Source organism: Paenibacillus koleovorans NBRC 103111 (assembly GCF_004000845.1).
Taxonomy (GTDB): Bacteria; Bacillota; Bacilli; order Paenibacillales; family NBRC-103111; genus Paenibacillus_AA; species Paenibacillus_AA koleovorans.
Genome location: NZ_BIMA01000008.1, coordinates 1 through 57,671 on the forward strand (window position 1 = coordinate 1; position 57,671 = coordinate 57,671).

The following is a 57,671-nucleotide window of genomic DNA, read 5'->3' on the forward strand; positions in this document are numbered from 1 at the left end:
CCGCCCGCCGCGCCGTCGGAGCCGCCAGCACGGCCCGAGCCGCCGCCGACTGCATCGCTGCTGACGCCGCGCGAGCGCGGCTCGCTGGGCCGCTCGAGTCGCGCCGCGGCCTCGTGCAGCAGCTCCGCGTGCGCCGGCCGCAGCCGGTCGGCGAACACCCACAGCGTGCCGATGTGGGTGAACTCGCCCCACACGGCCGGCGACGCGAGCCGCTGCCGTGCCGGCTCCCAGCGCTGCCGCCCGCGGTACAGCACTTCGCCGCCGGCGGCGCGGGAGACCGTGAACCGGCTATCGTACAGGCCGTACTGGAACGACTCCCCGCGCAGCGAACGGCCCGGGCAGACGATCTCCGTCAGCGCCGCGACCGCGCCGTCGCCGAGCTCCAGCATGCACTCGCTGTGCAGCCTCGCGTCCGCGTACAGCATGAGAGGCTGAGGCAGCCACTCCAGGCAGCCGTCCCGCTCGACGCGGAAGCGCAGCCGCTGTCGGCTAGCCCTGCCGTCGGACGGATGCACCTTCGTGAACGACTGGCTGCCAATCTTCACCGAAGCGCCCGGCTCCAGCCACCAGGCCTGCTCATACACGTCGCCCGCCATGAGGCCAGGCGAGCAATCCATGACGATGACGCCGGCTTGGCCGTCGCCGCCCGGCTGCTCGAACGTCTTGGCCAGCTTAAGCGGCGCACGCGCGAAGCTCTCCGCGAGCTGAGTCTTGCCGTTCGGCGCTACGATGAACTTGGCTTGCAGGGCGGCCGGTTTACCCAGCATGGGCAGCCGGCTCCGCATGCCGCATCTCATGCTCGATCCAGCGGGTAAGCTGGTCCAGCCCTTCGCCGCTGAACAGGTTGGTGAAGACGAACGGCTTCTCGCCTCGCATGCGGATCGTATCCTCCTCCATGACCCGGAGGCTGGCGCCGACATGGGGAGCCAGATCGATTTTGTTGATGACCAGATAATCCGAGCGGATGATGCCGGGGCCGCCTTTGCGCGGAATTTTTTCCCCTTGGGCGACATCGATGATGTAGATGAAACGGTCGACCAGCTCGGGACTGAACGCCGCCGCCAAGTTATCGCCGCCGCTCTCGATGAAGATCAGATCCAGATGCTCGAATCGGTGCTGGAGCTCCTCCACGGCTTCGAAATTCATCGAAGCGTCTTCCCGGATCGCCGTATGCGGGCAGCCGCCCGTCTCCACTCCGATGATCCGCTCCTCCGGCAGCACGCCGGTGCTCATCAAGATGCGTGCATCTTCCTTGGTGAAAATGTCGTTCGTGATGACGGCCAAGCTGAATTGGTCCTTGAGCGCGCGGGACAACCGTTCCACTAGCGCGGTTTTGCCGGAGCCGACCGGGCCGCCGATGCCGATTCGGACCGCGCGGTCGCGCTTCATCGGCGGGGTTTCCCAAACATGGTGGTGATGGTGATGATGCTGGCCTTCCTTGCACATGGACAAAACCTCCTGATTTGGATTCGAACGATTCGAACCTATGACATAAACAGCCTGGAGTACAGTTTCTCATGCTTCATCATCGCGGTTTCGGCCAGCGGGGTGCTGCTGTACCAGTCGAACGGATCGAGCGACTCGGCCAGCGCCCAAGCTTCCTGAACCGCCGGCAGCAGCCTGGCGATCAAACGCTGGCCTTCCGTCTGGCCGATCGCCATCAATCGCAATGCGCAATTGACGGCATTGACCGTGCAGGCGTACAAGTACCCTTCGCCTGCCGTGCGCAGCTCGACACCAAGCCGAAGCGCCGCCAGCCCGAATACGGTCGGGAAGGCGCCTGGGCATTTCCGGGCGGACACGCCTTCGACCAGCGGCGACCAATCCTCGTCCGGATACAGCTCCCGGACGAGCTGGAGCAGCCGGCGACCGATCTTCGCCATGCCGGTCCGCGTCTCCGCCGCCGCTCGGGCCAGGTGCAGCTCGCGGTCCAAGGCGTACACGCTGGACCAATCGCCAGCCTGGCCGCCGAACACATAAACCCCTTTGACCGCGAGCGCATCGGTCGTCGCCCAATTTCCTTCGAGCATGGCGCGGATATAGCTCTCCAGCTCGGCTCCGGTGCGGAGAACGCCGTCCTGCACGAGCGTCTCCAAGCCGAACGAGTGCGAGAACGCCCCGATCGGCAGCGCGGAGTCGAGCAGCTGGGCGAAGCGGAGCCAGCTCCCGTCGGCGAGTCCCCCTTGTGCACTCCCCATCAGAACAGGAAGAACAGCTGCGCCATAGGTAGCACGGAGGCGGGCTCGCAGGTAACCGGCTGTCCGTCGACCTTCACTTCGTACGTCTCAGGGTTCACTTCGATCGAAGGAGTCGCGTCGTTGTGCACCATATCTTTTTTCGTCACACTGCGGCAGCCCTTCACAGGTTCGATCCGCTTCGTCAGCCCCAGCCGCGTATGCACGCCTTGTTCGAAAGCGGCCTGCGATACGAAGGTGAAGCTGCCTGTCGCGACGGCTTTGCCGAAGGAGCCGAACATCGGTCTTCCGTACACGGGCTGAGGGGTAGGAATCGAGGCGTTCGGATCGCCCATCTGGGCATAGGCGATCATGCCGCCCTTCAGGATCATCTCCGGCTTGACGCCGAAGAAGGCGGGGCTCCAGAGCACGAGGTCGGCCCATTTGCCGGCTTCCACCGATCCGACCAGGTGACCGATGCCATGTGTCAGCGCCGGGTTGATCGTATATTTCGCGATATAGCGCTTGATGCGGAAGTTGTCGTTGTCTTGCTCAGGGTTTTGCTTGCCGCCGCCAACGCCACCACCGCCGCCGCCGCTGCCATCCTCGGCTAGGACGCCAAATTGTTTCTTCATCTTATCGGCCGTCTGCCAAGTGCGGATGATCACTTCGCCGACGCGGCCCATCGCTTGCGAATCGGAGCTGATCATGCTGAACACGCCTTGATCGTGCAGCACGTCCTCGGCGGCGATCGTCTCCGGTCGGATGCGGGAATCGGCGAACGCTACGTCCTCCGGGATGCGGCTGTCGAGATGGTGGCACACCATCAGCATGTCGAGATGCTCTTCAATCGTGTTAACGGTAAAAGGACGCGTAGGGTTCGTGGAAGAAGGCAGCACATTCAGAAAGGAAGCGGCTTTGATGATATCGGGTGCATGCCCGCCGCCTGCGCCTTCCGTATGGTAAGTGTGGATTGTTCGTCCGCCGATTGCCCTCAGCGTGTCTTCCACGAAACCGGCCTCGTTCAATGTGTCCGTGTGGATCGCCACTTGAACGTCATAGAGATCGGCCGCCTGCAAGCAGGTATCGATTGCCGCCGGCGTAGTGCCCCAGTCCTCGTGCAGCTTGAGGCCGATTGCGCCGGCTTCGATCTGTTCGGTTAGCGGCTCGAGCGAGGCAGCGTTGCCTTTGCCCAGAAACCCGAGATTCATCGGAAACGCCTCCGCCGATTCGAGCATGCGCTCCATATGCCAAGCGCCGGGCGTGCAGGTGGTAGCATTCGTGCCGGTGGCCGGCCCGGTGCCGCCCCCGATCATTGTCGTGATGCCGGATGCCAGCGCCGTCTCGATCTGCTGGGGGCAGATGAAGTGAATGTGGGTATCAACGCCGCCGGCCGTAACGAGTTTACCTTCAGCTGCAATAACCTCCGTACTCGCGCCGATAATCAACTCGGGATGGACTCCGTCCATCAGATCGGGATTGCCGGCTTTGCCGATCGCTACGATCCGTCCGTCGCGCAAGCCGATATCCCCCTTGACGATCCCCCAATGATCGATGACGACGGCGTTCGTAATGACGGTGTCGAGCACCCCGTCGCGGCGGGTAAGGCGTGCATTTTGCCCCATGCCGTCGCGTATTACTTTGCCCCCGCCGAATTTGCATTCATCTCCGTAAACCGTGTAATCATGCTCGATCTCGGCCCATAGCTCCGTGTCCGCAAGTCTTACGGCATCGCCCTTGGTCGGCCCGAACATCGCCGCGTAGGAGGAACGAGTGATGATGCTCATGGCTGTCGCCCTCCCTCCGGTAAGGAAGTCCATGCTTGGAGCCGCAGACGCACATCCTCCGGCAACGCGCCTGTGTTCGCCTCGCCTGCGCTTTCATTGCCCACGCGCTCCGTCGGTCCTTGCGTCAATCCGTTCATACCGTATACCGCCTTCGCCCCGCCGATCTCCACCAAATCGACAGGCTTCGACTCGCCGGGCTCGAATCGTACGGCAGAGCCGGCCGGGATATCGAGCCGCATGCCGAACGCAGCTTCTCTCCGAAAGTGCAGCTCTCGATTCACCTCGAAGAAATGAAAATGAGAGCCTACTTGTACAGGGCGATCTCCCCAATTGGCCACCTCGATCCGCGATGTTCTTCTGCCTGCGTTAAGCTCCACTAAACCGTCGCGGAGCCGGTATTCCCCCGGGATCATGAAGCTTCACCTCCCGAACGCGTACGTATCGGCTGATGCACCGTCACCAGCTTCGTTCCATCAGGGAACGTGGCTTCCACCTGCACCTCATGGATCATTTCGGCTACTCCCTCCATCACTTGACCGCGGTGGAGCACAGTCGCTCCATAAGCCATCAGGTCGGCGACGCTCATCCCGTCCCTGGCCGCTTCCAGCAGCTCGGAAGTGATAAGCGCCAAGCTTTCCGGATAATTCAGCTTCAGTCCGCGGCCCATCCGGCGTCTCGCCAAATCGGCGGCAAGCGTAATAAGCAATCGGTCCTTCTCTCTTTCCGTAAGATGCAAGCCGCTCCCCCCTCTAAACCGCCTTCTTTGTCCAAAACTTAACAATGGTTTGAAGATCATTATAGGGGAAATCCTGACTTTGTGTAAATAAAATTTTCTTAACATGTAATATAAAATAACATACATATTACGTACGTGTTCCTGTGATTCGGGGGTTTTTTGTTATTTTTTTGCAATGTTCGTGTTTTGTCCTAATAATATTCCGATTTTGACTGTGAATACAGTGTATTTAGTCCGAAAAACGAACATTCCAAGAAAATTTGAATTAATTTTACGTTAGATATATTGACATGTGATGGTGTGTGGCTTTAACATAAAACTTGCAATACCAAATCTTGGATTGGGGGTCAATCTAACAGATGAGAAAAACTACCAAGCAAAAAATCGTATCCGCCTTGGCGGTTACGGTGATGGCGGCAGCGGTCATGACGGGCTGCGCCGAGAGCAAGTCGACTGGCGGGAGCGGCGGGGACATCCCGGTCGGGGTGCTGCACTCCTTGACCGGTACGATGTCGATCAGCGAAGTGTCCGTGAAAGACTCGACGATGATGGCGATCGAGGAGATCAACGCCGCCGGCGGGGTGCTCGGCAAGAAGCTGAAGCCGATCGTCGAGGACGGAGCGTCCGATCCGCAAATTTTCGCCGAGAAGATCAAGAAGCTTATTCAGAAAGATGAGACGGCCGTCGTATTCGGCGGATGGACATCGTCGAGCCGCAAAGCCATGCTTCCCGTAGTCGAGCAGAACAAAGGCCTTCTTTTCTACCCCGTGCAATATGAAGGACTTGAAACATCCCCTAACATCGTTTACACCGGCGCCACGACCAACCAGCAAATCATCCCTGCGGTGACTTGGCTGCTGCAGAACAAAGGCAAAAAGTTTTTCCTGCTCGGCTCCGACTACGTCTTCCCTAGAACGGCCAACAAGATCATCAAGGCGCAGCTCGTTGCCGAAGGCGGAGAGACAGTAGCCGAGGAATACACGCCGCTTGGCCACACGGACTATAGTACGGTGATCAGCAAAATCAAGTCCGCCAAACCTACCGTCATCTTCAACACGCTGAACGGCGACAGCAACGTAGCCTTCTTCAAGCAGCTGAAGGACGCCGGCATTACGGCCAAAGACATTCCGGTCTTGTCCGTGAGCGTCGCGGAGGAAGAAATTCGCGGCATCGGAGTTACCCAACTGGCTGGTCATTACACGTCCTGGAACTACTACCAGACGACCGATACGCCGGAGAATAAGAAGTTCGTCGAAGCTTACAAAGCCAAGTTCGGCAAAGACCGCGTGACGGCCGATCCGATCGAGGCAGGCTATCTGGGCGTATATCTGTGGGCGGAAGCGGTGAAGAAGGCGGGCTCGTTCGAGCTCGACAAAGTGAAGGCCGCACTGAAGGACGTAACGATCAAGGCGCCTGAAGGCGACATCAAGTTCGATGCCGAAACCCAGCACATCTATAAAAAGGTTAGAATCGGGGAAGTGGGGTCGGACGGCTTGATTAAGGAAGTATTCAGCACGAAGGATGCCGTAAAGCCGGATCCATGGTTGACTACATTCCCTTGGGGCGCTGAAGTGTCGGGTAAAAAGTAAGCGGAACGATTCCTTTCCATCGGGAGGGCTAGCCTTAACCGGCGGCTCTCCTTCCAATATCCAGAGAGTGGGGATGCTATGAGCTTACTGCTCTTGCAGCTGTTCAACGGAATTAGCGTCAGCTCGATTCTGCTGCTGGTAGCGCTCGGGCTAGCCATCACATTCGGCCTGATGAATGTCATCAATATGGCGCACGGCGAGTTCATTATGATCGGGGCGTACACGGCTTACATGATTCAGCAATGGTTCAAGAGCCGGATGCCGGAGTCGATGTTCGATTTGTATTTCGTCGTTTCCTTGCCAGCAGCCTTCGCCCTGGCTTATGCGATAGGGTGGTTGCTGGAAACGCTGCTCGTGCGCCACCTTTACAAAAGGCCGCTCGACAGCCTGCTCGCGACATGGGGCGTTAGCCTCATCCTGCAGCAGCTGGCGCGTACGCTGTTCGGCGCGCCGAACAAGGCGGTTCAAGCTCCCGGCTGGCTGGAAGGCGGCTGGACGATTACGGAGCAATTGATTTTGCCTTATAGTCGGTTGTTCGTTATCGGTCTCGTCGCGTTGATCTTGATCGGCATTTATTGGTACTTGTACCGCAGTCGCGGAGGCCGGAACATGCGGGCGACGATGCAGAACCGTCAGATGGCGGCTTGCCTCGGCATTTCGACACGCCGGCTGGATGCGCAGGCGTTCGCTTTCGGCTCCGGCATCGCCGGCATTGCCGGCTGTGCCGTTGCGCTGCTCGGGCCAATCGGCCCTTCGCTCGGCACCTACTATATCGTAGATGCGTTTATGGTGGTCGTCCTTGGCGGCATCGGCCAATTGGTCGGCTCGCTGTTCGGCGCGCTCAGCATCGGCGTGCTGAACACAACGCTGGAATACGCCACATCGGCTACGATCTGCAAGGTCATCGTGTTCACGCTGATCATTGCGTTCCTGCAGTGGAGACCGTCCGGGTTCTCCTCGATGCGGTCGCGGTCGCTCGATTGATCTTGCGGAAGGATGTGATTCGATGGGAAACTCAACCTCAGCTTCAGGAGGACGCTATAAAAAGACGAGGCCGATCCCGGCGCCGGAGCGAGCGGAGGGAGCGCTGCGGCGAGCGAAGATCGCGATCACGATGCTGCTCGTCACGCTACTGGTCATAGCGCCGAATTTCATGACCGAATTCCGCCTTTCGCTTTTGGCCAAATATTTGACCTTCGCCATCCTCGCGCTCGGCATCGATCTCATTTGGGGGTATGCCGGCATTTTGAGCTTGGGCCATGGCGTGTTCTTCGGCCTGGGGGCTTACAGTATGGCGATGCACTTGAAGCTGGTTGCGTCGGACGGAGCGCTTCCGGATTTCATGTCCTGGAGCGGCGTCGAGTCGCTGCCCTGGTTCTGGATGCCGTTCGAGTCGGCCGTGTTCGCGCTGGCGGCGGCGGTTGTGCTCCCGATGCTATTAGCAGGGGCGCTTGGTTATTTGACGTTTCGGAATCGGATCCGGGGCGCTTTTTTCTCGATTTTATCGCAAGCGCTCGTGTTGATTATCGTGACGTTGTTCATCGGCAGGCAGGGCTTCACCGGAGGGACGAACGGGTTAACGAATTTTCATTCGTTCTTGGGCTTCAATCTGAACGATACGTCTACGAAAATCGCGCTTTATTATGTGGTGCTGCTGCTGCTGGGCCTTGTGTACCTGCTGGGAAGGCTGGCGGTTCGGGGGCGATTCGGGCGCATTCTGACGGCGATTCGAGACGGTGAGAACCGGGTGCGGTTCCTCGGGTACGATCCGGTGGCGTACAAGGTGTTCGTGTTCAGCCTATCGGGAGGCCTTGCGGGGCTGGCGGGCATCCTGTTCGTGCTGCTGGAAGGAATTATTTCTCCGGCTCAAATGGGCATCGTTCCTTCTATCGAGATGGTGCTGTGGGTTGCGATCGGGGGGCGGGGCACCCTGGCCGGGGCCGTATTCGGAGCGCTGCTCACGAATTGGGCGAAGACATCCTTCAGCGAATCGTTCCCGGAGGGCTGGCTGTTTTTCCTCGGTGGGCTGTTCGTGATCGTCGTCTTGTTCCTGCCGCGGGGCATTGTCGGCGTATGGACGGACGTGATTCGTTGGACTAGCGAAAGGAGGGGCTCGCGTGGGAAAACGGCTGCCGGTTCAGGCGGAAGTGGAGTTGGAGGAGACGGTACAGGAGCCGGGAGCAGCGTCGGTCATGCCGGGTGATTCGAATGACGTAGCCGATGCATTAGGTGCCATTAGTGCCGTTGGTGCTGTTGGTGCCGTTGTGCTGCAGACGGAAGGTTTGGAAGTCAGCTTCGACGGCTTCCGTGCGATACGCGGCGTCGACTTCGCCTTGCAGCGAGGGGAGCTTCGTTTCCTGATCGGGCCGAACGGCGCGGGGAAGACGACGCTGCTCGATGCGATCTGCGGCAAGGTCAAGCCGTCTCGCGGCACGGTGCGGTTCGACGGCGGCACGGACCTGGCGAAGCTGCAGGAGCATCGCATCGCGCAACTGGGTATCGGGCGCAAGTTCCAGGCGCCTTCGATCTTCGCGGAGCTGACGGTGTGGGATAATCTCGAGCTCTCGATGAAGCAGCCGCGCGGCATTTGGGCTGCGCTTACCGCAAGGCTAAGCGGCGAGCAGCGCAGCGAGATCGAGCGGATGCTCGAGCTGATCGGGCTGAAGGAGAAGCCGCGGCTGCAAGGCGGCTCGCTGTCGCACGGCGAGAAGCAATGGCTCGAGATCGGCATGCTGCTCATCCAAGAGCCGAAGCTGCTGCTGCTCGACGAGCCCGCCGCCGGGATGACCGACAAGGAAACGATGCAGACCGGGGAGCTTCTGCATACGATTGCCGCCGATCGGTCCATCATCGTCGTCGAGCATGATATGGAATTCGTACGCGAATACGCACGTCTGGTCACGGTCATGCATGAGGGTCAGATCCTGTGCGAGGGAACGATGGAGCATATTCAGCAGGATGAGCGCGTCGCGGAAGTATACTTGGGCAGACGGGGGGAGCGGCATGCTTGAGATCCAAGGTTTGGCCTCCGGATACGGAGAAAGTATGGTGCTTCGCGACGTCAGCCTGAAGGTATACCCCGGGCAAGTCGTCTGCCTGATGGGGCGCAACGGCGTAGGGAAGACGACGCTCCTGAAGAGCATTATGGGGGTGTTGCCGGCTAAGAGCGGTACGGTGCGGTACGCGGGGAAGGAGCTGACGAAGCTGCCCCCGGATCGGCGTGCGCGAGCCGGCATCGGCTATGTGCCGCAAGGACGCGACGTGTTCGCGCAGCTGACCGTGGAGGAGAACTTGCTGCTCGGGCTGGAGGCGCTGGCGTCGGGGGCGGCATCGGCGCCGGGCAGGGGCTGGTTAGGCGCCGGGAGGCGGCGTTCGGTGCCCGAGGAGGTGCTGGACACGTTCCCCGTGCTCCGGGAATTTCTGCGACGCCGCGGCGGCGACTTGAGCGGCGGCCAGCAGCAGCAGCTCGCGATCGCGCGTGCGCTGGCGGCGAAGCCGTCGCTGCTGCTGCTCGACGAGCCGATGGAGGGGATCCAGCCGTCCGTCGTACAGCTGATCGAGGACGTCATAGCCTCGATCAAGGCGTCGCGGACGACTTCCGTGCTGCTCGTCGAGCAGAGCCTCGAGTTCGCCACGAACATCGCCGACTACTACTACGTGCTGGACAAAGGCACTATCGTCGCGCAAGGCAGCTCCGCCGAGCTGTCGGCGGAGGATGTCCGCCAACATTTGACGGTGTAAGCAGCAAGGCAGCTCTCCCTGAGGTTCAGGGGGAGTGGCTTTTTTTTTGTATAAAGTGAGGCATATCGCTATTTGCTTCATTATTTGTTTGCAGTAGATTGGAGGGTGCTTCCATTTACATGAATTACTGATACAATGAGTAGTATTACTTTGGAGCTATCGCGAAGAGACGTGTGTTTGCTGGCAGGGAGTAAGTTTGATCTACCCTACGAAAGGAGGAACTCCACCGTGACGCAGGAACCCCGCAAAATCACAAAGCACCAGCTCGAATCTTACATCGATTCTCCGGCTAAGCAGCAACAACTATATAAACGGACTTTGTTCATTGTGGTGCTCTCGCAAATTTTTGGAGGTGCCGGGCTTGCAGCAGGTGTGACGGTCGGCGCTCTTCTGGCGCAGGACATCTTGGGGAAAGAAAGCTTTACCGGCATCCCCTCGGCGTTGATCACGCTTGGATCGGCAGCGGCTGCTTTGTTGGTGGGACGTCTTTCGCAGCGCTTCGGGCGCCGACTGGGACTAGTTGCAGGGTTTTGGGCAGGAGGTATTGGGGCTGTCGGTGTTATAGTTGCTGCCGTGCATGAGCATATTCTTCTGTTGTTCGTATCGCTTCTACTATACGGGGCGGGAACGGCATCGAATTTGCAGGCGCGGTATGCGGGTACTGACTTGGCCAAACCGACGCAGCGTGCAAAAGCAATTAGCGTGGCGATGGTTTCAACAACTTTTGGGGCGGTGGCGGGTCCTAACTTGGTGGATGTAACCGGCGAGTTCGCAGTTTCCATTGGAATTCCGGCTTTGGCAGGTCCCTTTATTTTAGCGGCAGCAGCTTTCATTTTTGCTGGATTTGTCCTTTTCTTTTTTCTCAGACCGGACCCGCTCGTTATTGCCAAAGCCATCTTTAATTCGCAAAAGGAGCAACCCTCAACCCATTCCGCAGCAACCCAACCGATAGCATCTCCCAAGTACAATAGAGGGTTGATCGTCGGGGCGACTGTCATGATTCTCACACAGATCGTGATGGTCGCTATTATGACGATGACTCCGATCCACATGAAGCACCATGGCCATAGTTTAAGCGCTGTAGGGTTAGTAATCAGTCTTCATGTTTGTGCGATGTTTTTGCCTTCGCTTTTTACGGGTTATTTGGTTGATAAAATCGGTCGTACAGCGATGTCCCTAGCATCTGGCGGCGTTCTCTTGGCGGCGGGCCTTGTTGCGGCTTTTGCGCCGGCGGATTCGATGCCAATACTAATACTAGCACTTGTTTTGTTAGGGCTCGGGTGGAACTTTGGTTTGATTAGCGGAACCGCCATTATTGTAGATTCGACCACCGCCGCAACTCGCGCCAAAACACAGGGAACAATCGATGTGCTGATTGCATTGGCCGGAGCATCGGGGGGAGCCGCTTCAGGATTGGTTGTAGCCAGCTCCAGCTACTCCATGCTTTCTTGGGCTGGTGCAGGGCTGGCGTTGTTGCTAGTTCCGGTTGTGTTGTGGTCTCGTGGGAAGAGCTAGTGTAAAGTCCAATAGATTCAAGGTGATGCGATGAGCCATTTTGCCAAAGGTGCTTCACCTGAATGGAATTCGCCACGCTATTCAAGTAGGGGAATAGTTAAGGCTGCCGAATCTTCGGCAGCCTTTTACACACTTCCTAGCCCCGCACCTCAAACGAAACCTCCGCAACCTCCGCGCCGTTCACAAGAATCGCCAAACGGTGCTTGCCCGGATAATGCTTGCGGGTCGTGAGGTCCCTGAAGCTTAGCTTGCGCGAGATCGTTTCGTTCCCGCTGAACTGCTTCTTCTCGGACAAGTGGAACAGCTTCTGAGAGGTTTTGCCGTTCGCTTTTACGTAGTCGATGCCGAATTGCAGCCGGAAGGTACACGGATCGCTGCTTGACAAGACGAACGAGAAAACAACTTCTTCCCCTATCCGAATGTCCTGAGGCTGGACCGTCATATTACGGACCTTCACCGACTCCGACAAGCCGGCTCCTCCGAAACCGAACAACTGAAGGGCTTCCGGATCGCCTTTTTTGAGCAAGGTGCGGCAGCCGTGCTTGAGAATCCAATCCGTTCGGGGATCGTGTCCCATCCACTCCTGAGCTATTTTCAGCACAAGCTCCGGATGATCCTTGGAAATATCATTCAGATTGTTGGCGACGCTCCGCCTGACATAATCGGAGGGATCCGCTTTCAGCGCCTCCAGGATCGGAAGAAGCGGATCGGGCTGCGCCTTCAATCGGCGAAGCGGTGCCGCCCAAGGCAGCCGGGGCCGGCAACCTTCGCTTGCCAGCCGGCGCACATGCTCGTCCGGATCGCTTGTCCACTCGAGCATCGTCTTCAGCATGCGATCCTGATCGCGCTCGATAAAAGGACGAATCGCAAATTCAGAGCTGCTTGACGGGGTGAACTTTTTAAGCGCATGAACCGAAGTGTTCCAATGGTCAAGTCCGAAAACCTCCACGAAATCGGGAAAGAACAAATAAGGAAATCCTTTGCATTCCCCCGCAAGCCGCTCTAGAATCTCCACGGCCTTCTCATAGTCTCCCGGCAGAAACTTCCCCAGCGCCGCCGAAATATGCCGCATCCGCTCCTTCAGTTCCCGACTTTCCCAGGCATCATCGAACACGGTTTCAAGAAATTGCCTTTCATCAAAAGAAGCATATTCCCGCCTAACCTTGACCGCAAAACTATCCAGCAGCTCGCGTGTATATATGTTTTTCAACGCATCCATTTCCGTACCTACCCTCTTGTGAAGTCCGTGTCCATCAATCAGTTTATCATATTTCCCCATCTGTTGATGTAAGAACGGATCGATTGCGTTATACTTTGGATATGTAAGTTTGCAGCAAAGGGGAATCGGAGATGGAACACCATTTACATGGCGAGTACAACGGGTTGCTGGCGGTACTGGCTTATTTGATTGCGGTTATTGCATCCTATACGGCATTCGAATTCGCAGGCCGTATGAGTGCGGCGGTGGGCCGGACACGCAGAGGGTGGCTAATTGGCGGCGCCTTCTCCATGGGGATCGGGATTTGGTCCATGCATTTTGTGGCCATGCTCGCTTTTTCCATGCCGATTTCCGTCTCGTATGAGATTTGGATTGTAGCAGTCTCGATGATCGCGGCCATGTTCACATCCTATTTGGCGTTGGTGATCATCAGTCAGAAATCATTTTTGCTGCGAAATTTGTTCCTGGGCGCTGGCTTAATGGGTGTAGGCATTACTGTGATGCACTACACGGGGATGGCGGCCATGAATATGAATGCTTCCATCCATTATGATCCGTTTTTGTTCGGGCTGTCCATCCTCATTGCGGTTGGGGCTTCTTTGGCGGCTTTGGTCATCGTTCGCCTGCTGCGGGAGAAGACGGGGTTGGTTGGCAACTTACTGAAAGCAGGTGCCGGTCTAGTGATGGGAGCAGCCATCTCAGGCATGCACTACACGGGTATGGCCGCCGCATCGTTTATCGAGAAAGCCGGAGCAGGTCCGGACGGGATGTCGCTCAATCAGGATATGCTTGCTTATGCGGTGATTGGCGCTACTTTTGTGATTTTGCAATCCGCTCTGTTCATGACCTATCTGGATCGCCGGACCAACGATTTCAGTGTACAGAATGCCGAGGTTTCCAAAGCCAGAGACGAAGCGCTTGAAGCGAGTTTGTTCAAAAGCCAGTTTCTAGCCAATATGAGTCACGAGCTGCGCACTCCGCTGAATGCGATTATTGGGTATAGCGATATGTTGAAAGAAGAAGCGGAGGAAATGGGAGAACAAACCTTCGCCAATGACTTGGAAAAGATCAATACCGCCGGCAAACATCTATTGTCGCTGATCAATGATATTCTGGACCTCTCCAAGATTGAAGCGGGGAAAATGGATCTGTTCCTGGAGCCTTATGAGATTCCGGGACTTGTGCAGGAAGTGCAAAGAACCGTTTATCCGCTGATGGAGAAAAATCAGAACCAGCTGCTTGTCGAATATCCGGAGGGCTTTATGCTTACGGACGTTACGAAGCTGCGCCAGCTTCTTCTGAACTTGCTGAGCAACGCGAGTAAGTTTACGAAGGAAGGCCAGGTGAGACTAAAGGTTACATATGCGAAGGAGCAGGGGATAGCGGGAGTCGCTTTTCGCGTGGAAGATTCGGGCATCGGGATGACGCCGGAGCAGATGGAGCATCTGTTCGAGGCTTTCCGACAAGGAGATTCCTCCACTACGAAGAAGTTCGGAGGAACGGGACTCGGGCTCGCCATAACCAAGAAAATTACCGAAATGATGGGCGGAACGATCCATGTAGAGAGCGAATATGGCAAAGGCTCGACATTCACGATCTGGCTCCCGTTGCTGCAGGCTCAAGCCGGTGAGGAAGCGATTCCTATAGCGGACCATTTGGATGAAGAGCAGGAAGGGCTGCAGCAGGAGTCGGCAGGCGGCACTACGGTACTGATCATAGACGATTACCTGGCTGCGCATCAACTGATGCGGCATTACTTGGAGCAAGAGGAATGGAGGCTAGTGTTCGCCAGCAATGGTCAACAAGGGTTGAACCTAGCTAAACAGCTGCGGCCCGCGGTTATTTGTCTGGATGTGCTGATGCCGGGAATGGACGGTTGGTCCGTTTTGTCCCAGTTGAAAAATGACCCCGAGCTAGCTGGTATCCCTGTAGTGATTATTTCCATGACGGATGATAAGAGTCTAGGTTATGCGCTGGGCGCGGCGGAATTTATGACGAAGCCGATTGATCGGGAAAAGCTGCTGCCTGTCCTGAACAAGCTGCTGCTTGAACGCGTGTCTCCTTCCATTCTTGTGATTGAAGATGATATTCCTACCAGTCAGATGATGTACAAGATGCTTGAGAAAGAAGGATACCGGGTCGCGAGAGCTGCCAATGGTCATGTAGCCTTGCAAAGCATGGCCCAGACGATTCCACAACTCATCTTGCTTGATCTAATGATGCCGAAGATGGATGGCTTCGAATTCGTGGCAGAGCTGCGGAAGCGCGAGGAGTGGAGTTCGATTCCCATCGTTGTCATCACCGCGAAGACCATTACAGCCGAAGATCAATTGCGCTTGAACGGCTATGTGAAAAATATTATCCAAAAAGGCACGCTCGACCGTAAAGCTTTGGTCCAAGAGATAAGAAAGCTTCTCGCAGATTCCACTCAGGAAACTGAGAACGAGAATAGAGTCAGTTAGTCGATTCTTTCTTTCCCAATTAAATTGAATTCTACTTCCACTTTGCTGCCGAACAAACAAAAAGTCGGTGGCTTTTTTGTGCGCAGACATTCGAACTAAGAAGGAAATAGATTACTAATTATAGAAAACATTAACTGGGGAAATTCAGACGATTTTTTAAAGGAGAAACGCATGAAACAATTCCTTCTGACCCGACTGCCATTCTTGTATCCCATGAGGATCACTCAGCTTCGACTCCAAAGGGTGGTCCGGGATGCCTTGTCCTTGAAGAGGTTTGCCACAACAAAAACGGAGAGTGTGCTGCCGGTTATTTGCAAAAAGCATCAGTCGCTGCTCAGAAGAAAGCTGGGATCCTCGGACCCGAAGCTCCAGGAGAACAAAATCACCAACTTAAGTATTAGCATCCGAGCGATGAACGGCATACTGATCCGCCCGGGGGAGACATTTTCTTTCTGGAAGCTGGTGGGGAAAACGACGACGAAAAAAGGCTATATCGAAGGACTGTTGTTGTCCCAAGGCGAAGTTAGGAAAGGAGTTGGCGGGGGCCTCTGCCAAATGGCGAATCTGTTGTTCTGGCTGGCGTTGCATACACCCCTTCAGATCGAAGAGCGGCATCATCACAGCTTCGACCCGTTCCCGGACGACCATCGCGTCTTGCCCTTCGGCAGCGGCGCCAGCGTGTTCTATAACTACATCGATCTAAGGCTCAGCAATCCGACCGATCAAAGCTTCCAATTCAAGCTGTGGCTAACCGACGAGCATCTCAAAGGGACCGTGCTGACGGAGCGGGAGTGGCCGTTTTCTTATCATGTGTTTGAGAAAAATCATGCTTTCCTGCAAGAGAACGGTAAAAACTACAGAAGAAACGAAATCTGGCGTTCGGTCATCGATAAGAAAACCGGGAATGAAGTTCGCCAGGAGCTGCTAATCCGAAATTTCTCCGAAGTCAAGTATGAACTCCCTGCCACGGAGCTAGCAGCAGTCACACAACACTCATAGTATGGGTTCCGCATCTAATCAAATGAACAAATAAGGCCGACCAGAGCTGCTCTGGTTGGCCTTTTCAAACCAAACTAAATCTCAATATCGACACCGATGCTGTCCAGTCTGCCGGCCTCCCGGATAAACGTCACCACAGCTTGATGATCTTCATTCACCGCGTAGGCGTCCAGCGCTTGCTGGTTCTCGAAGCGGATCATCAGGATGACTTGGTACTCCTTGCTTTTCTCCGCCATGTTCAAGCCTGCCTGGATTTCGACGATGCCGTTCAGCTTGCTCTTCAGCGCCTTGAAACGACTGGCCACTTCCAGCAGCTGCTCCTGGGTCGTCGTTGGGGCAAATTTCAATAGTACGGTACGTTGAATCATAGTAAGAGTAACCTCCTTTTTGGTCAAATATCTACCATTTTACAAGGGATCGGACCAGAGATCAATCTACTCCATCGCAGCGAGCTCATGATCGAACCATGTGTGGGACTCGCCGGTGTTCCAATTCTCGATCGTATTGTTCGGATATTGGATATAGATCGTTCGGGATGTGTCCAGATAGTGCAAGCCGGAGGCATAACTGGAAAGGCGCTCGGCTTCAAGCTTGGTGTTCAAGCGGTAGAGGCCGGTCGTATCCGGAGTAGAATGTTCCGGACGTATCGCCTTGATTACGACGTAAAGGCTGCCGTCAACTGCCGCCGGATTCGATAAGACAGGGTTCGTAAGACCAAGGGCGACTACATCCATTCCGTTGTACCGCTCATTTACGATGTGGAGCTGGCCGTCACGGTCAATGAGTCCGAGTCCGGCGGTTCCTGGTATTGGTCCGGACCCGAAGCGCCAGGGCAAACTCGCGGACGTGATCCATACGGTTCCGTCGGGATTCGGCATGACCCGGTCCAGAATGCGATTGAATTCCTTCAACTCGGTCGACGTGCCATTCCGAACGAGAAAGTTGTAAGTCGTTCCATAGTTCGGACCGACCGTAGCAATTCTCCATTTCAGATTAATCGAGAGGATATCGCCTTGATCTCCTGCCGGATACTCCTTAGCTGTTAGGACGGGCGACCCCCATACGGCGGATTCCCACACATCGGAGTCCGTTAGCGTGTACACTTTCGTGTCCCCGTAAAACAAATCGCGGTCTTGGCGCTCCGGCGTTACGGGTTGCCCGGCAAGGGGATGCTCTGAGGCAGACCGGCTGCCGCGCAGCTCCTCCAGCTCTTCCCGGCTTTTCCACTCGAGCCGATAGGTGCTTTTATCCATCTTGATCATGGCTTTGTTCGGGTCCCCCGTGAGCATGGACTGGAAGTACAACGCATGGTCGTCGTCACCAGGCAAAGGACCGATGACGTTCTGACCGCCGATCAGCTCTAGCCCGCCCGTCTCGATCAAACGGATATCAATTTGCAGAATGTCGTGCACGAAATTCCAAGTCAGGGGCATGTAAATAATATTTTGGAAGGTCAAGAACGGATAAGGCTCCGATCCATTGTCAACGGCAATTTCGTTCAGAGCGATATTGCCTTCCGCCAACCGGGCGGTAAACGGTCCGCGCCTGGGGACGTCGCTGAGATCCTGCACAAGCGGAGTTATTCGAGCCGGTCTGGGGAAATTGCGATTGGTCCAAATCCGCAGGCCCTCGGCTTCCCCCCAAGCCGACTCGATGCCAAGCGCTTGAAGATGGTTCCAAGTTAGAGGCAAGTAAGTGATGTCTTGATAAAACAAAAAGGGGTACTGGCTATGGGTCATATCCAAGGGCTGTCCATTGATCGAAATGGGGAAGGAAGGTAGAGTCGCTCGAACGGATGGACTAGCCGCATGTAGGGGAGTAAAAGTCGCCAGTGTGCTAACTAGTATGACAATCGCAATCAGCCCTAGTTTGAATCGTGAAAACATGTTTGTTCACCTAACTTCGCAAATGATTTACTAGGTTAGACGCAGTTCATCAGGAAAATGTTTTGCGTAATAGAAAATTTTGGTGAAAATGTGAAGGGTTATACCTCTCCATTTTCCCGAACCAACGGCAACTTGAACGTGCTATTATGAATAGGAAACGTCTATCAACCAAGGAGGACTTTATGAAAATTCATAGCTATGAACTGTTCCAAGTGCCGCCGCGCTGGCTCTTTCTGAAGATTCAGACCGACAACGGGCTTGTAGGCTGGGGAGAGCCGATTGTGGAAGGTCGGGCCGAGACGGTGAAAGCATGTGTGCACGAGTTGATGGAATATTTGATCGGCAAGGACCCGATGCGCATTGAGGATCACTGGATGTTGCTGTATCGGTCGGGGTTTTATCGGGGAGGGCCGATCTTGATGAGCGCCATTGCGGGGATCGATCAAGCGCTTTGGGATATTAAGGGCAAATTTTACAACGCCCCGATCTATCAGCTGCTAGGCGGCGCTTGTCGGGATTCGATCCGCGTCTATTCCTGGGTTGGAGGCGATCGGCCGGCTGAGGTGGCGGAAGCGGCGCAGAAGGCGGCGGCAGCCGGATTCACTGCGGTCAAGATGAACGGTACGGAGGAGCTGCAATACGTCGATTCCTATGCCAAAATCGACGAAGCGGTAGCCCGGATCGCCGCCGTGCGGGATGCCTGCGGTCCTGCCATGGGGATCGGCATCGACTTCCACGGCCGCGTCCATAAGCCGATGGCGAAAATTCTCGCCAAGGAGCTGGAGCCGTTCCGCCCGATGTTCATCGAGGAGCCGGTGCTGTCCGAGAACAACGAGGCGCTGAAGGAGCTGTCCAAACACACCTCTATTCCGATCGCGACGGGGGAGCGGATGTACTCGCGTTGGGACTTCAAGACACTCCTCGCCGATGGCGTCGTCGATATTATTCAGCCGGATCTGTCGCATGCGGGCGGCATCACCGAGTGCAAGAAAATCGCCTCGATGGCGGAAGCCTACGACGTGGCGCTGGCGCCGCACTGTCCGCTCGGCCCGATCGCGCTAGCGGCATGCCTGCAGGTGGATGCGACGGCGCACAATGCGTTTATCCAGGAGCAGAGCCTCGGCATCCACTACAACAAGGGCAGCGACCTGCTCGATTATTTGACGGATGCGGATGTGTTCGACTACAAGGACGGCTTCGTGAAAATCCCGCAGGGGCCGGGTTTGGGACTCGAGATCAATGAGGAAGTTGTAAGAAAAATGGCCGAAGTCGGGCACAACTGGAGAAATCCCGTGTGGCGCCATCAAGACGGCAGTATTGCCGAATGGTAGGGCTCATGCTCGCGAGCGCTGAGCGCGGTATTCGCTTGGCGCCATTCCCTCGCGCCGCTTGAACGAGCTGGACAAGTGGTGCAAGTCAGTGAACCCGCACTGCTCGGCGATTTCCGCGAGAGTCAAACTCGTTTCCGCCAGCAGCTCCTTCACATGCTGCAGCCGAAGCTGGATCAAATATTGATGCGGCGAGACGCCGAAGCGTTGCCGGAACAGTAGATGGAAGCGGGATTCTGACAAATGCGCGGCCGCCGCCAGCTCTTGCACGGGAAGCGGTTCGCTGAGATGCAAGGCTAGATAGGCGGGAATCCGGTCCAACGCTTGGTCGATCGTCGAATGCCGGGCGTTCCAGCCGGAATACTGCTTGAAGAGGGCGATGGTCAGCTCCGAGATCAGGTGGTTCGCCTCGACTCGCTGAAGCGCGTCTTCACTCATCCACAGCTCGACGGCATGGAGGAAGGTCGCTCTGAACTTGGCAGGCTGCGCCACATGAACGAGCAGGGGCACATCTAAGCCGAACTCGCTTAGCGACGGTTGCATCAAATGAGGATACGCCTCCAGATCCACCGTGCCTTCGTGAACGGCAAAGCTCATCTCGCGCAATGGATTGTAGAACAGGTCGAAATGCGCGAAGGCGCATACGAGAGGCTGGGTGCTAATCAAGCTTTTCAGCTGATTCGGCTGGAACAACAGGATGTCGCCTTCTCGGACGGCATAAGTCTTGCCGTTCAGCACGGCTTCCGCGATGCCTTCCTGCATAACGAGCATGTAATAGTCGAGGATGCGGCGGTCTTGCGGTCTTGTCGGAGCTTTGCGTACGGCATACCCCGCGCTTCGGATATAAGGGGCTAAGGGCATATTTGAGTACGGCGCTTTGTTGGTATGAATCGTTTCCATCCTACTCCAACCTCCGGTACATGACAGTACTTTTTTACAACCAACTCAACTCCATTATACATCCTCAGAGCTTCTGCCGTACGGTAAGATTCTGATCAGGGAGTTCAATATGGAGTTGGGGAGGATGAAATGAGATGGCGCTGCTGTCACAGGATCAAGTGGATTTTTACAAGAGGGAAGGGTATTTGATCGGGCTGCCGAAGGTGTTCGATGAGGAGCAAATGAAGTCGCTTAACGAGGGGCTTCAATCGTTAGTCGGGCAGTTGGACGCCGATGAGAAGCTGCTGGACATCCGAGAATGGCATCTGTCGAGCCGGTGGCTGTACGATCTCTGCACGACGCCGCTTATCCTGGATTACGTGGAAAGCTTGCTCGGACCGAATTTTTATTTGTGGGGCTCTCAATTTTTCGCCAAAGAACCACGGTCCAAATCGAGAGTAGGCTGGCATCAGGATTCGTATTATTGGCCGCTTTCGCCGCATCATTCCGTGACTGTATGGCTCGCTTTCACCGATGTCGACGTCGCGAACGGCGCCATGTATGTCATTCCGGGCTCCCACAGAGCCGGATTGATCAAGCATATTACGACGGAAGAGGAATTCCTGAACCTGGAGCTCGAGCTCGGCTCGTTCCGGGAGCAGGACAAGGTGGCGTTGGAGATGAAAGCAGGTCAATTGTCGCTTCACGACGATGCGATGGTACACGGCTCGCCGGCGAACAACTCCGATCGCTGGAGAATCGGACTGACGATTCGCTATTCGGCAACGGATGTGAAATGCGACTTGTCCAAAGCTCCGCTGTTCAAAACGATGCTGGTGCGGGGGGAGGACACTTTTAACCACAATCCGGTCGCCCCGATCCCGGCAGAGCCTTACGCGCGCTTGCCGAAGGACCAGTACCTTCACATGGAGCGCGTCATCAAATAAACAAGCGGGAGGCGCATCCTTCCATGCGAGTGGACGCCCATCAACATTATTGGAAGCCCGAACGGGCCGATTATGGCTGGTTGACGCCGGCAACCGGATTGCTGTATGCCGATTATTTGCCGGCGCACTTGAAGCCTTACTTAAGACGATTCGGAATTGACAAAACGATTGTAGTTCAAGCCGCTCCTACGGTGGCGGAGACGGAATTTATGCTGAGGCTGGCGGATGAGGACGAGACGATCGCCGGGGTCGTGGGGTGGTTGGACTTGGAGTCGGAGCCGGACGCGTTCCTGGCGGAGTTTCTGCGACTCAAGCAGCATCCTCGATTCGTGGGCATCCGGCCGATGATCCAGAACTTGCCAACGGAGTGGATCTTGCAGGAGCAAGTGCTTCAGAATCTTAGAACGCTGGTGAAGTACGACTTTCCGATCGATCTGCAAGCTCGACCGAGACATCTCGGCGTGTTGATCGAATTGTTCGAGCGAGTGCCCGGATTGCGTGCCGTTATCGATCATCTGGCGAAGCCGGAAGTCACGCTGCAGAAGCTGGAGTCCTGGAGAACGGAAATCACTTCCCTGGCGCGCTGTGAGACGGTTCTGTGCAAGCTGTCGGGGATGGTGCCGGAGGTGCTCGATGGCGTCTGGGGAGTCGACGATTACTTGCCGTATGTGGAGACGATCTTCGAGGTTTTCGGTACGGAGCGCGTCATGTTCGGCAGCGACTGGCCGGTCTGCTTGCTGTCCGCGACATACGAGGACGTCTGGAAGCTGTTGGAGCTGAACTTGCCTCCCGGTCTGACGGCTCGTGATCGACGATTGTTGTATGGGGAAAATGCAGCCCGGTTCTATGGCATTCTCTTCTCGTAAAAAATCCCCCTTAGCTGATCGCAGCTAAGGGGGACATATTTTTATTGCGCCGTAAATTCGGTAATTCGGCCTTCCACTTTCGGGTTCACGGAATTGTGCTTGATCAAATATTGCTCCATCAACTCGTACATGGTTATGCCTGTGTTGAACGGCTTGCCGCCCGCGAACATCGAGTAGCCGTCTCCGCCAACCGCGATGAAATCATTGGTCGCCACTTTGTACGTCTTGTTCGGATCGATCGGCGCGCCTCCGACCTTCACTTCGGTTACGCGTTGTCCGGCCGGTTTGGCGGGATCATAGGAAAACGACATGCCGCTGATTTGCGGGAAGCGACCTGCGCCGGACTCCACTTGGCTGACGCCGTTTTCCAGGGCTTCGCGAATTTGTTGCCCCGTAGCATTCAGAACGACCAAGGTGTTAGGGAACGGCAGCAAGCTGTACAAGTCTTTCTTCGTGATATCGCCTGCAGCCAGCTGCACGCGAATGCCTCCGCCGTTCACAAGCGCGACATCGGACTCATAGCCTTTGATCGACTTGGACTTCTCGAGCATCGAATCGGCGATCAGGTTGCCGACATTGCTTTCCATCTTGCGTACAATCGTGCGGTCTCCATCAAGAGCGACATCCGTTTTCGCGATGACCACGTTCATGACGGAGTCGATTTCCGTTGTGATCTGTTTGACCATCTCGGCGATTGCCGGATCCTCAGCCACCGTCTCGTCATACTCGGTCAAACCGCCGGAGAAAGCTACGAGCTCCTTGTTCAGGTAAACCAGCTCGGCCTTGCCAAGCGACTTGCCGTACTCCCAGTCTTGCACGATGTAGGTTCCGTTCACGAGCTCCGGGGTGCGGATCGGCGTGTGGGTGTGACCGCCGACGATCAGGTCGATGCCCGGCACTTGTATGGCGATTTCGCGGTCGGTTTCGATGCCGATATGGGAGACGACGATGACGTGATCGACGCTTTTCTTGAGCTCCGGCACCATTTGTTTGGCGACCTCGACCGGATTGCGGAATGTCAGTCCTTTTACATTGTCGGGATGGGTCAGAATCGGCGTCTCTTCGGTCACGAATCCGAGGAAGGCGAACTTCTCTCCACCGATCGTCGCGTAGGTAACCGGCTCGAGCAGTTGACTGCCGTCGGCCTTGAACACATTGGCGTTGATCACCGGGTAGTCCAGCATGCCCTTCAGCTTCAGCAGCTGCTCGTAGCCAAAGTCGAATTCGTGGTTGCCGGCCGCCATCGCTTCATAATCAAGCGAGTTCAGAATCGGAATGATGGATTCGCCCTTGAATTGGTTGACGAAAACGGTCCCTTGGAACGTGTCTCCGGCGTCGAGCAGCAGGAAGTTCGGGTTTTCCGCTCTCCATTGTTTGATGAGCGTAGCCATCTTGGCATAGCCGTATTCCTTATTCGTTTTGTCTTCTTGAATATGACCGTGAACGTCGTTCGTATGGCCGATCGTGATGCGAGTCGTGATGGCTTCGCCGACGGCGTTGAAGAAGGCGTCCCGGCTCACTTGATCCGCTGCGGTCAACTTCACGTTGTAGCCGGCGCTGCCCGCCATTGCGCTGATGCGGCTCGCGGTCGGCTTTTGATCCGGATTGGCGGCTTCTTGCGGCGTTACGATGCCTTTGCCTACTGCCCAAGCGAGGATGCCGGACGCCCAATGGTTGTATGCTGCATTCGGAGACAGGTTGGATTGCCCTTGCAGACGGGAGAGCACTGTAGCGACTTCGGCGATGGTTACGTTCCGAGCAAGCTCCAATTGGCCGTTGTCGGAGCCTTGCAGAATGCCTTTCTTCTGCATCCAGGGTGCGTGTGCGATAGGTTCGGCCGGGGCGGCGCTTGCGATCCCGGCTGTCCAGACCGCGGCTGCGACGGTTAGTGCTCCTAGTGTGATGACTTTCAGGCTAGCTTTCAAACGAAACCCTCCTAGCAAATCATAATAGAGTGCTAGGTTTAGCATAGGGCCGAATTGTTAGGAGAGCTTGGTTTATATGTAAAAAAGAAGTTAAGTTTGTAGGCGGCGTTCGGTCTGAGCCTCAGGATTCGTTCTGAGAACCTATGTATCCAGTCTGAGTACCATATTTCCTTAAGTGGGCAGTAAAGTAGCGATCTGAGTACCCAAGTAAACAAAATCGGAAGCTGGATTCGCGATCTGTTTACTTGGGTACTCAGAATGAGGTGCGAGCGAGGCGCCAATTTGCGAAATTAGGTACTCCAGATGCGATATTTGGTACTCAAACCTAGAGCAGCTACCCTTCCGTCGCCTGTACACGCTCCTGCTGCTCGCTGCCCGCCAGCTTCGGGTACACGCGCCCGTGGGTCAGCAGCTCCTCGTGCGTGCCTAATTCGGCCACTCGTCCGTGCTCGAGCACGACGATCAGATCGGCGTTCTGGACCGTGGACAGCCGGTGGGCGATGATCAAGGTTGTTCGGCCCGCCCGCAGCACATCCAGCTGCTCCTGCAGCCTGCGCTCGGTCTCCAGGTCCAGCGATGAGGTCGCTTCGTCCAGGATGAGCACCTCGGGGTCTTCGAGAATGGCTCGCGCCAACGCCAGCCGCTGCTTCTGACCGCCGGACAGCTGTACGCCACGCTCTCCGACCTCTTCTTCGTATTGCTTGGGAAGCAATGCAATATCCTCATGCAGTTGGGCAACCCGACATGCCCCTTCGAGCTGGTCCGGCAAGAGGGTTTCCCGCCCGAAGAGCAAATTCATGCGAACCGTATCCGCCATCAAATACGGGTCCTGAAACACAATCCGCACCCGCTTCGACCAATCGGCCCTCTCAATCCGATCCAGCGGTTCCCCATTGATCCGAATGCTGACCGAGTCAGGATCATAGAACCGCATCAGCAGCTGGGCAAGCGTAGACTTGCCGCCGCCGCTCGCGCCGACGAAGGCTACCTTCCGACCAGTCGGGATGGCAAGTGAGAAATCGCGAAGCACCTCACGGCCACCATCCTCATAGGCGAAGCTGACCCGATCGAACTCCAACGTTCGAATCTCGCCTTGGATTTTTGAGGAGCCGTCGCGAATTTGCTCATCCTCCATAAGCAACCGCATCCGATCGACATTGGCGAATTTGGCGCTTAATTCAAGCGCGTAATTGAAGACCCGATGAAACGATTCCATCAGCTGCAAAGTAAACTGAAAGACGATAACGAAAGAGCCAAGCGTCATCTGGTCCATAAATAGCTGGTAGCCTCCAAAGCCGAGCACGGAAAGGGTAACTGCCCACTGCAACGGTTCTCCGATGAGCTTCAGCCGGTTTTCGGTTTTGGTTTCCTGCACGACAGCCCGAAAGTAGTCCCCGAACAGCCGGTCGTACAGCTTCATTTCCCAATCTGCGCGGTGGAAAGCGATAATTTCCCGCGTCGCGGAGATGCTCTCTTCGATATGGACGGCTAACGCGGCTTGCTTGTCCTGGACTTGACGGTGAACGGCCTTGATCCGTTTGGCGAACAGGTGTCCGGCCAGGATGTACAGCAAGCTGATGACGGTAACGGATAAAAGAACAAGAGGGCTGTGCCAACCCACGATGCCCATCAGCAGGAACATATGGAGCAGCCGCGACGCGCCTAGCGGCGTACGAAAGCCGATCAAGCTTCCGCCTACGTGCAAGTCGTTCGTCATGTACTGCGCATATTGGGCCGTGCGTTCATTTTGGATGCGGGCCATAGGGATTCGGAAAAACCTCGCCAGCATTCGCTTGAGAAAAATATCGTCCATCAAATATTCATTGGTCACGTACCGGTACGGCGTCGCGGTGATGAAGACGGAATTCAGCAGGAACGCGCCGACAAAGATGGCCAGCAGCCAAGGCAACAGTTCAAATTGCCGCTGGAGGAAAACGTCGTCGATAATATGCTTTTGTACGAAGGTTGCGGCGATGCCGGACCCGTTTTCGATTAGCATGAACAGCAGGGCAATCCAAATGCCGGATTTGATGTCTTTGAGATGCGTCCAAGTCCATTTAACGTAAAACAACGGCGTCGCCCCCGATCCGCTGCATGGCATCCTTATTGTCGCTCTCTGTCGCGCTTTCCCGTTCCCGTTCGTTCTCGCCTAGCACCAAGGTGTGGAAAAGTCCTTGTTGCGCCATCAATTCCTCGTACGTCCCCATCTCGGCGATCCGTCCTTGATCGAGCACTGCGATTTTATCGTAGTCCTTGACCGTTGAGAGGCGATGAGCTACCGTTACCGTCGTACGGCCGTGCAACAGTCGGGCCAGAGCTTCCCGTACCGAATTTTCACTGATCGGATCGAGAGCTGAGGTCGCCTCGTCCAGGAGCACGATCTGCGGATCGCGAATTAGCATACGTGCCAAGGCAAGGCGCTGTTTTTGCCCGCCGGACAGCTTGATCCCGCGTTCGCCGACAATCGTGTCATAGCCATCCGCCAGCTCGCTGATAAACCCGTGCGCATCGGCAGCTTTAGCCGCTTCCACTATGGCTTCCTCCGAGGCATCGGGATTGCCGAACCGGATGTTGTCCCGAATGCTTTTGCCGAACAAGTATGTATCCTGAAACACAAACCCGACAGCCCCGCGCAGCTCATCGAATGAAAGGCGGTTCAGCGGGATGCCGTCCAGACGAATCAGACCATCTGTCGGATCGTAAAAACGGTTCAGCAGCTTGAGCAAGGTGGACTTGCCGTTGCCGCTTTTGCCGACCAGAGCCACTCTCTCGCCCGCGCGTATAGACAACGAGATCCCCTCCAGCAGCGGAGGCCGTCCTGGATAGGCGAACCTCACATTATGCAGCGTCAGTTCTCCGCGTATGGTGCCAAGCTGAATCGGCTGGGGCGATTCTTCTACTTCCGGGGTTAGCAGCAAGAGCTGGCGAAGGGGCTCCGACTGATGCAAGGACGTATTTTGCTCGATCAGCATCGTCACCAGCGATGTCAGCCGACCCATGAATACGGAATAGAGCAGCAGGAAAGTGATGAAGTCCCCGACCGTAATGCCTCCGGAGCGCACCATCAAGTAGCCGGCAACGAACATGGCAACCGAGCCCAGTTGGAATAGGACCGACCGGATACTCCAGCGAAGGTGAATCAAGAACACCCAGCGCAGCACGGTGGTCGTTACTCGTCTGAAAATAGAGCGTACCCGCTCAATATCCCATTCCTCGGCGCCTATCGCACGAAACTCTCTGGCACCGGCTACCGATTCGTATATTTTCTTGTTGTACACTGTCCGCGCATCCACAGCTATCTTGGTGGCTTTCGCGACATTGCGGTCGATTCGCGGGCCGAAGGTGTAGTAGAAAAGCGCGAACGGAACAATGAGCAAGGTGAGCGTGATGGAGCGGGAGAGCAGCACGGCGCCGGCAGCGACGAGGAACAAGGAGGTTTGGACAATGCTGGGGAAAAATCGGCGAACGACTTGCTCAGCGGCTTGAACCTGCTGGTTCATGAGCGACAGCGTTTCACCGACAGGTGACCGCTCGTAATGCGCGAATCCTAGCTTGCGCAGATGCTTGATCGCTTTGGCCTGGATGTCGCGCGAGGCGCTGACGCCAACGATCGTTTGCAGCCAGCTGTGAACGATCCCGAGGGCCAGCACGACGCTGTAGACGCCGGCCATGAGCAGCAGCAGCCGGATGAAGGCGGCGCGGTCCCGATCCGGGATGATGTCGTCGATGAGCTGGCCGATCAGCTGCGGGACAACGAGCTCCCCGGCGGCAATGGCAAGGCCGCATGCGATAATGACGGCCATTTTGTACTTGTACGGCCGCAGATGGCTCACGATCCAACGATACGTGCTCCAAGCTTTGGTTGGTTTCTGACTGCTGCTGTCCCTCTCCATGAGCTGCGCCTCCCTTTGAAAAAAGTGGAAAATATTAGATGTATTATACCTGTATAGCCACTCGGTTGGGAAGCGGAATTTTTAAGTATAAAGAAACTTTTTCGTTGGGCGTTCAGCTTCTTGTTGGATATTTATGGTATTGTTGATGGGAAAGCTTAGTGGGGAGCGGTAAGGGGGAAGCTGGATGAGCGATTTGGTGATCCAAAGCGTGGATGCAACCAACCAGTCGGAAGCGAAAGAGATGATTTTGCAGGGGCTGAAGAAGCATTTCGGTTTTCTGGATCGAACGTTGAATCCGGATCTTGACGATATCGTGCACGCGTACTTGGAGAAAGGGCAGACCTTCCTGGTCGGGCTGTTGGCAGGCGAAGTCGTTTGCAGCGGGGCTTTGATTCAGGTGGATGCGCAGCTCGGCAGAATCGTGCGTATGTCCGTGAAGCAAGAGCATCGTCGGAAAGGGTACGCGAGTCGGATGATAGAGGCGCTCGAGGCGGTCGCCAGAGATCGAGGATTTGGAACGATCACGCTTAAAACGTTGCATCATTGGGAGGATGCTGTTGGGTTTTATACGGCTCGGGGGTATCGGAGCAGCGGCTTGGCAGGCGAAAGTGTGACGATGGTGAAGGTGTTTGGGGAGAATCCATATGCACGAGACTAAACTAATCATGATCGAAGGAATTCCGGGATCAGGGAAGTCCACAACCGCGCAGATGATCTCCCGAATGCTGAAGCGAAAAGGGATCAGCCACAAATGGTGGTACGAAGAGGAACGCGGGCATCCCATCTATGTTTATGAGGATAAGGAATCGATGCTGCGGATCGTCGATGATTTGGCTGGCGGCCGATATCGGCAAGTAGTGGAATTGGCGCTTCTGAGATGGAAGCAGTTTGTGGCGTCTGTTGAACGGTCTTCGGATGTGGTGATCGTGGATAGCTGTCTGTTCGGGTACTTGACTTGGAGTCTATTTCCTCTAGATGTTGTATGGCCTGAGATTACCGAGTATGTCAGGGAGGTAGAAAGAATTCTCAAGCCCCTGAACCCCTGCGTCATATACTTTTACCAAACCGAGCTCGAGGCTACACTTCGGAACATTTGTGAACGTAGAGGCGGCGGGACCGAGTCGAGTTTTATTCGAGCGGCTACGCAATGTGCATATGGTCTATCTCGCGGGTTGTACGGGTTCGACGGAATGGTGACGTATTGGCAGGACTATCGCAAGTTGACGGATGAGCTATTCGGGAGTTTAGCATGCCAAAAGATTGCAATCGATAACTCCGATGGAAATTGGGATCAGTACGCTGCAACGATCGCGGAGTTCTTAGATATCGAGCAGGTTGCAGAGGTACCATGGAGGGAGGAGCATCCGTTGGAGCATCTAGTTGGATCGTATTTGGCCGAAGGCGAGGGGTGTCCCGATTGTCAAATATGCATCGAGGAGGGTTTTCTGATCGCGGATGGACTGCCTTATGTGTGGAGGAAAACCGTGTTACTCCCCGTGAGCCAGCATGTGTTCGATGTGCAGTCGTTGCCGTTCCAAGTTACGTTTGGGGACGAGGGGGATGGTCGGCTTCGGTTACATTTAGACGGGCCAGCATTGCTGGATGGGATGGTTGACTATCGGTTCACTAGACTTGACTGACGTAGGGGGTCCGTGTACAAGATTTATACATCTGAGGCTGTTTTGAGCGGAAATTGGCGGGCAGATGTATATGGATTGTACAACTGAGTCCGATTCGGGGGCTAATGGTAGGCCAGAAGTATAAGATCTATACACAAATGACGTCAAAGTTGGGGTCACATGTCGAATTCGAGTACATCTGGACGCGAAAAAGGCTGTTTTTGCCACTCAGTTGTACAAAGCATATACATCTGAAATCAGAGTAACAACAAATGGAGGCACAGAACAAATGACCATCGAGGTAATCCCTCTGGAGGAATCGCATATTCCGGACGTTCGCTGCTTACTCGCTGGATACCTGAGTACCGCACCCGATGGAGTGGAGGAGCTGGAGCCACCGTCGACCGAACAACTGGAGCAGTGCGAATACAACATTAGGAAGCTGCTTCAGGATCGTTCGGCTTTTTGTTATGTTGCCTGGAAAGGTGAACTTGCGTTAGGCTTTATCGTACATTCCTGGAGTTTCTCGATCAGCAAAGGCGGTTCTGTCCTGCGAGTTGATGCGCTCTACTGCTCGCCTAAGCATAGAAGGCAAGGGGTGGGGAGAACATTGATGCAGCATGCTCTCCAAGTAGCGAAATCGAACGACGCGGTGCGGATGCAGCTTGAAACGGACGATGACAACACACAAGCTCGCGCTTTGTACCAGCAGTTCGGGTTTGAACCAATCACCGGCAAAGGTGTGTATATGGCGTTTCTGTAGCAGGCAATGGGAGGAGAGTCAAATGGCGTTTAATGATATGTTTCGATTCGGAGCCCATGCGATTGTATTTAACGCGGACGGCGATGTCCTGATGCTGAAGAAGACGTATGGAGACAAGGGGTGGAGCTTCCCTGGCGGCAGCGTGAACCCCGGCGAGACGATCCATCAGGCCTTGTACAGGGAATGTCGGGAAGAGATTGGCGTAGATATTCAGAATGTGGTGCTGACCGGGTTCTACTATCACAGCAAAATCAATGCGCAGGTTGGGATATTTCGCAGCTCCATCCCGGCAGATGCGCCGATCACGCTAAGCTCGGAGCACTCCGAATACAAATGGATACCGCTGTCCGAGATGGCTGAATCGCATCGTATCCGAGCTATGGATGCATCAGCATTCCAGGGCGAAGTAGCGAGTCGCGTGTTTTAGAAGGAAGCACCGGAGCCATTCCGTTTGATTAATTAACGACGACAAAAATAAGGTGACCCATAACGCTATCATTCGCGAAACACGGGGATAGGGGGAAATAAGGTGATCCCGTAAGATCCCGAAACGTGATTCTCGCAGGCTCCCCAGCGACCGGTGTCAACAACTCTTCTCGACGGCTCAAAGCACTCCGTTATGTCGATGTTTGGCTTGCTTTAGACGTTAGCCGGTAGGCGGCGGGGGTCATCTGCATGGACTTGCGGAACACGCGCGAAAAAGTCTGGAACGAGCCGAACCCGGCCTCCAGCGAGACGGCGGTAACAGGCAAGTCTGTAGCCAGCAATAAACTGCAAGCATGACGCAAGCGCAGATCGTGGATGAAATCGAGGAAAGTAATACCCAACTGCTTCTTGATCCGTTCGCTCAAATAGGTGGAGTGGAAATGGAAACGTTCGGCCAGGTCGGTAAGGGCGATCGGTTCTCGGTAATGCTGCTGGATGTAGGCGATAACGGGCCAGACACTGCGTTCTTTTGTGGACGGGTTAAGGCTCGGGCGGAGCTCTGGCGTTACTTCGGCGAGGCTGCGGTCCAGCAGCACAAGCACCTCCAGCATCTGTGTCTTGAGCAGCAGGTGACGCCAGACGTTGGAGTCGTTGTACTCAGCCCACATGGAGTCGAATAATTGCTTGACCCGGTCGAAGGAATCGCCGGTCAGCAACGTGTACGGAACCGGCCGGGACGCGAGCCGATCGAGCAGCGCCTGGGACCCCCAATCCGCTTCGTACGGGTGGAAGAGCAGCTTCATGTCAAAGTTGCAGATGTAAACCAGCATGCCCTCAGGTCCCACATAGTCAAGCTCATGCACCTGACTCGGGAGCAGGAACGTAATCGAGCCAGCGATACGTATGAAAGCGATGCAGGCAGCATTCGAGCAACTTGATTTTCACCGGTCAGGAGACAATGGGTATCATGTATTTCGGATTCCGGGTTTGATCACAACCCGACAAGGCACGGTCATGGCCTGGTACGATGCGCGCAAGGGCAGAGGCGGCGATTGGGATCCGATCGACATTCTCATGCGGAGAAGCTTGGACAATGGGGCGACCTGGGAGGAGGCGCGACTGCTCGTCGGGCATAATCAGTTCGGTGTTATGCAGCCGATCAACAACTTGATCCTGATCAGCGATGCGCATACGGGGGAAATCCACGTGTTATTTTGCGTGAATTACGAGACGCTTTACTACATGAAATCCGCCGATGAAGGGCTGACCTTCACCGAGGCGGTGAACATCACCACCGTGATGGAAGGCTTCCGGTCCGAGTACGATTGGCGCGTTATTGCGACGGGACCGGGGCACGGGCTCCAGCATTCGAACGGCCGGCTGATCGTCCCGGTCTGGATGTCGACGGGGGAAGGACAGGAGTTCCAGGATCCTACTAAGAAAGGACATCGGCCTTCCGACTTGTCGGTCATTTACAGCGACGATCACGGACAGACTTGGGAGAGAGGAGATTTCGTCGCCCGAACCAGGGACGGATACCTCCATCCGAACGAGACCGTGGCGGTCGAGCTGTCGGACGGGCGGGTGCTGTTCAATATCCGCACGGAGCAGGATACATACCGGCGGTTGATCTCAATCAGCCCGGATGGAGCGCGCGATTGGGGCACGCCTTATTATGACGAAGCGCTCGAGGAGCCGATCTGCTTCGGCTCGATACTTCGGCTGCCGCCGGGTGAAACGGGAGGGACGCAGCCGATCTTGTTCGTCAATCCTTCGGATCTCTCCAGGCCGGCGAGCGTCTGGAAAATCAGCGACCGGCTGTCCGTACAAACGTACCAACGGCGCGGATTGACGCTGAAGGTCAGCTTCGATGATTGCCGCACTTGGACGGTCCGTAAAACGATCTGGCTCGAAGGCGCGCAATATTCGGACTTGACGCTAGCGTCGGATGGATCGATACTTTGCCTGTACGAGCGCGGCGACGCGACCGGCTGGTACTTGACGTTGGCTCGTTTCAACCGGGAGTGGATGTTGGAATAAGTTTATAAATAAATGTAACCTTTTCGCCGGAGGAACGTCTTCTTCCATGAAGGATGTGAGCGTGTGGATTTTTCCTACCTAGGCACGTTGTCCGAGGGTCATGACAAAAACCGGATTCTGCAGGACTTGATGGAGGCGCACGGCAGCGATGTGTGGAATTTCGCCTTCTCGCTCACGAGACAAACCGTCATGGCGGACGACATTCGGCAGGATGTGTTCCTTAAAGCGTTTCGGAAGCTGGAGACGTTTCGCGGCGAGAGCTCGGTGAAAAACTGGCTGCTATCGATTACTCGTCACACGGCTGCTGACTATCAACGCAAAGCATTTCTGCGGAGAGTGACGCTAGTCGGCTTCGTCCGATCGCAGGAGCAGGCTCCTTCGGCGGAAGCTTCCTTTTGGCAAGAGGAGAGCATGAGTGAGGTATGGAAGGCCGTGCTGAAGCTGCCGGTAAAACTGCGGGAGGTGCTGGTGCTCTACGCGCATCATCAGTTGGCGATTGCAGAGATTGCCGGGCTGCTGCAGCTCTCCGAATCGGCGGTCAAAGTCAGGCTTCACCGGGCGAGGAAGAAGGTTAATGCCGTGTTTCACGAAGAGGAGGGCGATCGAGATGGCAAAGCGTGGGTTTAAATGGGAGGAAAAGTTGGTCGGATCGCCTTTTCCCCTGGATGTGAGCCGATCGGATTGGATGGGGCAGGTGAGAGCGAGGGTAGCTGGGAAGCATGAAGTCGGTGCCTGGCGTCGTTTGGTTCCTTGGGCGGGAAGTGTTGCGCTTGTAGTCGGGTTGGTTATGGTTGGATGGCTGGCATGGAGCGGAGGCCCGCAATCAAAAGTTTCCGATAATTCGAAGGCGCAGCAATCTCAACCTTTGTTGACGACGGAGGAGCAGGAGATTTATAGCGTGTTTAAGCGAGATTTGAATGAAGAGCACCTGAGGGGATTGGATCCGATTAGTATCGCCAAGCTATATGTTCAGGCGAGGATCTATGGCGATGATGATGTGGTGTACGGGCTTTACACGGATCGCGAAGGGCATGTTCAGTGGTCGAAAGAGGAGCAAGCCCAGGTTCCGAAGACGGAGACGCTGGGCCAAATTCGGGCCATCTATCGCAACATAGAGAATGGAACGTTTGTTCAGATGAGCGATTATGAAGGTTATATTGAGTATAAGCGCCCTGGGGAGGCACATAGTTCTGGCTTCCAGATGATCAAAGACGAGGACGGCATCTGGAACGTTGCCTTCATGCCGATTCAATAAAGTAAGCGGAGCTGCGCGGGTGAATGGCGGCTCCGTTTGCTTTATTAGGAGACGATTGTATATTTAGGCTTTACTTTATCGAAGTATGGATTTTCTCCGCATACCATGAGGCCCATGCCCCAATCGAAATGCACGTTCTCCGTCGGGAAGTCGTCCGCGCTGCGATACTGGAACAGCACATTACGGCGGGTCCGTTCGCTGCGGTTCGGCGGGGAGCCGTGAACGGTCAAGTAGTTGAAGAACAGCACGTCGCCGGCGGACGCAGGACAAGCGAGGCCTGCAGAGATCGGATACTGTTTGGCGTCCAAGTAATGTTTACCGACATGCGGCAGTGAGCTTTTGTGCGAGCCGGGGATGACGTGGAGACAGCCGTTATCAAAGTCGGCATCGTCCAGGTGGACGCTTGCCGCCAGCATCGTATGCTTCTCGTGCGGGAAGTAGGGATGATCTTGATGCATCGGGAAAGCGGCCCCGTTCTCTGGTGGCTTGACGAGCATTTTGGAATGGTGCAACTGCACGTTAGGACCGATCAGCTGGGATAGCACGGCGGTCATGTTGAGATGGGACAGTGCTTGAAGGAAGACGGCGTCGTGATAGTGTACGTCGTGGAAGCCTTTCAGAACGAGCTTCTTCAGCTCCTCCGGCGGCAGGTAGTCGCCTTGCCAAGCGTGATTGGCATCTTGTTTCGCCGCTGCGGCGCGTTGAATGATGCGATCGACCGACGTCCGCATAGCCGCCACTTCGTCTTCGTTGAAAACCCCCCGTACGAGCAAGTACCCATTTTCCTTGTAAAATTTGACGTCTTGTGGTTTGATCATGGTAACAGCCTCCTGTGGGTGTGAGCTTATATGCCTTTCATTATGCGCTCTTTCACCATTTCTGTATTTGGAGGCAGATGCCAAGTTTTTGTCGTTTGACGCCATAATGGTATTGGTGGAGGGGATTAAGACGTACAACTGGAAAGAGAGCCAGCATCGACTGAACCAGTATGCCGCTCGGCCGAGGACGGGGTTAGGCGCGTTATATGAAGTGATGTATTGGGGAGCCACTCCTATTCATCGAACGAATATGCCGCATAAGCATTCGTTTTGCGAGATCTGTTATGTGCTGGGAGGCGAGGGCGAGTATTGGGATGGCGGAGTTCTGTTTCCGTTGCGACCGGGCGTGTTGTTCTGCTCCCGTCCGGGGCAGCAGCACCAGATCGTCAACGATCCCGGCATGCAGCTGCTATACGTGGCATTCGAGCTGGATGAGGAGCGCAGCTCCGAGAGCGCCAAGGAATCGTACAAGCAGTTGGCGGAGACGGAGTCGATCTGGGTCGAGGACGGCGACGAGCTGCCGACGGCGCTGCTGTGGCGGGCGCTGCTAGTGCCGGACCTTCAACAACAGCAGCAGCCGTTGAAGCCGGCTGGTGGCGGTGGCGCCATGTCGCTGCCTGAGGCGATGCTGCCGGATGCTGCGGGGCTGCTGCTGCAGTCGTTCGAGAGGCTGTTCTTGTCCCGCGAGGCGGGGGCGGAGCGCGAGTCGGCTGTTGACGGCAAGCGGCGTGGAGGGAGGCAGGGGGCGACCGCCGCTTCCGCGCTGCTGCTTAAGCAGGCGAAGCGGTTCATCGCGGACAACATGGCCGACGACGACTTGTCGCTTCGCCAAGTGGCCGCGCACCTGAACATCTCGCAGCGCCACCTGTCCCGGCTGTTCTCAGCCGGCGGCGTGCGCGAGTCGTTCACGGACTACGTGCGGCTGCAGCGGGTGCGCCGTGCGGCCGAGCTGCTGCGGCAGTCCGACCTCTCGATCAAGGCGATCGCGGATGCGACCGGCTTCGGCTCCGTGCATTATTTCACGCGCACCTTCGGGGAGCTGATGCACGAGTCGCCGGCCCGGTTTCGGGAGAGCGGGAGGTGATGGGGCGGGCGTCGGTTTATGGTTTGATTTGGTCGATATATACCGAAGAATTGCTGCTGTCCCAGGCTACCTGTTTGCCTGCCAATAGCGTTATGCCATCAATTTATTTTCGGCGAAACGAGGGGAAACGGGAAACAAGGTGATGCCGTAGCGTTATTTTTTTGCAGCGGCTGACTGGGACCTGGGCGAGACCCGATTCAATACGTCCACCAACACTCCTCCGGCTTTTTGTCCGGTAAAAATTTCACGAATGTGGTCAATCGCAGCTGGTGCATGTCCGTCCGGTCGCGATACTGGATGCGGCAGCAGAGAACGGACTCGATGTACTGAGTCCGAGTCGACTCGTCGACCTGGGTATGCAGCGGCCGGACAAGCCGAAGAAACGCGGCCCGCTCTTCCTCGGAGATGCCGTCCTCCACGACCGCCACAGGTTTATTGCGCATGGATCGGAAATGAAGCCCGACAACAAGGCCGAACCGAGGCTCGGTCCTATACCCGAGAATGACGGCATCGATCGTCTTCGTGTTCTTGATCTTGATCCAGTCTTCGGATCGGCGATCAAGCCGATACACGGAGTCGAGCCGTTTGGCGACGATGCCCTCCATCTCTTGGGCAACCGAGAGCGTATGGAGCGCAAGCCCTTGTCCGCGTGCGAACATCGTCGGCATCAGGAACCGGGAAGGCTCGATGAGTTGGGCGAGCCGCTCTTTCCGACTATGCAGAGGCTCGTTCAAACGCTCGTCCCCCGAGTACAACACATCCAACACCACGAACGTAGCGTGATGCCGGCCGGCAGCCGCATCAATCTTCCATTGCTTCTGCAGCCGCAGCCGCTGGGCGAAATCGTCAAAGACGGCGCGACCGTCACGCAGGCAAATGCCCTCGCAGTCCAATACCGCTTGGCGCTCATGAATCGAAACGCCAACCTCCCGAAGCTCCGGGAACTGCCAGGTAACCGATTGTCCGAAGCGAGTATAGGCTTCCAATCTCGCCCCATCCTTATGAAGCAAGATACGTCCTCCATCCCATTTCGGCTCGAATAAAAACCGGTCATCGTCGAACGCCTGCCTCCCCATCACGGGCAGCATCGGTTTCAATGGCGTGAATAGCAACTTTGGATACCTCCTCCATCTAAGCGAATAAGCTACTACCAGTCTCGGCACAGCCAACATCGTCCAAACGTATACAGGTGGAATCTTCCATTGAATAAGAACGTATGTTTCTATATAATTCTAGGTGGAATTCCATCTAGAATGAAGGGGAGGTTTCACTGTCATGGCTCAACCCAATTACGAGATGCTTCAGCAGCAGGCAAGCGAGGAGCGGGAAGTGCAATGTTATTCGTGTTTGACCGTATTTGTCGTTTCGTCCGACTGCGGTTGTACGATTTGTCCGACTTGCGGGCAGAAATCATGCTCGGAATAATTGGGTACCATCGTTGTCTCGTCTGATCCTGATCTGCTAGTCTTCATCATAGAAAGCAGGAACCGCTATGCCTTTGCCAATTCCGCCTTACACGTTGATCGAACGGCTTCTTTTCCCTCCGACAACGATAAACGAGAACAAGCTGCTCCGCTGTCTCGAAGGAAAAACGGTGCTCATCACCGGCGCCAGCTCCGGGATTGGCGAACAGCTTGCTTATACGCTGGCCGACGCGAAGGCGCATCTGATTCTGACAGCTCGTCGGGAGGACAAGCTGCTCGCCGTCAAACGCGAGATCGAGAAGCGGCAAGCCGCTCAGGTCAGCGTCTACCGAGCCGATCTTCGCGAGGAGGCGGAGCGGGAAGGGCTGCTCGAGTTTATCCGTCGGCAGCCGCACGCAATCGACATCGTAGTGAGCAATGCCGGCCATTCCATCCAGCGATCGATCTACGACTCGCTGGATCGTTTCCATGATTTCACCCGCACGATGGCGATCAATTACTTCGCTCCGGTTCACTTGCTCTTGTCTCTTATTCCGCTGCTCGAGCGCAACCAAGGTCACATCGTGAACGTCTCCACGATCAATGCTCTAATGCCGCCGTTCCCGAGCTGGGCGGCTTATCAGGCTTCCAAGGCGGCGTTCGACGTGTGGTTCCGGTCCGTTAGTCCCGAGCTCAACCGCCGAGGGATATTGACTACCACGTTCTACTTACCTTTAGTTCGTACGCCTATGATTGTGCCGACGGCTGAATATCGACGAATGCCCGCGATGTCCCCGCAGCATGTCGCGCGCCTCATCGGTCGTTCCTTCTATACCCGCCGGAAAGCGTTTAAGCCGTGGTGGCGGTTTGGGTTCAAGCTTGCTTCGAGGTTTGTCGCTGGTGCTTGGAAACATGCGGCGTCGCAGAAAAATTCGGGGAAAAGGGAGGAGCTATGAGTATCGTAAAGCTGCTTCAAGTGCTGCGTCAGCTTGGGCTGCTTACTCCCTCAGCGCTTCTCAAGCTGCTAGGCTCGATATACCGGCATGGTATCAATTTGATGGCGCTTCTTCGATTTTCGGCCCATGCCTATGGGGAAAAGATCGCGATTGCGGATGACCGAGAGTCGCTCACTTACCTGCAGCTGTACAACATGTCCACTGAGCTGGCCGATACCTTGCAACAGTCCTACAGGATCGGGAGCGGTCGGAAAGTGGCTCTTGTGAGCCGAAATCAGGCATCGATGGTCACAGCGATTTATGCCGTTTCCGCCACGGGGGCGGACTTGCTTCTATTGAACGCAGAAATGAGCGAAGATCAGTTGAACGCCATCCTGGAGCGGCACAACCCCCATTTGTTGCTGAACGATGAGGGGGGCGGCGAGCTTTCCATCCAAGTGCGGATCGACCATACCACCGAACGGACACCCTTTCAACCGAAATTGCGCCGCGTGTCCTCCGGAAAACTCGTGCTCCTGACCGCCGGGACGACCGGACAAGCCAAGGAGGCGCCGCATCGGCCGTCGCTCTTCCGGTACTTGAAGCCATTCTCGGACTTCCTGTCTCGGCTGCGCATCCTTGACTACAGCACGGCTTACATCGCGACCCCCTTGTACCATGGCTACGGACTTGCCGTCCTGCTGCTCTTCGGTGCTGCCGGGAAAAAAGCGGTGCTTCACCCGGGCTTCTCGGCGGAGCGGGCATGCCGCTTGGTTCGAGAGCATCAAGTGGAGGTGGCGACGGTCGTCCCGTTGATGCTGCACAAAATGCTGCGGACGAATGCGGACGACTTGCGATCGCTGCGCTGTATCGCTTCGGGCGGTGCGGAGCTGAGTCCGAAGCTGGCGCAAGAGACGCGAGAGCGACTGGGAGAAGTACTGTACAATTTGTACGGCACCTCCGAGGCGGGGTTGCTTCTGATCGCCACACCAGAAGATTTGAGCTCAACGCCGAATACGATCGGTCGACCGGTCGATGGTGTTCAGGTCCGGGTGCTGGGGGAGCAGAACGAAAGCAAGAATGTCGGCGACGTCGGACGTTTGTGTGTTCGAAGTGAAGGATCGATGCGAGCGGAAATGTCGGAATGGATCGAAACCGGAGATTTGGGCTATATGGACAAGTCGGGACGTTATTTCTTGCGCGGGCGAGTGGACAGCATGATCGTCTCGGGCGGGGAGAATGTTTACCCGTACGAGGTGGAGCAGGTGCTGCTCTTGCACCCGCAAGTCGAGGACGCAGCCGTTATCGGCGTTCCCGATGAGCGGTTCGGCCAGCGGCTGCAAGCGTTCGTGCAGCGTACCCCTCAAACCAAGCCAACCGAGCAGGAGCTGCTCGACTGGCTGAGGCCACAGCTGGCGCGCTATCAGCTGCCGCGTTCGATTGTTTTCGTCGAGCGGCTGCCTTACACGGCTGTGGGGAAGCGGGATAAAAGGAAGCTGAGCACCACTTAACGCAACTAGCCGCTATTCGAAACCCGATCGGTACGATTGGCTATCGCAAGCAGCCGACCTGCTAAGCGTCAGACTAGCCGGGAGTCAGTGCTCGAAACGACTCCTCATTCGGTCCCATAGCGACTGAATGGTAACGGGCTGCACATCGTGCTCGAACGGTTCATCGCCGTCGCCGAGCAGGCTGCAGATCGCCAGCTTATACTCCGGATGGAGCGAAATTCGATGGAATCGGCAAACCTGCCGAACGCTACTCACTTCTACCGAGATCGGGGGTCCCATGGAAAAAGCGATCGAGATCAGCTCCATCGACAGCCCGGTACCTACGGCTTAGATGTAGCTTTCCTTCAGCGTCCACAGCTCGTAGAATTGCTCCAGCCACAGCCGCCCGTCAAGCTTCGACAGCTCTCGGAGCTCCGACACCGTAAACGCATGCTTCGCTACACTGGCATCGATCGGGCGAATCTGCTCCACATCGAACCGACCGGACAATCGGCAGCAACACAAACGACCCATTCGCCCGAATGCGCTACGTTAAAATGATACTCCGGCCAGTCCGGGAAGAAAGGTTTCCCATAAGCCGTTCGCTCCATCCTCATATGCGCCAATGCGGCACCATTTGCCTCGGCCGCCATCGCTCTGGCCAGCAGCGCACTAACCAAAGCCCGATCCCGATCGGGCTTTTGCCTGTAGCGGGACACCTTTTCCCGCTCCTGATCTGGCAAAACAACCAAACCTTTCTGAAAAGCCGAATCCTCGATTGGACCAGTCAGCCGTACAGCTTCCACTCGCATATAAGTTCACCCATCTCCATCTTAGCCAGGGCTGCAAATACAGTCAATTTCTCGCGCTTGTCCGTAGAAACTTCGCGTCGGTGCGCGTCTTCTGTCATATTTGACCATTCGTTTGTCTATTTTGCTTATTCTTTTTGTCCGTTCAATAGATATATGCTTGGTTTAGACACGGAATCAGGGTCAAGCAAGGAGGTGAGAGGGAGCGGGTAAGTCTGATATCGGATATCGGATGTCTCTGGCATTTCAACTAACTTGAAACGGAGGGATTCCTGATGGATCGGAACAAACTGAGGATGGGATGGATGCTGGTCATAGTACTTTCCTTGCTCGGAGGAGGCTGGATGCTGCCCGGGAAAGCCGAAGCGTTCACCGATGTGAGCAGCATGAGCGATCAGACGTTCTTCGGGGTGTGGAACGGATCGGCGTGGACGACGGTCGGCAAGCTCAACTATGCCTATAGCGCCGGGTTGGCGCCGGTGGAGACGGCGGTGAAGGCAGGCAACTACGCGACGGCCAAGTCGGCTTTGCTGACGTATTACCGCAATCGAACGAACCGGACCACTCCGCCACTGGCCGATTCGCTGCGCAACACGAATGTGGCCAATTTGCTCAAGGACGATATTTTCATGGCCAACCTGGAGCAGTATATCGGCAGCGTTACGGTGGGCAACACTTACCAGACCGTGACGCTGAACGTCCAGTCGGCGGTCGAGCAGTCGTTCGCTCAGGATAAGAATATTACGTTCTTGCTGATGGCGCGGACAAAGGATGAGGGGAACAAGGCATTCTACAGCCGCGAGAAGTCGACGAACAAGCCGGTGCTCGAGGTTGTCGTGAACGGTGTGACGCAGACGCTGGCGGCCATGAAGGATACTTACATACAAGCCGGCGCGAACGGAGCGGTCAACTATGGGACGAGCGATCTGCTCTATGTGAAATCATGGGGATTGCCGATCAGCGATTTTGAACGGAGGGCTTATATCCAGTTCGATATGTCCTCGCTTGCTGCGGCTCCTACATCCGCCACGCTCAAGCTGTATGGCGCGAATGCGTCGGGGACGGGCAATTCGGAGATCATGGTGTTGCGAGCGAACGACAACTCATGGGGCGAGACATCGCTGACGTGGAACACCACGAGCGGCGGCACGTTCTCCTGGCAAGGCTCCGCCGCCAGCCTGGACTGGAACAATCCGGCTACCGGCGCTTACGCTCAGTGGATCAACATCACCGCGATCAACGGCTTCATGTACACCCTGGCCAAAGAGTATGAGGAGACAGGGAATGAGAGCTACGCAAGCAAAATTATTTCGCTTATGCTGGACTTCATTTCCGACAAGGGCAACGCCAATGCCGCGTACGACAACAGCATCGACTCGGCGCGTCGCGCGACCGTTTGGGTGAACGTGTACAATTTGATCGTGGACAGCACGTCCATGGATGCGAACGCCAATACGGCCATTCTGAAGTATATATGGAAAATGGCGGAGTGGCTTGGGGATACGACCAACGAGTATTATGGTCCGGCCGGACAAGGAAGCTGGTACACGGTGCATTTTCACGGAGGCAACAACTGGGGTGTGCTCGAGACGCAGGGCTTTTACCGGATGGCCGTGTTTTATCCGGAATTTACGATCTCCTCGACATGGCGGAATACGGCCAATACACGGCTTACTTATTTGATCCGCCACTTGAATTTCCCGGACAGCGCCTACTCGGAATCGACATCCTCTTACGGATTCGGCGTGCTGCAGGAGTTTTTCAATGTGAAGCAATTCGGCGCGATGAACGGGCAGTCTTTCTCGGCGGAGTACGATGATCGGCTGCTGGCGATGATGAAGTACCAGATGAACCATCTCGATCCGAACGGGTTCGACATCAACTACGGAGATAGCGCAGTGACGGATCGGAAGCCTTCGATTCTCGCGATGGGCGAGGAGATGGACGACGACGAGCTGCGGTACGTGGGCAGCGGGGGAACGAGCGGCACGGTGCCGGCAGGCACGTCCGTGATGTACCCTTACGATATGACGGCGGTTATGCGGTCGGGCTGGGACAATGACGATTTGCAGCTTCGGGTGGCAGGGAAAATATTTGAGCCCAGCGGGACGGCACGCTCCCATGCTCACAAGGATATGCTCGGCGTCATCGTGAATGCGTACGGAGAGACGCTGCTGCCGGACAACGGGAATAAAGGCTATGACAGCAGTCCGCTGAATTTGTGGCTGCGCAAGACGGAGGCGCACAATGCGATCGAGATCAACAATACGGATCAGAGTTGGACCGGTGTATCGGCCATCACGTATTGGCAGACGAACGGCGCGGCCGATTTCTATGAAGGGTATACGACGGCGGCGAGCACAACGGCCGGGTTCAAGAGTACACGTAGCATTCTGTTCGTGAAGCCGAACTATTGGATCGTCTCCGACTATATTACGCCGCCTAGCGGTACACATCGTTACGAGCAGAACTGGCATCTGATGCCGGGGGCGTCGGCTGTGTTGGACGGGACATCCAAAAGGACGAAGTCCAGCTTCTCCGGGGCGCCGAACATCCAGATCGTGCCGGCGGATCCTAGCAGCTTGACCGCGACGCTGGAAAGCTCGAATTACGCCACGGCGATCAACTCCGTGCAAAATTCGCAGCGCGCCTCGTTCGTGAAGAACGTGTCCGGCGCGGTCACGTTCGACACGGTGCTGTTCCCGACACAGGCGTCGGATACGAGCCGCAACGTAACGGTGTCGCGGCTGACGACGGCGCCGAGCGTCGGGACGACGACCGCGACGGCGCTCAAGATCGACCAGAACACGGGGGGAGGCGGCGACGTCGGGTACTATTACTTGTCGCATGAGGCGACGCCTGCAACGGCGCGTAGCTTCGACAAGTACAACTTCAACGGCAAAACCGCTTACGCCGAGACGAACTCGGCGGGTACGACGAAGCGCGCCTCGCTTGTGGCCGGAACTACGCTGAAGGAGAGCGGGGCGAACCTGATCTCGAACGTTACGCGAATCAAGGATGTGAGCGTCGAATGGAGCGGGACGGCACTGCATATCTCGGGCTCCGACTTGATCGCGAATTCGAGCTCGTCGACCGCGATCGCCATCTATGCGCCGTCGGCAACCAGCATCACCTTGAACGGTGGGTCCGTCGCCTACACGCGCGTCGGCGACTATGTCTATGCGGCTGGCGTCCGCACCGCGGTCTCGACGCTGAACCCGGCGGCCGACACGTACGTGATGGACGGCGCGAACGCCGGCACGAACTTCGGCAGCAATACTACGATTGCTTTGAAGAAATTTACGTCGCTGAACCGGACGCCTTTCCTGCGCTTCGACTTCGGCAGCGTTGCAGGCAGCTCGGTATCGCAGGCGAAGCTGCGGCTGTACTTGTACGATGCCTCCTCCAGCAGCGCCAAGACGGTTCGCGCATTCGGCACGTACAACGAGGACTGGAACGAAGCGACGCTGACGTGGAACGGCGAGGTGCCGGAGCGAGATGAAGGTCTGAGCACGACGACGCTGACGACGACCGGCTCGTATTACGAGTGGGACGTGACCGACTACGTCAACAAACATTGGGATGACAAGAAGATTTCCTTCACATTGGACTTTGTGACGGGGCCAAGCGGCGAGAACTTGATCTTCTACAGCAAGGAAAGCTCGACGAACAAGCCGCAGCTGGTGTTGACGCCGTAGGGCCTGGCGGGGAGCAAGCTGTCCTCGAGGCGGTGCCTAATAAGGCATCGCCTTTTTGTGGTGTGACCAGGTGTATAACAATTCTACATCTGAAGCCGGAAATGCCCTAAGCTTCAGATGTATACGATTTGTACAACTGCTCGTAAAAACTGGCTATTTTCGCAGTCAAAGTATACAAAATAGACATCTGAACGGCAAAACACAGTTACAGAAGTACAAATCTTGTACATCAAATTCAAAATCAGGCCGGTTTTTGTTCTTAGTTGTACAAATCGTCTACATCTGTAGGAAAACAGATCCCAAAAGCGGATGCCGTTTGAGACTTCGGTTTTCTCTCTATCGGAGAAAGCTTTAGCCGACGGCTACATCCTCAAGCTCAACGATCTAATCGACAAGTTCGCCCCGAATCTGAAAAAATATTTGAAGTAGCATCCGGAAGTAGACAAACAAGTGAAAACCGACAGCGGCGCCTGGGCGGGTTATTTGCCATTTTACTATGCGGCGATCCATTTTGTTGCGATGTAAAGAGGGATTTCCTGCACTTCCGTTGAAAAAATATTAGGAGAACTAACAAAACTTGGTTAAGGAGAAACATCCATGTCGAGAAAAATCGTTATTGCCTTTCTGTTATTTTGTTTATGTCTATCAGGCATCCCCCAATCTTTATTTGCGGAGGAGCAACCGGTTTATTTTGAAGATGCCAATCTCGAATCACAAGTCAAAAAACAATTGAAGATTGCCATTGACCAACCGGTCACTAAACAGGCTATGGCAAAGCTTGTGTCGTTTGGCAATGTGAGTTGGAACGGAATCACTAGTTTGGCAGGTCTGGAGTATGCCGTAAATCTCAAATCCTTAAACATTTCTCACAACAAATTAAAGGATCTCCGTCCCCTACAGCATCTCCGTTCCCTTACCAGTTTGGATTTGAACAATAATGAAATTGTGGACATCAGTCCCATTCGGGAACTGACTAATCTGCAATCACTTACGCTGTATCATAATGAGATTGAAGAGATAAGTGCTGTTTCAAATCTAAAGAACCTAAAGACCATAGATATTGTTTGGAATAAAGTGAAGGATATAGGCTCGATATCTGGATTATCCAATCTAGAAAGGTTTCATGCATCGATAAACCAAGTTGATCGTATTCCTGCATTATCGAATATGAACCGATTGATTAGTCTTAGTTTGGGATCCAATATAATCACGGATATTCAGGGGCTTGCCACCTTGCAGCAACTCAAATACTTAAATTTAGACTCGAATCAAATTACTGATGTTCAAGTACTTAAGAAGTTGACGGAGTTAACTCAGTTGGACTTAAGCGAGAATCCGATTAAGGATATAAGCGGTATTTATGATCTGAACAAACTGAATTCCCTTGGCCTTAATAGCTTGGGTATTCAGGACCTCTCCTTTATATCGAAATTCGACTCTTTGTCGAGATTAAGCGCAGCTGGAAATCAGATTCATGATATTACAGCAGTAAAACTTCACCCTGAATTGGTTGAGCTGGACTTAGGCAATAACAATATTGAAGGGATTGAAGCCATTTCCGGATTGTCCAAGCTACAAACGATTGATTTTACCGATAATCAGATCTCCCGACTTCCTCAAATGAAGCAACTAAAGTATTTACGAAGTATTCGTGTAGAAAATAATCGGATTACTGACTTAACTCCTATCACTGATGCAACTAATGCCAGTTGGGTTAGTATCGGAAACAATCCTATAAAAAATTATGAGCTCCTTGCTCAGTTACCTAATTTAACAACATTGTCCATTAGCAGTTCCGGACTAAGTGATATAAGCTTTGTTTCCAAGCTAACCCAACTGGACTCCTTGTGGGCTTATAACAATAAGATCGAGGATTTGTCTCCCATCTCAGGGTTAAAACGATTGATGATCCTGTACTTAGTTGATAATCAAATTCAGGATATATCGCCTATTGCGCAGCTCCCTAATCTGCAGAAGGTGTGGGTCGATCTGAACAAGATTACTGATATCGCTCCAATAGAGCACTTGAACAAGCTAGTTGTCTTCTCCGCAAACAATAATCAAATTGAGGACGTTTCTGTACCGGCCTCCAAGCCGACCCTCTGGGAAATCTATTTGGAAAATAACCCACTTACATCTGAATCGGTGGAGCTCCTCGTTTATAAAGCAACAAATGGGTCAACGGTGTCCTATGGGGAGCGGGTTCAACTTTCAATTAATGGGAATCTGCAGCAATATAACTGGGATGAAGCCCCGAAAATAATCAATAACAATACTTTCGTGCCGCTAAGGAGAATATTTGCCGCACTTGGGATGAGGGTAGAGTGGGTGGATTCTACGAAATCTATTATTGCCACGAACCATAAGGTCAAAATAGAACTTACTATAGATTCTAACCGTGCTCTTGTCAACGGAGATGAGATTGCTTTAGAGGAAGCGCCTAAAATTGTGAATGGTTTGACATTTGTCCCTTTAAGATTCGTCAGCGAATCGGCTGGTGCAACAGTGAAATGGGTGGAATCCAAGAGGTTAGTGGAGATTACCTACTAGGGCTTGGGACCACCGGTCGAAAACGAATACCCCGCTTCAGGCTGAGTGGCCTGGGCGGGTTATTGGCATTAGAAGAGGGAGTTACCGGTTCGCAGGCTGTTGCGGATAATAGGGCTGAGTCCAAGTTTGTTGTCCGATCCGACTGTTGTATACGCCGGGGGTGACGCCTGGTGCCGGCGCTTGCTGCCAGTTTGGCTGTTGCTGCTGGGAAGGCGATGCGGCCGGCATCGATTTGTTGCAATTTGCCGGCGGGCCGATGATAACGGTCTGCGTCAGCGGAGCGAGCGCTTGCTTGAGCAGAGCCTCGTTCAGGCAGTACGAATGGGCCAGCATGCTCGTTGGCGTGAGCCGCAGGATGTCGGAGCCGAGAATGACTTGCGGTTCCGGCGCGTTGAAGATGGCGAGCAGATGCGTGTTGTCGACTGTTGCGATTTCATAGTGCCACCAGCCTTGCGGCACATTCGCGACTTGGCCGGGAGTGATCGGGTAGTTCATCAGCTGGTTCGTGAACGGATTAATAATGCTGACGATCGCCGCGCCGGATATGCAGTACACAAGCTCGGAGGCATTTTCGTGGTAATGGGGCTCCACGGTATTGCCGGTGCTCAAGAAGATGTCGAGCAGGGACGTATTGTCGAGCGTGTTAAGCTGCTTTACCGAGAGGACGTTGATGTAGTTGCGGGCGTCCTTGCGGAAAAAGAGGCTGTTGCTCAGGTCGTATGTGAACTGGGCGTTCGGGGAGGCGTAGTCCATGTATTTGGTCATGGCGTATTTCCTTTCTGTGCAGAGAAATCATTCTGCCTATACCATATGCATCCGCCCAGTGGGAAGTGAAAGAAAAGGACGGCCCCTCACCCTGAAGGGAAGGACCGTCCGTGTATGGTCAGTTCATGAAAGGAAGCTGAGTAAGCATCCGATAGAGGATCACCGTGCTCTGCGCACGGGTTGCGGTGTCATTCGGGGCAAACCGTTCCTCGCCAACCCCATTCACGATCTGCAATGCTGTCAAATTGGCGACCGCATCCTGTGCCCAGCTCTGGATGGTGTCGGCGTCCGAAAATGCGATCCCATTGCCGGTTGCCGGAACGTTTAATGTGCCTGCGTATTGCATCGCTCGGTAAATCATAACTGCCATTTCCTGGCGTGTAATCGTCCGATTCGGCTGGAATGTGCCGTCTTCATAGCCGGATACGATTCCCGTCTCGGCTGCGGCGGATACAGCTCCGAAGTACCAGTCCGATTCGCGGACATCGCTGAACGAACTGTCTCCAACTGAGCCGGTGGGGGATACGCCCAGTGTACGGGTCACGAGAGAGGCAAACTCGGCTCGAGTAACGGCCAGCTCCGGACGGAATTCGCTGTCCGTAACGCCTTGCACGATTTTTCGCTCCGCCATCCGCTCCATTTGTTCTTTGGCCCAGTGGGTGGAGATGTCCTGTAAGTCCGAGCGGGTTTTCAAGATCATATACGTGCTGTTCGTTCGGCTGTACATAGTTACTGCATCGCCTGCTGCTCGGAAAGGAACCGGCGTGTAGCGGATCGCACCCGTCGCATCCTTCTCGACACGGACGACCGCAATCGCGAGGCTGCTCGTGTCCCGGTCCAGCTGAATTATGCGGGACACATATTGTTTGAAGGATGCGATTGCTTCGGTGGTCCCGTCATCTTTTACGATTTGCACGGAAAAATCGATTGCGGCTGCAACTTCCATGCCTTCCGCTTGTGCCCGAGCGGCCGCCTCGTTATTGACGGAAATGGTTACTACTATTTCGTCTTGATCGCCGAGCTTCACTTGCGAGAATGAATCGATCGGCAGGCGATAGCTGCCGAGCTCGGTTACAATGGCGACCGTATCGGCTTTGCCGTCCTTCTGCGCATGCTGCAGCGCGTTGCCGTTCACATACACTCGGATTTCCTCTGCGCCTTTTACCGATTCCGCTGTGATGGAGACGGTTTTGTCTTTTGCCCGGTCAACAGCAGCCTTGACGGCCTGCTCGCCAGCCCGCGCTTCTGCAATGTCCCGGTTCGTTTCTTTCACAGTTTGGGTTGGTAAAATAATTCCGGCTTCCCCAAGGACATGAGTCGGGTCCGGAGGGAGGACGGGGTTAGTTGGACCTGCACCCGGATTGTTAGGTTCGCCTGGATTGCCGGGATCGCCGGGTTCTCCGGGTTCGCTTGGGTTACCGGGATCGACAGGATTGCCCGGATCCGTCGTCGCCGGAGCGGCCGTTTTCAGCAAAGGCCGTACCGTTACAGCCCTGTGATCCGACGAATAAAGCTCAATCGGAACACCCTGACCGGCTGCATCGACGACCAGAATAACCGCCTGATCGCCAGACTTGGAGTTCAAATACTGCGTCAGCGCGGATGTAGCCACATTGTACGAATTCACGTTGTAAGGAAGATTGTACGTGTTCGCCTTAAAGCCCGCCATCGTAAACTCGCCCAAATAGATCCCGTTTGCAGCGTCGGCGGCTGTTGGAGTACCCGAGCCCGCTGTCGGCATGCCGAACACCTTCAGCGTAATCGTTTCCCCGCCTGGATTGACGTCCGTCAGTCGTCCGCTCAGCTGGAGGGAGGCGCTGCCGATAGCCGATGCGTCTTCCAGATCGAATTGGAACGCGGCGGCGAATGGCTGACCGTCAACCCCGCGGGTATCCGAGCCTGCATACGTAGTCGCTTCGTAAACGGGGTTGCCGGAAGTGTTGGATACCGGCACCGCTTGGCTAGCAGCGTCTTGCATCACAACATGACCCGAGCCTTTGCGGATCTCGATGCCCTTGACGCTCCCATTCACGATATTGCCGATCAATTGCACGTCGCGCGGATCGCCGCTGCCGATCTGATTGGCATTGCTGTCGCCGTTGTCGTAATCGAGGGCAATCGGCGTATCTGTTGCGGCGAAGTTCGAAATCGTATTGTTGCGGACGATCGTCCGAGGCCCGTTTAGCACTTTGATGCCCGTAACCTGCTGTTGGTAAGGGCCGCGCACAAAGCCGCTCGGATCGATCTCAATCGTGTTGTGCTCGACGATCGTATCCGGCGAACCGAGTACAACCGCGATGCCTTCCATGTTGTTCCGCAGTGTATTGTAGTGGATCAAGTTATACGGGCCGGATTCGCTATGATTGCTCGGGAAGCCGCCGCCGGTATTGCCCAGGGCGATGCCCGCTCCGCGGCGAGTGCCCATAATAACGTTGTTGTACACCTCGTTCAAGTATTCGTCTTCCCCGTGCAGGTCGATCGCGTCGTACGTTGTGTTCATCAACAGGTTGTCGCGGATCAAATTGTTGTGGGAGTACGCCTGCACGATAATGCCGTGGCGCATGGCGTCGGTTCCGTCGAACACATTGTTCTCGATCAGATTGTATTGCGAATCTTCCGGGAAGCCGAAGCGGTCATTCTTGAAATCTCCCTGCAGGGCAATGCCATAACCCGAACCGCCGCCGCCGATATCGGTCGCTTTGCGGAAGGTGGAGTTGCGCACCACGAGGTGCTGGCCTTTGGCCATGCGGATACCGGTTTTCACGAATTTCTCTAACGTAACGCCATCGACGACAATGTTGTATGGCGCGGCGCCGGTGCTTGACTTATCGATGTAAATGCCGTTCTGCACGCCGCCGCTGAGCGGATGCGCCACTTCGGGATTCGTCGGATACACATTGTCCCATGTGGAGGTCAAAGTAAGATTCGAAATCGTAATCGAGTTGACACTGAGCGCACCGAGTGTCCGGCTGCTCGGATTGGATAAGCCGGTGTTCGAGTTGTCCGGGCCTAGACGGTTGTCGAAGTCGGACAGTAGCACGGTGCCCTCCTGCGATTCGCCGCGGAAATTAACGCCGCTCTTCAGCTTGAGATGTGTATCCGAGCTGCCCGGTGCCGTAGACATCAGCTTGTAAATGCCGTTAGGCAAATAAACTTCATCGCCGGGCTGAGCGGCATCGATCGCTCGCTGGATAGCTGCCGTATCGTCCGCAATGCCATTGCCCACAGCGCCATAGGCAACATCCTTGACATTGATGCTGCTCCCCGTCGTCGGATTTGGAGTCGGCATGTTGTGCGGCTGGCCGTCCGGATCGTACAAGCCCGCAATGTAAGGGCGAGGCGATGGATTCGGCGTAGGTCCAGGTGTGGCTGGCGGGATCGGGTCCAGCGTGAGGCTGCCGGAAGCGGCGGAATAAATGTGCACCTCCATATAGCCGTTATAGTTGGTGGCGCTGTTCCCTTGGGCGACGATGCGAACGTAACGCGCGTCCGTATCGGGCAGATCGAAAGCTTCCATCTCATTCGATGACCCTCTGCTCTGGCCGCTAAAAATCGGCGTCCAATCGCTGCCGTTCGCAGAGGCCAGCACGCTGAAGGAGTAGGAGCGCTCGCTCCCTTTATAGAACGCGATGCCCAGCGTGTCGACCGTGGACACAGCCCCTAAGTCATATTGGATCCACTCCGAAACTCCATTTGCACCCCAACGTGTGCCTGGATTGTTGTCGACCGTCAGGCTCGGTTTATTGCCCCAGCTCGTGTCGCCGTTGTACACCCGGTCATAATCGCTTGCCGTCACTTGTGTTTCCGTGAATGTGTAGCGTTTTTGCGGCATCGCGGAGGCTTCATTGGAATCTAAGCTGCTTCCGCCCACCGCATTCATCGCTTGAACGACATAATAATACATTTGACCGTTTTGCAGTCCGCTGTCGATGAAGCTGGGTCGCGTCAGGTTGGAGCCGACTACCGTATAGGATCCGCCGGAGGAGCCGGAACGTTGGACGGTATAGTACACGGCATCCGTAACGGATTCCCACTGGAGCTTGATCGACGAATGGTTGGGAATGGCAGTCAAATTCGCCGGTGCAACCGGAGGATAAGCGGTTCTTCCATAGAAGCTGTCGGAAGGTACGCTCTCCCCGGTTTGATTATAGGCGGAGACCGTGTAGTAATAATCTTGATTGACCGTCAGTCCCTGATCCAGAAAGCTTGTTTCCGTGCTGTAGACGGACCCGACGACGGTTAAGGGTCCCGTGCTTGAAGAAACTCTTTTAACTATATAACCGATCGTGTCGGGTGTTTCGTTCCAAGTGAGACCGATTTCCGTATCTCGGATGGAAGCCTGAGCCCAGCCCGGCGCGGGAGGCACCGCTGCAGAAGCTTGAGGGCTCGCTATCGCGGAGGTCGACAGGCTGCCGTCCAAATATTGGCCGTTTTTCGTTTTGGCCGCCGAAGCGATAGCGTAGTAGTATGTACTGCCGTTGCTCGCGCTTACGTCACGGAATGTACCCGATGTCACCGTTCCAAGCGTTGTGAATGGGCCGCTCGGCGAATTGGCTCGTTTGACATAATAGAGGTCCGAGTCTGCGGCGCCAGAAAATCTTAACGCCACTTGGCTATCGATAGCGGAAATAACGGTAACCCCTGTCGGCGCGGACGGGAACATCTTTTTCACCACGATATCGTCCACGTACATCCGCATGTTGGAGTCTTTGGAGAGACCGAATAACCCGACGCTAGAACCGGCGGACGGCAATTGATTATCGGTCACGGTCGCCGTAACCGTCGGCCCACCCTCGATGGAGCCGTTAAGCACAATATTTCCCGGGTTGCCGGAAATTTGGAACGTCATCCGATAGCTCTGCCCGGCTATGAAGTTGTCGATCGGAGCCGAGACGGACAACTCGGTATTCGTCCCTGACACGCGTTTGAGCAACACCAAATTGTACTGCGTGGCCGACAGCTTCCGGATCGCCAGGGCGAACAGATTGTTGTTGTCCAGCACGCGGGCGGCGAGCCCGAAATAAGTGGTCGAGAGAGGGCTGGTCGTCGGTGTATGGGGCCTCAGCTTCACGGAGGCGGACATCAGCACGTCATTGGCGGAATACCCGACGATCCATGAGGTGGACGTATTCGTCCCGTTGAAATACATGCCGACGTTGCCGTTATCCGAACCGATGCTCCACACCCCGGCGCTGGCATTCGATCGCCAATTGTTAAGCGTGGCTGCCGTATTATTGCTTGAATTCACGGCCTGCCCCAGTACCGGGGGTTCTGCGGCATGATCGCCCACCGAGATGCTGGCATCCAAATTTTCGAAGTCATTGAACCGTTCGTTCTCGTCATAGTAAGCCGCCGCATCCGTTCGGCTCCCTGACAGCCCTAGCGACAATGGAAGCAAAGCAAATACCATAGTGAAGCACAGCAACACACTGACCAACCGTTTCCTCTGGCGATGTCCCACGAAATGCCCTCCTTTTATTAAGCCTACGTTAGCGCTTACATTTGCGACAAGATCATCATATCGGAGAGGGTAGGGCGCCGACTTGCACTTATTCCAGTTGGGGTTGTGGTTTTTTTGGGTGTTTTTGTCCCGGTTTTTCTCATTTTCGAGTATACTTTAGCTAGATTTGGAAAGGAGCAGCGGAGAGCATGATCCTCTTTTTTCTCACATTTGCAGCATTTAGCGGGCTTTACTTCGGGTTCGCGTGGCTCACTTTACATTTGCCAGGGCATAAAATCGACCATCGTCCACTGCGAAAAAATCAAATCCGAAATGAAATTGGTCTCTCGATGATTTCCATTGCTTGCTTCAGCGGCATTGCGGTCGTCACGAAGTGGCTAGTTGAGCTAGGAATATTAGAGGTGACGTGGGAGATCGTCTGGTGGAAGCTGCCTCTGGAGATCGCAGTGCTTTTTTTCTGGAACGAGATCCATTTTTATTTGTGTCATAGATTGCTTCACACCTCGTGGTTGTATCGGCATGTACATGTTCGACATCATCGCTCGGTGGTGCCGACGCCTTATTCCACGTACAGCTTTCATTTTGTGGAAGCCTTGCTGTTGGGCAGCGTAATGACGACGGCGTTGCTATTTTACCCGTTCAGCCTCGTTTCGCTGATGACGTTGCCCCTCATGAGCATCATTCTGAATGCGTTAGGTCACTTAAATGCAGATTTGTTCCCCAGCCGTCCGCTTAGCCATCCGTTGGCCTTCGCGCGCAGACATAGTATGCATCATAGTCAGAATTCAGGCAATTACGGATTTTTCTTGCCTTGGTTCGATATGTGGTTTCGTTCGGCGATTAAACAGAAGGGGCGTTAACCGTGGTCGGTTTGCTCCTTCTCCAAAAAAGAAATAGAAAAAACCGTTCGTGGCCCTATGGGACTGCGGACGGTTTTTGAATCGTTTCAATCCGACAAGATTTGTACGATACAGAGGTGAACGGGCCGCTCCTAGTAGGCTATCCAACAGGATTTGTATGCTGCAGCTTTTCTTTCAATTCCACAAGAAGCGCATGCATCTGTTCCGTGGCCAGGCCGTGAAGGACTAGGCGGAAACCGGCACCGTATGTCGGGAGCGGGACCATCGGATGTTTGTTGACGATCAGCGCCAGCCGTTCGTTGTTGCCGATAATTTTGGATGCGTACATCCCGATCGTCTCGTCCAGCTGGAGGGAATTGCTCGCCCGCCAAAAGTCGTTGTCCGTCAAGAACAGCTGATAAATCGGTGTAAACAGTTCAATTGCGGTCGTCAAATCGAGCTTATTGGTCCATCGGCGAGGCAAGGGCTCTATCGGGATCGGTGTTGTGGTGATCGCATCGAAGTTCAGCAGCAGCTGTTTCTCGAGCTGAAGGCCTTTCGTCTCCAACTCTTTGTTCAAGTTAATAATGAAATTGTACAAATTCAAATCGTGAATCAGGAACAGGTCGTCCTTGACCGGCTCCAGGTTGGTGGGCTTCAGCGGATTCATTTCAATTTCGATGCCGGGGACGTTGTCCTTTATAAACCGCAATATTTCCGACCCCAAGTAAAAATGCCGCAAAATCAAATAGTTGGCTTCCGGACTTACAAAGGTTTTCATGCCGTGATACAGCACCTTGTGAAGCATACGGGATGAGGTCAGCTTCTTGGGTACCAAAATTTTGAACAATTGGATCAGTAAAATGGTCAGTCTGGCAAGCGGCCGCAGCACCGGAAGCACGAATTGCCTGGACCATGTCGAAGCGTCCTTCAAGAACGCAGCCTTGGCCGCTCGATTGAAAGGAATGCTCTGATCGAGATAAACGGCTAAAAAGGGATTCGGGTCTCTTTTGTCATGCGGCATCGATTCAAAAAACTCTTTTTGATTCATAGGGACGCCTCCGTAATCCAAACTTGAAACCAAAGGAGCTAAGTGTTGCCGACTTCCTCCAATTGCAGCAAATATAGCCGGGCCGTCGTTTTGGCTGTCTTCACAATTCGGCGCGCCATTTCCAGATTAAGCATCGGATGCTGGATACCGGCTTCAAGACGTTCAAAATGCTTCTCGTCGGAGTCGCTGTGATAGAGCAAGAAGGTGACTTGCCGATCCTCCAGCTGAAGCGTATCCCGGATCATCTCGCCCCAATATCGTGCCATTCGGCATCCGAGACCTTCAATAATCCACATGGCGCCCATCAGATCGAAAGGGTTGTCCCGGCTCGCACGCTGGAACAAATAAGCGGAGAGCGCTTCGCTTCCGATATTTTTCTCGCCGGACTGAATGTCCTCAAGCGCTCCTCCGACTGCTACATAATCACGCTCAAGAATTTGGAAGTCGCGATGCTCGTCTCGGGCATGTGCGATAAACAGCGAGCGCAGATCGATATGTTCGATGGCTATATATGAAGCCGCTCGGGCTATCCATTGAGAGCCGTCGATGACCTGCTGCCGAATGTTGACCATCAGCATCCTATAATCCTGGATTGTAAACTTGCCGGCGTACAGCTTCTGAATGATCGGAACTTGAGCCAGCCTTTGTTCGAAATCAATCCAAACGTTAACCAGCTGTCTCACCAGAAACTGTTGGACTTCGCTGTTGCCGTCAAATTCCAGATGAGGAGCCTCCGCTTCACGCTGCTGTATTTCTACAACGGAGCTGGAATGCCCGCATACCACCGTCAAATACATATAAGAAGTCTGAAAACGACCGCTTTCCGGCACCATGCACAGTACCTTCTGTCCTTCTTGTAGATGGCCCTCGTTCAGCAACTCTTCCAACATGATATAGATGGATGCTGCACCCGTATTTCCCTTCGAATACAGATTGGTAAACCAACGCTCCTCCGGAATGGTCAGCCCTCCGGCTTTCAACAGACGGAAGATTTCATCTCTGAAGAAATGAGAGGAGTAGTGGCAGACCATCCAATCGATCTCGTCAGGTCGCACAAGGCCTTCATCGACGAGCTCGAAGAACCGCTTGACGCCGACTTTGGGCATTTCATTCACGAGGCGGATATCTTGCTTTAAATTGATCGCTCCCTGATCCGCTGCATCGTGGATCGAAGCATAGTCCAGCCAAGAGGGACGCGGCTCCGGGTCTTCTTTATTGGTGCCTGCATACATGCAGATGTCGTATAGGTTGGCGTAAGACCGATTGTCGATCCACTCGATTTTGAGCGATAGGCCGGACTCGCTTTGTTTATTTTGCAGGACGGCAGCTCCGGCTCCGTCGGACAACATGAACCGCAGGAAATCGGTGTCAAACGGGATCGATTGACCCATGAAGCGCTGCTGCGATTCGAATCTGGTGCTTTTGAACACTCGACTTGGAAACTCGCTGGCACAGGCGACGGCGGAGTTCTTCTCGCCCGATTGAATTTGTAGAAACGCGCTCTTCATCGCCTGCATCCCGCTGCCGCATACACCGTGATGGTTGGCGATTTCCAGAACCGGCAGATCGGCCTCGGCGTGAACCATGCTTGCAAAGCCGGGAACGAGCAGATCCCCCTGTGTCGTACCTGTGGCGAGGAAGTCAATGTCCGATCTGGAAAGAGCGGAACGAGATAATGCATCCTGGATGGCGAGAGAAGCCATTTGCGCATTGCTGTACAAGCTTCGCTGTTGTTTATCGATCGCATAATGCCGTTGTTTGATCTGGTTTTGCTCCAGGATTCGCCGCATAGATTTGGAAGACTTTCCGCCGATTTTACCGAGATACTCTTCGATTTCATGGTTTTCAATCGGGGGGCCAGGTAAAAACTTGCCTACACTAGTAATATAAACGTCTCTCATGGAGGCTCCTTCGGATTAAGTAAATGTTCGTCCTGTATATTCTAGCATATTTTGCTAGACATTAAGGGGGAAATGTTATCGGATGATCAGCACGGTATGTCGTTCTTGTAAATCATTCCCTGCTGCCGCAGCGAATCGCGGAGAAACTCGAAGAAGCTGTTGAACAGGGCGGAGCGTACCCGATCTTCGTTGTAGGCGAAGTAAATGTAACGCTTGAACGGGTTTTGAGGGATTTCACGGCACACCAATTCCCCCCGTTCCAGCTCGGCGGCAATCGCGGAGCGCGAGATGAACGACACGCAATTGCCCGCCATGACCGCTTGTTTGATTGCTTCCAAGGAATCCATCTCCATAACGGGCGTGAGCGTGAGGCCAAGGCTCTTGGCCCACTTGAGCGTCATGCTGCGCGTGCTGGACTCTTGGCCGTGGAGAATAAACGGTACCTCGCCAATATGGTCGGGATACACCGTTTCCTTGCGAGAAAGCCCATGGTGCGGTGAGAAAAAGAGCACGAGCTCGTCCTCGCACAGCGTCTCGCCGATCAGCGACGTCCACTGGAACGGCTCGGCGGAGACGAGGCCGATGTCCAGCTCATGACCGAGCAGCATGCTCTGAATGACAGGGGACGGACGAATTGTCAGCGACAAGGAGATGTTCGGGTGCTGCTTGGAGAACGCGCTGAGAATGGAGGGCAGCAAATAAGTGCCGGGCACGAAGCTGGCGCCAATCTTGAGCTTGCCGCTTCCCCAAGCGTTGAATTCTTTGACGATCCGCTCCGCCTCGAGCGCAAGCGAATTGATTTTCGACGCATAGTGGCG

Annotated in this window: 49 protein-coding genes (1 of these 49 running past the window's edge); 25 read left to right on the forward strand and 24 right to left on the reverse strand. The window is 55.0% G+C overall.

What is annotated here, in order from left to right; genetic code table 11:
• The 6 genes from PKO02S_RS04100 to PKO02S_RS04125 all read right to left on the reverse strand — a co-directional run.
• Positions 1 to 767: urease accessory protein UreD (locus PKO02S_RS04100; RefSeq protein WP_164821281.1), on the reverse strand; the 767-nt coding region annotated here is incomplete at its 3' end.
• Complete coding sequence (ureG, locus tag PKO02S_RS04105; protein WP_127579825.1) at positions 757 to 1,446, reverse strand: urease accessory protein UreG; 690 nt, start codon at positions 1,444 to 1,446, stop codon at positions 757 to 759. The genes ureG and PKO02S_RS04100, both read right to left, overlap by 11 nt.
• Positions 1,447 to 1,484: 38 nt before the next feature.
• Complete coding sequence (locus tag PKO02S_RS04110) at positions 1,485 to 2,198, reverse strand: urease accessory protein UreF (protein WP_127579826.1); 714 nt, start codon at positions 2,196 to 2,198, stop codon at positions 1,485 to 1,487.
• Positions 2,198 to 3,961, reverse strand: a complete 1,764-nt coding sequence (gene ureC, locus PKO02S_RS04115) for an urease subunit alpha (RefSeq protein ID WP_127579827.1) — start codon at positions 3,959 to 3,961, stop codon at positions 2,198 to 2,200. Before ureC ends, PKO02S_RS04110 begins: the two co-directional genes overlap by 1 nt.
• The gene (locus PKO02S_RS04120; protein ID WP_127579828.1) at positions 3,958 to 4,374 is read right to left on the reverse strand and encodes an urease subunit beta; all 417 of its coding nucleotides are present in this window, start codon (positions 4,372 to 4,374) and stop codon (positions 3,958 to 3,960) included. The genes ureC and PKO02S_RS04120 overlap by 4 nt, the downstream gene beginning before the upstream one ends.
• On the reverse strand, positions 4,371 to 4,697 hold the full coding sequence (locus PKO02S_RS04125; protein WP_127579829.1) for an urease subunit gamma: 327 nt from the start codon (positions 4,695 to 4,697) through the stop codon (positions 4,371 to 4,373). Before PKO02S_RS04125 ends, PKO02S_RS04120 begins: the two co-directional genes overlap by 4 nt.
• Before the next feature lie 425 nt (positions 4,698 to 5,122).
• Here PKO02S_RS04125 and urtA point away from each other — a divergent pair, with 425 nt between their 5' ends.
• From urtA to PKO02S_RS04155, 6 genes are all read left to right on the forward strand, one after another.
• Positions 5,123 to 6,286 (forward strand): urea ABC transporter substrate-binding protein, encoded by a 1,164-nt coding sequence (gene urtA / locus PKO02S_RS04130; protein WP_373865188.1) that lies wholly within the window; start codon positions 5,123 to 5,125, stop codon positions 6,284 to 6,286.
• A 78-nt stretch (positions 6,287 to 6,364) separates the two neighbouring features.
• A complete protein-coding gene (gene urtB / locus PKO02S_RS04135) occupies positions 6,365 to 7,270 on the forward strand; it encodes an urea ABC transporter permease subunit UrtB (protein WP_127579831.1) in 906 nt (301 codons plus the stop codon).
• A gap of 130 nt (positions 7,271 to 7,400) precedes the next feature.
• On the forward strand, positions 7,401 to 8,489 hold the full coding sequence (gene urtC / locus PKO02S_RS04140) for an urea ABC transporter permease subunit UrtC (protein ID WP_127579901.1): 1,089 nt from the start codon (positions 7,401 to 7,403) through the stop codon (positions 8,487 to 8,489).
• Entirely contained in the window at positions 8,479 to 9,297 is an 819-nt protein-coding gene (urtD, locus tag PKO02S_RS04145; protein WP_127579902.1) for an urea ABC transporter ATP-binding protein UrtD, read from the forward strand. Before urtC ends, urtD begins: the two co-directional genes overlap by 11 nt.
• Positions 9,290 to 10,027 (forward strand): urea ABC transporter ATP-binding subunit UrtE, encoded by a 738-nt coding sequence (gene urtE, locus PKO02S_RS04150; RefSeq protein ID WP_127579832.1) that lies wholly within the window; start codon positions 9,290 to 9,292, stop codon positions 10,025 to 10,027. Before urtD ends, urtE begins: the two co-directional genes overlap by 8 nt.
• A 228-nt stretch (positions 10,028 to 10,255) precedes the next feature.
• On the forward strand, positions 10,256 to 11,542 hold the full coding sequence (locus tag PKO02S_RS04155) for an MFS transporter (protein ID WP_246066826.1): 1,287 nt from the start codon (positions 10,256 to 10,258) through the stop codon (positions 11,540 to 11,542).
• A gap of 136 nt (positions 11,543 to 11,678) precedes the next feature.
• On the opposite strand, the gene PKO02S_RS04160 is transcribed toward PKO02S_RS04155, so the two are convergent.
• Positions 11,679 to 12,761 carry a DNA alkylation repair protein gene (locus PKO02S_RS04160; RefSeq protein ID WP_127579834.1) on the reverse strand — a complete coding sequence of 361 codons (1,083 nt, stop codon included), beginning with the start codon at positions 12,759 to 12,761 and terminating at the stop codon, positions 11,679 to 11,681.
• Positions 12,762 to 12,892: 131 nt separating this feature from the next.
• On the opposite strand from PKO02S_RS04160, the gene PKO02S_RS04165 reads away from it, so the two are divergent.
• On the forward strand, positions 12,893 to 15,223 hold the full coding sequence (locus PKO02S_RS04165) for an MHYT domain-containing protein (protein WP_127579835.1): 2,331 nt from the start codon (positions 12,893 to 12,895) through the stop codon (positions 15,221 to 15,223).
• A gap of 264 nt (positions 15,224 to 15,487) precedes the next feature.
• Positions 15,488 to 16,222 carry a VanW family protein gene (locus PKO02S_RS04170; protein WP_246066827.1) on the forward strand — a complete coding sequence of 245 codons (735 nt, stop codon included), beginning with the start codon at positions 15,488 to 15,490 and terminating at the stop codon, positions 16,220 to 16,222.
• A 74-nt stretch (positions 16,223 to 16,296) separates the two neighbouring features.
• On the opposite strand, the gene PKO02S_RS04175 is transcribed toward PKO02S_RS04170, so the two are convergent.
• Together PKO02S_RS04175 and PKO02S_RS04180 are read right to left on the reverse strand one after the other, a co-directional pair.
• Entirely contained in the window at positions 16,297 to 16,590 is a 294-nt protein-coding gene (locus tag PKO02S_RS04175; RefSeq protein WP_127579837.1) for a Dabb family protein, read from the reverse strand.
• Between the two features lie 66 nt (positions 16,591 to 16,656).
• Positions 16,657 to 17,961 (reverse strand): hypothetical protein, encoded by a 1,305-nt coding sequence (locus PKO02S_RS04180; protein ID WP_127579838.1) that lies wholly within the window; start codon positions 17,959 to 17,961, stop codon positions 16,657 to 16,659.
• Between the two features lie 329 nt (positions 17,962 to 18,290).
• Between PKO02S_RS04180 and dgoD the strand changes: the two genes are divergently transcribed.
• Entirely contained in the window at positions 18,291 to 19,439 is a 1,149-nt protein-coding gene (gene dgoD, locus PKO02S_RS04185) for a galactonate dehydratase (RefSeq protein ID WP_127579839.1), read from the forward strand.
• A 3-nt stretch (positions 19,440 to 19,442) separates the two neighbouring features.
• On the opposite strand, the gene PKO02S_RS04190 is transcribed toward dgoD, so the two are convergent.
• Positions 19,443 to 20,336, reverse strand: a complete 894-nt coding sequence (locus PKO02S_RS04190) for an AraC family transcriptional regulator (protein WP_127579840.1) — start codon at positions 20,334 to 20,336, stop codon at positions 19,443 to 19,445.
• Positions 20,337 to 20,470: 134 nt separating this feature from the next.
• Here PKO02S_RS04190 and PKO02S_RS04195 point away from each other — a divergent pair, with 134 nt between their 5' ends.
• Together PKO02S_RS04195 and PKO02S_RS04200 are read left to right on the forward strand one after the other, a co-directional pair.
• Positions 20,471 to 21,262 (forward strand): phytanoyl-CoA dioxygenase family protein, encoded by a 792-nt coding sequence (locus tag PKO02S_RS04195; RefSeq protein WP_127579841.1) that lies wholly within the window; start codon positions 20,471 to 20,473, stop codon positions 21,260 to 21,262.
• 23 nt (positions 21,263 to 21,285) lie between these two features.
• A complete protein-coding gene (locus PKO02S_RS04200) occupies positions 21,286 to 22,128 on the forward strand; it encodes an amidohydrolase family protein (protein WP_127579842.1) in 843 nt (280 codons plus the stop codon).
• 41 nt (positions 22,129 to 22,169) lie between these two features.
• Here the strand turns inward: PKO02S_RS04200 and PKO02S_RS04205 are convergent, their stop codons facing one another.
• From PKO02S_RS04205 to PKO02S_RS04215, 3 genes are all read right to left on the reverse strand, one after another.
• Entirely contained in the window at positions 22,170 to 24,053 is a 1,884-nt protein-coding gene (locus PKO02S_RS04205) for a bifunctional metallophosphatase/5'-nucleotidase (protein ID WP_373865187.1), read from the reverse strand.
• A 334-nt stretch (positions 24,054 to 24,387) separates the two neighbouring features.
• Positions 24,388 to 26,124, reverse strand: a complete 1,737-nt coding sequence (locus PKO02S_RS04210) for an ABC transporter ATP-binding protein (RefSeq protein WP_164821282.1) — start codon at positions 26,122 to 26,124, stop codon at positions 24,388 to 24,390.
• Positions 26,111 to 27,946 (reverse strand): ABC transporter ATP-binding protein, encoded by a 1,836-nt coding sequence (locus PKO02S_RS04215; RefSeq protein ID WP_127579845.1) that lies wholly within the window; start codon positions 27,944 to 27,946, stop codon positions 26,111 to 26,113. Before PKO02S_RS04215 ends, PKO02S_RS04210 begins: the two co-directional genes overlap by 14 nt.
• A gap of 184 nt (positions 27,947 to 28,130) precedes the next feature.
• Between PKO02S_RS04215 and PKO02S_RS04220 the strand changes: the two genes are divergently transcribed.
• From PKO02S_RS04220 to PKO02S_RS04235, 4 genes are all read left to right on the forward strand, one after another.
• Positions 28,131 to 28,604 (forward strand): GNAT family N-acetyltransferase, encoded by a 474-nt coding sequence (locus tag PKO02S_RS04220; RefSeq protein WP_127579846.1) that lies wholly within the window; start codon positions 28,131 to 28,133, stop codon positions 28,602 to 28,604.
• Entirely contained in the window at positions 28,591 to 29,586 is a 996-nt protein-coding gene (locus PKO02S_RS04225; RefSeq protein WP_127579847.1) for a P-loop NTPase family protein, read from the forward strand. The genes PKO02S_RS04220 and PKO02S_RS04225 overlap by 14 nt, the downstream gene beginning before the upstream one ends.
• Before the next feature lie 268 nt (positions 29,587 to 29,854).
• The gene (locus tag PKO02S_RS04230; RefSeq protein ID WP_127579848.1) at positions 29,855 to 30,328 is read left to right on the forward strand and encodes a GNAT family N-acetyltransferase; all 474 of its coding nucleotides are present in this window, start codon (positions 29,855 to 29,857) and stop codon (positions 30,326 to 30,328) included.
• A gap of 22 nt (positions 30,329 to 30,350) precedes the next feature.
• Positions 30,351 to 30,755 carry an NUDIX hydrolase gene (locus PKO02S_RS04235; RefSeq protein WP_127579849.1) on the forward strand — a complete coding sequence of 135 codons (405 nt, stop codon included), beginning with the start codon at positions 30,351 to 30,353 and terminating at the stop codon, positions 30,753 to 30,755.
• A gap of 190 nt (positions 30,756 to 30,945) precedes the next feature.
• Here the strand turns inward: PKO02S_RS04235 and PKO02S_RS04240 are convergent, their stop codons facing one another.
• Positions 30,946 to 31,584 (reverse strand): helix-turn-helix domain-containing protein, encoded by a 639-nt coding sequence (locus tag PKO02S_RS04240; RefSeq protein WP_127579850.1) that lies wholly within the window; start codon positions 31,582 to 31,584, stop codon positions 30,946 to 30,948.
• A 73-nt stretch (positions 31,585 to 31,657) separates the two neighbouring features.
• Between PKO02S_RS04240 and PKO02S_RS04245 the strand changes: the two genes are divergently transcribed.
• From PKO02S_RS04245 to PKO02S_RS04255, 3 genes are all read left to right on the forward strand, one after another.
• The gene (locus tag PKO02S_RS04245; RefSeq protein WP_127579851.1) at positions 31,658 to 32,794 is read left to right on the forward strand and encodes a sialidase family protein; all 1,137 of its coding nucleotides are present in this window, start codon (positions 31,658 to 31,660) and stop codon (positions 32,792 to 32,794) included.
• 63 nt (positions 32,795 to 32,857) lie between these two features.
• The gene (locus PKO02S_RS04250) at positions 32,858 to 33,421 is read left to right on the forward strand and encodes an RNA polymerase sigma factor (protein ID WP_246066828.1); all 564 of its coding nucleotides are present in this window, start codon (positions 32,858 to 32,860) and stop codon (positions 33,419 to 33,421) included.
• Complete coding sequence (locus tag PKO02S_RS04255; protein ID WP_127579852.1) at positions 33,402 to 34,049, forward strand: hypothetical protein; 648 nt, start codon at positions 33,402 to 33,404, stop codon at positions 34,047 to 34,049. The genes PKO02S_RS04250 and PKO02S_RS04255 overlap by 20 nt, the downstream gene beginning before the upstream one ends.
• A 44-nt stretch (positions 34,050 to 34,093) precedes the next feature.
• On the opposite strand, the gene PKO02S_RS04260 is transcribed toward PKO02S_RS04255, so the two are convergent.
• Positions 34,094 to 34,867, reverse strand: a complete 774-nt coding sequence (locus PKO02S_RS04260) for a phytanoyl-CoA dioxygenase family protein (protein ID WP_127579853.1) — start codon at positions 34,865 to 34,867, stop codon at positions 34,094 to 34,096.
• Between the two features lie 88 nt (positions 34,868 to 34,955).
• On the opposite strand from PKO02S_RS04260, the gene PKO02S_RS04265 reads away from it, so the two are divergent.
• Positions 34,956 to 35,951, forward strand: a complete 996-nt coding sequence (locus tag PKO02S_RS04265) for an AraC family transcriptional regulator (RefSeq protein ID WP_164821283.1) — start codon at positions 34,956 to 34,958, stop codon at positions 35,949 to 35,951.
• 197 nt (positions 35,952 to 36,148) lie between these two features.
• Here the strand turns inward: PKO02S_RS04265 and PKO02S_RS04270 are convergent, their stop codons facing one another.
• Positions 36,149 to 37,063: an ATP-dependent DNA ligase gene (locus PKO02S_RS04270; protein ID WP_246066829.1), complete on the reverse strand. Its 915-nt coding sequence runs from the start codon at positions 37,061 to 37,063 to the stop codon at positions 36,149 to 36,151.
• 163 nt (positions 37,064 to 37,226) lie between these two features.
• Here PKO02S_RS04270 and PKO02S_RS32225 point away from each other — a divergent pair, with 163 nt between their 5' ends.
• From PKO02S_RS32225 to PKO02S_RS04280, 3 genes are all read left to right on the forward strand, one after another.
• The gene (locus PKO02S_RS32225) at positions 37,227 to 37,376 is read left to right on the forward strand and encodes a hypothetical protein (RefSeq protein WP_164821284.1); all 150 of its coding nucleotides are present in this window, start codon (positions 37,227 to 37,229) and stop codon (positions 37,374 to 37,376) included.
• 67 nt (positions 37,377 to 37,443) lie between these two features.
• Positions 37,444 to 38,310: an SDR family NAD(P)-dependent oxidoreductase gene (locus PKO02S_RS04275; protein WP_246066830.1), complete on the forward strand. Its 867-nt coding sequence runs from the start codon at positions 37,444 to 37,446 to the stop codon at positions 38,308 to 38,310.
• Positions 38,307 to 39,800, forward strand: a complete 1,494-nt coding sequence (locus tag PKO02S_RS04280) for an AMP-binding protein (RefSeq protein ID WP_218033906.1) — start codon at positions 38,307 to 38,309, stop codon at positions 39,798 to 39,800. Before PKO02S_RS04275 ends, PKO02S_RS04280 begins: the two co-directional genes overlap by 4 nt.
• 84 nt (positions 39,801 to 39,884) lie before the next feature.
• Here PKO02S_RS04280 and PKO02S_RS04285 read toward each other — a convergent pair whose 3' ends face one another.
• Genes PKO02S_RS04285 through PKO02S_RS04295 form a run of 3 tightly spaced genes read right to left on the reverse strand, consistent with a single transcriptional unit; the run spans position 39,885 to position 40,591 of the window.
• The gene (locus PKO02S_RS04285) at positions 39,885 to 40,106 is read right to left on the reverse strand and encodes a hypothetical protein (RefSeq protein ID WP_127579855.1); all 222 of its coding nucleotides are present in this window, start codon (positions 40,104 to 40,106) and stop codon (positions 39,885 to 39,887) included.
• Between the two features lie 21 nt (positions 40,107 to 40,127).
• Complete coding sequence (locus PKO02S_RS04290) at positions 40,128 to 40,271, reverse strand: 4'-phosphopantetheinyl transferase superfamily protein (RefSeq protein ID WP_164821285.1); 144 nt, start codon at positions 40,269 to 40,271, stop codon at positions 40,128 to 40,130.
• Positions 40,238 to 40,591, reverse strand: a complete 354-nt coding sequence (locus tag PKO02S_RS04295; RefSeq protein WP_127579857.1) for a 4'-phosphopantetheinyl transferase family protein — start codon at positions 40,589 to 40,591, stop codon at positions 40,238 to 40,240. The genes PKO02S_RS04290 and PKO02S_RS04295 overlap by 34 nt, the downstream gene beginning before the upstream one ends.
• A gap of 272 nt (positions 40,592 to 40,863) precedes the next feature.
• Here PKO02S_RS04295 and PKO02S_RS04300 point away from each other — a divergent pair, with 272 nt between their 5' ends.
• Both PKO02S_RS04300 and PKO02S_RS04305 read left to right on the forward strand, forming a co-directional pair.
• On the forward strand, positions 40,864 to 44,286 hold the full coding sequence (locus PKO02S_RS04300) for a CBM96 family carbohydrate-binding protein (RefSeq protein ID WP_127579858.1): 3,423 nt from the start codon (positions 40,864 to 40,866) through the stop codon (positions 44,284 to 44,286).
• Between the two features lie 597 nt (positions 44,287 to 44,883).
• A complete protein-coding gene (locus tag PKO02S_RS04305) occupies positions 44,884 to 46,836 on the forward strand; it encodes a leucine-rich repeat domain-containing protein (protein ID WP_127579859.1) in 1,953 nt (650 codons plus the stop codon).
• A gap of 81 nt (positions 46,837 to 46,917) precedes the next feature.
• Here PKO02S_RS04305 and PKO02S_RS04310 read toward each other — a convergent pair whose 3' ends face one another.
• A complete protein-coding gene (locus PKO02S_RS04310; protein ID WP_127579860.1) occupies positions 46,918 to 47,601 on the reverse strand; it encodes a cupin domain-containing protein in 684 nt (227 codons plus the stop codon).
• Positions 47,602 to 47,719: 118 nt separating this feature from the next.
• Positions 47,720 to 53,062, reverse strand: a complete 5,343-nt coding sequence (locus PKO02S_RS04315; RefSeq protein ID WP_127579861.1) for an S-layer homology domain-containing protein — start codon at positions 53,060 to 53,062, stop codon at positions 47,720 to 47,722.
• A gap of 188 nt (positions 53,063 to 53,250) precedes the next feature.
• Between PKO02S_RS04315 and PKO02S_RS04320 the strand changes: the two genes are divergently transcribed.
• The gene (locus PKO02S_RS04320) at positions 53,251 to 53,922 is read left to right on the forward strand and encodes a sterol desaturase family protein (RefSeq protein WP_127579862.1); all 672 of its coding nucleotides are present in this window, start codon (positions 53,251 to 53,253) and stop codon (positions 53,920 to 53,922) included.
• A 139-nt stretch (positions 53,923 to 54,061) separates the two neighbouring features.
• On the opposite strand, the gene PKO02S_RS04325 is transcribed toward PKO02S_RS04320, so the two are convergent.
• The 3 genes from PKO02S_RS04325 to PKO02S_RS04335 all read right to left on the reverse strand — a co-directional run.
• Positions 54,062 to 54,952: a DUF6999 family protein gene (locus PKO02S_RS04325; RefSeq protein WP_127579863.1), complete on the reverse strand. Its 891-nt coding sequence runs from the start codon at positions 54,950 to 54,952 to the stop codon at positions 54,062 to 54,064.
• A 38-nt stretch (positions 54,953 to 54,990) separates the two neighbouring features.
• A complete protein-coding gene (locus PKO02S_RS04330; protein ID WP_127579864.1) occupies positions 54,991 to 56,853 on the reverse strand; it encodes a 3-oxoacyl-[acyl-carrier-protein] synthase III C-terminal domain-containing protein in 1,863 nt (620 codons plus the stop codon).
• A gap of 86 nt (positions 56,854 to 56,939) precedes the next feature.
• A protein-coding gene (locus tag PKO02S_RS04335; protein WP_127579865.1) for a LysR substrate-binding domain-containing protein crosses the window boundary here: on the reverse strand, positions 56,940 to 57,671 show its 3' portion. It continues 198 nt past the right edge of the window; 732 of the gene's 930 nt are visible here — the last part of the coding sequence; the start codon falls outside the window, past its right edge — the gene reads right to left on this strand; the stop codon is at positions 56,940 to 56,942.

Coding starts and splice junctions, on each gene's coding strand:
- ureG (WP_127579825.1), bottom strand. CDS start 1,446: ATGTGCAAGGAAGGCCAGCATCATCACCATCACCACCATGTTTGGGAA.
- PKO02S_RS04110 (WP_127579826.1), bottom strand. CDS start 2,198: ATGGGGAGTGCACAAGGGGGACTCGCCGACGGGAGCTGGCTCCGCTTC.
- ureC (WP_127579827.1), bottom strand. CDS start 3,961: ATGAGCATCATCACTCGTTCCTCCTACGCGGCGATGTTCGGGCCGACC.
- PKO02S_RS04120 (WP_127579828.1), bottom strand. CDS start 4,374: ATGATCCCGGGGGAATACCGGCTCCGCGACGGTTTAGTGGAGCTTAAC.
- urtA (WP_373865188.1), top strand. CDS start 5,123: ATGACGGGCTGCGCCGAGAGCAAGTCGACTGGCGGGAGCGGCGGGGAC.
- urtB (WP_127579831.1), top strand. CDS start 6,365: ATGAGCTTACTGCTCTTGCAGCTGTTCAACGGAATTAGCGTCAGCTCG.
- urtC (WP_127579901.1), top strand. CDS start 7,401: ATGCTGCTCGTCACGCTACTGGTCATAGCGCCGAATTTCATGACCGAA.
- urtD (WP_127579902.1), top strand. CDS start 8,479: ATGCCGGGTGATTCGAATGACGTAGCCGATGCATTAGGTGCCATTAGT.
- urtE (WP_127579832.1), top strand. CDS start 9,290: ATGCTTGAGATCCAAGGTTTGGCCTCCGGATACGGAGAAAGTATGGTG.
- PKO02S_RS04160 (WP_127579834.1), bottom strand. CDS start 12,761: ATGGATGCGTTGAAAAACATATATACACGCGAGCTGCTGGATAGTTTT.
- PKO02S_RS04165 (WP_127579835.1), top strand. CDS start 12,893: ATGGAACACCATTTACATGGCGAGTACAACGGGTTGCTGGCGGTACTG.
- PKO02S_RS04175 (WP_127579837.1), bottom strand. CDS start 16,590: ATGATTCAACGTACCGTACTATTGAAATTTGCCCCAACGACGACCCAG.
- PKO02S_RS04180 (WP_127579838.1), bottom strand. CDS start 17,961: ATGACCCATAGCCAGTACCCCTTTTTGTTTTATCAAGACATCACTTAC.
- dgoD (WP_127579839.1), top strand. CDS start 18,291: ATGAAAATTCATAGCTATGAACTGTTCCAAGTGCCGCCGCGCTGGCTC.
- PKO02S_RS04190 (WP_127579840.1), bottom strand. CDS start 20,336: ATGGAAACGATTCATACCAACAAAGCGCCGTACTCAAATATGCCCTTA.
- PKO02S_RS04195 (WP_127579841.1), top strand. CDS start 20,471: ATGGCGCTGCTGTCACAGGATCAAGTGGATTTTTACAAGAGGGAAGGG.
- PKO02S_RS04200 (WP_127579842.1), top strand. CDS start 21,286: ATGCGAGTGGACGCCCATCAACATTATTGGAAGCCCGAACGGGCCGAT.
- PKO02S_RS04215 (WP_127579845.1), bottom strand. CDS start 27,946: ATGGAGAGGGACAGCAGCAGTCAGAAACCAACCAAAGCTTGGAGCACG.
- PKO02S_RS04220 (WP_127579846.1), top strand. CDS start 28,131: ATGAGCGATTTGGTGATCCAAAGCGTGGATGCAACCAACCAGTCGGAA.
- PKO02S_RS04225 (WP_127579847.1), top strand. CDS start 28,591: ATGCACGAGACTAAACTAATCATGATCGAAGGAATTCCGGGATCAGGG.
- PKO02S_RS04230 (WP_127579848.1), top strand. CDS start 29,855: ATGACCATCGAGGTAATCCCTCTGGAGGAATCGCATATTCCGGACGTT.
- PKO02S_RS04235 (WP_127579849.1), top strand. CDS start 30,351: ATGGCGTTTAATGATATGTTTCGATTCGGAGCCCATGCGATTGTATTT.
- PKO02S_RS04240 (WP_127579850.1), bottom strand. CDS start 31,584: ATGCTGGTTTACATCTGCAACTTTGACATGAAGCTGCTCTTCCACCCG.
- PKO02S_RS04245 (WP_127579851.1), top strand. CDS start 31,658: ATGAAAGCGATGCAGGCAGCATTCGAGCAACTTGATTTTCACCGGTCA.
- PKO02S_RS04255 (WP_127579852.1), top strand. CDS start 33,402: ATGGCAAAGCGTGGGTTTAAATGGGAGGAAAAGTTGGTCGGATCGCCT.
- PKO02S_RS04260 (WP_127579853.1), bottom strand. CDS start 34,867: ATGATCAAACCACAAGACGTCAAATTTTACAAGGAAAATGGGTACTTG.
- PKO02S_RS32225 (WP_164821284.1), top strand. CDS start 37,227: ATGGCTCAACCCAATTACGAGATGCTTCAGCAGCAGGCAAGCGAGGAG.
- PKO02S_RS04275 (WP_246066830.1), top strand. CDS start 37,444: ATGCCTTTGCCAATTCCGCCTTACACGTTGATCGAACGGCTTCTTTTC.
- PKO02S_RS04280 (WP_218033906.1), top strand. CDS start 38,307: ATGAGTATCGTAAAGCTGCTTCAAGTGCTGCGTCAGCTTGGGCTGCTT.
- PKO02S_RS04285 (WP_127579855.1), bottom strand. CDS start 40,106: ATGGAGCTGATCTCGATCGCTTTTTCCATGGGACCCCCGATCTCGGTA.
- PKO02S_RS04295 (WP_127579857.1), bottom strand. CDS start 40,591: ATGCGAGTGGAAGCTGTACGGCTGACTGGTCCAATCGAGGATTCGGCT.
- PKO02S_RS04300 (WP_127579858.1), top strand. CDS start 40,864: ATGGATCGGAACAAACTGAGGATGGGATGGATGCTGGTCATAGTACTT.
- PKO02S_RS04305 (WP_127579859.1), top strand. CDS start 44,884: ATGTCGAGAAAAATCGTTATTGCCTTTCTGTTATTTTGTTTATGTCTA.
- PKO02S_RS04310 (WP_127579860.1), bottom strand. CDS start 47,601: ATGACCAAATACATGGACTACGCCTCCCCGAACGCCCAGTTCACATAC.
- PKO02S_RS04320 (WP_127579862.1), top strand. CDS start 53,251: ATGATCCTCTTTTTTCTCACATTTGCAGCATTTAGCGGGCTTTACTTC.
- PKO02S_RS04325 (WP_127579863.1), bottom strand. CDS start 54,952: ATGAATCAAAAAGAGTTTTTTGAATCGATGCCGCATGACAAAAGAGAC.
- PKO02S_RS04330 (WP_127579864.1), bottom strand. CDS start 56,853: ATGAGAGACGTTTATATTACTAGTGTAGGCAAGTTTTTACCTGGCCCC.